The sequence below is a fragment of the Vibrio vulnificus CMCP6 genome (genome assembly GCF_000039765.1).
Taxonomy (GTDB): Bacteria; Pseudomonadota; Gammaproteobacteria; order Enterobacterales; family Vibrionaceae; genus Vibrio; species Vibrio vulnificus_B.
On record NC_004459.3, the window covers coordinates 115,344 to 173,014 of the forward strand.

General features: G+C 46.3%; 53 protein-coding genes and 1 pseudogene (2 of these 54 cut by a window edge). 18 read left to right on the forward strand and 36 right to left on the reverse strand.

What is annotated here, in order from left to right:
• The 4 genes from VV1_RS00590 to VV1_RS00605 all read right to left on the reverse strand — a co-directional run.
• A protein-coding gene (locus VV1_RS00590; protein WP_011078245.1) for a NupC/NupG family nucleoside CNT transporter crosses the window boundary here: on the reverse strand, positions 1-134 show its 5' portion. The gene continues 1,066 nt to the left of window position 1, outside the view; the window shows 134 of its 1,200 coding nt (coding positions 1-134); its start codon is at positions 132-134; the stop codon falls past the left edge of the window.
• 224 nt (positions 135-358) lie between these two features.
• Positions 359-1,303, reverse strand: a complete 945-nt coding sequence (locus VV1_RS00595) for a LysR family transcriptional regulator (RefSeq protein ID WP_011078246.1) — start codon at positions 1,301-1,303, stop codon at positions 359-361.
• A gap of 45 nt (positions 1,304-1,348) precedes the next feature.
• Positions 1,349-2,320, reverse strand: coding sequence for a lytic murein transglycosylase (locus VV1_RS00600; protein WP_011078247.1), 972 nt, complete (start codon positions 2,318-2,320; stop codon positions 1,349-1,351).
• A 50-nt stretch (positions 2,321-2,370) separates the two neighbouring features.
• The gene (locus VV1_RS00605; protein ID WP_011078248.1) at positions 2,371-2,652 is read right to left on the reverse strand and encodes a YcgL domain-containing protein; all 282 of its coding nucleotides are present in this window, start codon (positions 2,650-2,652) and stop codon (positions 2,371-2,373) included.
• A gap of 175 nt (positions 2,653-2,827) precedes the next feature.
• Between VV1_RS00605 and minC the strand changes: the two genes are divergently transcribed.
• The 3 genes and pseudogenes from minC to minE all read left to right on the forward strand — a co-directional run bounded on the left by minC (position 2,828) and on the right by minE (position 4,593).
• Complete coding sequence (gene minC / locus VV1_RS00610; protein WP_011078249.1) at positions 2,828-3,490, forward strand: septum site-determining protein MinC; 663 nt, start codon at positions 2,828-2,830, stop codon at positions 3,488-3,490.
• 22 nt (positions 3,491-3,512) lie between these two features.
• Positions 3,513-4,327: pseudogene (gene minD / locus VV1_RS00615) on the forward strand (septum site-determining protein MinD).
• Between the two features lie 2 nt (positions 4,328-4,329).
• The gene (gene minE, locus VV1_RS00620; protein WP_011078251.1) at positions 4,330-4,593 is read left to right on the forward strand and encodes a cell division topological specificity factor MinE; all 264 of its coding nucleotides are present in this window, start codon (positions 4,330-4,332) and stop codon (positions 4,591-4,593) included.
• Positions 4,594-4,675: 82 nt separating this feature from the next.
• On the opposite strand, the gene rnd is transcribed toward minE, so the two are convergent.
• From rnd to VV1_RS00660, 8 genes are all read right to left on the reverse strand, one after another.
• On the reverse strand, positions 4,676-5,791 hold the full coding sequence (gene rnd, locus VV1_RS00625) for a ribonuclease D (RefSeq protein WP_123772747.1): 1,116 nt from the start codon (positions 5,789-5,791) through the stop codon (positions 4,676-4,678).
• Positions 5,792-5,878: 87 nt separating this feature from the next.
• Positions 5,879-7,576: a long-chain-fatty-acid--CoA ligase FadD gene (fadD, locus tag VV1_RS00630; protein WP_011078253.1), complete on the reverse strand. Its 1,698-nt coding sequence runs from the start codon at positions 7,574-7,576 to the stop codon at positions 5,879-5,881.
• A 121-nt stretch (positions 7,577-7,697) separates the two neighbouring features.
• The gene (locus VV1_RS00635; RefSeq protein ID WP_011078254.1) at positions 7,698-8,552 is read right to left on the reverse strand and encodes an alpha/beta fold hydrolase; all 855 of its coding nucleotides are present in this window, start codon (positions 8,550-8,552) and stop codon (positions 7,698-7,700) included.
• Positions 8,552-9,106: a Slp family lipoprotein gene (locus VV1_RS00640; protein ID WP_011078255.1), complete on the reverse strand. Its 555-nt coding sequence runs from the start codon at positions 9,104-9,106 to the stop codon at positions 8,552-8,554. The genes VV1_RS00635 and VV1_RS00640 overlap by 1 nt, the downstream gene beginning before the upstream one ends.
• Before the next feature lie 41 nt (positions 9,107-9,147).
• On the reverse strand, positions 9,148-9,453 hold the full coding sequence (locus VV1_RS00645) for a hypothetical protein (RefSeq protein WP_011078256.1): 306 nt from the start codon (positions 9,451-9,453) through the stop codon (positions 9,148-9,150).
• A 25-nt stretch (positions 9,454-9,478) separates the two neighbouring features.
• Positions 9,479-10,180, reverse strand: a complete 702-nt coding sequence (tsaB, locus tag VV1_RS00650) for a tRNA (adenosine(37)-N6)-threonylcarbamoyltransferase complex dimerization subunit type 1 TsaB (protein WP_011078257.1) — start codon at positions 10,178-10,180, stop codon at positions 9,479-9,481.
• Positions 10,181-12,100 carry a DNA repair helicase YoaA gene (gene yoaA / locus VV1_RS00655; RefSeq protein ID WP_011078258.1) on the reverse strand — a complete coding sequence of 640 codons (1,920 nt, stop codon included), beginning with the start codon at positions 12,098-12,100 and terminating at the stop codon, positions 10,181-10,183.
• Between the two features lie 97 nt (positions 12,101-12,197).
• On the reverse strand, positions 12,198-12,398 hold the full coding sequence (locus VV1_RS00660) for a hypothetical protein (protein WP_011078259.1): 201 nt from the start codon (positions 12,396-12,398) through the stop codon (positions 12,198-12,200).
• Between the two features lie 195 nt (positions 12,399-12,593).
• On the opposite strand from VV1_RS00660, the gene purU reads away from it, so the two are divergent.
• Complete coding sequence (gene purU / locus VV1_RS00665) at positions 12,594-13,427, forward strand: formyltetrahydrofolate deformylase (RefSeq protein WP_011078260.1); 834 nt, start codon at positions 12,594-12,596, stop codon at positions 13,425-13,427.
• A gap of 63 nt (positions 13,428-13,490) precedes the next feature.
• Here purU and VV1_RS00670 read toward each other — a convergent pair whose 3' ends face one another.
• Complete coding sequence (locus VV1_RS00670) at positions 13,491-14,087, reverse strand: VOC family protein (RefSeq protein WP_011078261.1); 597 nt, start codon at positions 14,085-14,087, stop codon at positions 13,491-13,493.
• Positions 14,088-14,307: 220 nt separating this feature from the next.
• Here VV1_RS00670 and argS point away from each other — a divergent pair, with 220 nt between their 5' ends.
• Positions 14,308-16,041, forward strand: a complete 1,734-nt coding sequence (gene argS, locus VV1_RS00675) for an arginine--tRNA ligase (protein ID WP_011078262.1) — start codon at positions 14,308-14,310, stop codon at positions 16,039-16,041.
• A gap of 126 nt (positions 16,042-16,167) precedes the next feature.
• The gene (locus VV1_RS00680; RefSeq protein WP_011078263.1) at positions 16,168-16,596 is read left to right on the forward strand and encodes an HIT family protein; all 429 of its coding nucleotides are present in this window, start codon (positions 16,168-16,170) and stop codon (positions 16,594-16,596) included.
• 108 nt (positions 16,597-16,704) lie between these two features.
• On the opposite strand, the gene VV1_RS00685 is transcribed toward VV1_RS00680, so the two are convergent.
• The 5 genes from VV1_RS00685 to znuA form a co-directional block, all read right to left on the reverse strand.
• Entirely contained in the window at positions 16,705-16,935 is a 231-nt protein-coding gene (locus VV1_RS00685) for a FeoC-like transcriptional regulator (protein ID WP_011078264.1), read from the reverse strand.
• The gene (feoB, locus tag VV1_RS00690) at positions 16,932-19,208 is read right to left on the reverse strand and encodes a Fe(2+) transporter permease subunit FeoB (protein ID WP_011078265.1); all 2,277 of its coding nucleotides are present in this window, start codon (positions 19,206-19,208) and stop codon (positions 16,932-16,934) included. The genes VV1_RS00685 and feoB overlap by 4 nt, the downstream gene beginning before the upstream one ends.
• Positions 19,208-19,435 carry a FeoA family protein gene (locus VV1_RS00695; RefSeq protein WP_011078266.1) on the reverse strand — a complete coding sequence of 76 codons (228 nt, stop codon included), beginning with the start codon at positions 19,433-19,435 and terminating at the stop codon, positions 19,208-19,210. Before VV1_RS00695 ends, feoB begins: the two co-directional genes overlap by 1 nt.
• Before the next feature lie 786 nt (positions 19,436-20,221).
• A complete protein-coding gene (locus VV1_RS00700; RefSeq protein WP_043920899.1) occupies positions 20,222-23,626 on the reverse strand; it encodes an AraC family transcriptional regulator in 3,405 nt (1,134 codons plus the stop codon).
• Positions 23,627-23,797: 171 nt separating this feature from the next.
• Complete coding sequence (znuA, locus tag VV1_RS00705) at positions 23,798-24,673, reverse strand: zinc ABC transporter substrate-binding protein ZnuA (protein ID WP_011078268.1); 876 nt, start codon at positions 24,671-24,673, stop codon at positions 23,798-23,800.
• A gap of 81 nt (positions 24,674-24,754) precedes the next feature.
• Between znuA and znuC the strand changes: the two genes are divergently transcribed.
• Positions 24,755-25,540, forward strand: a complete 786-nt coding sequence (gene znuC, locus VV1_RS00710; RefSeq protein ID WP_011078269.1) for a zinc ABC transporter ATP-binding protein ZnuC — start codon at positions 24,755-24,757, stop codon at positions 25,538-25,540.
• Positions 25,533-26,318, forward strand: coding sequence for a zinc ABC transporter permease subunit ZnuB (gene znuB / locus VV1_RS00715; protein WP_039553087.1), 786 nt, complete (start codon positions 25,533-25,535; stop codon positions 26,316-26,318). The genes znuC and znuB overlap by 8 nt, the downstream gene beginning before the upstream one ends.
• 82 nt (positions 26,319-26,400) lie before the next feature.
• Here the strand turns inward: znuB and sucD are convergent, their stop codons facing one another.
• The 8 genes from sucD to sdhC form a co-directional block, all read right to left on the reverse strand.
• Complete coding sequence (gene sucD, locus VV1_RS00720) at positions 26,401-27,273, reverse strand: succinate--CoA ligase subunit alpha (RefSeq protein WP_011078271.1); 873 nt, start codon at positions 27,271-27,273, stop codon at positions 26,401-26,403.
• Positions 27,273-28,439, reverse strand: a complete 1,167-nt coding sequence (sucC, locus tag VV1_RS00725) for an ADP-forming succinate--CoA ligase subunit beta (RefSeq protein WP_011078272.1) — start codon at positions 28,437-28,439, stop codon at positions 27,273-27,275. Before sucC ends, sucD begins: the two co-directional genes overlap by 1 nt.
• 190 nt (positions 28,440-28,629) lie before the next feature.
• A complete protein-coding gene (gene odhB / locus VV1_RS00730) occupies positions 28,630-29,838 on the reverse strand; it encodes a 2-oxoglutarate dehydrogenase complex dihydrolipoyllysine-residue succinyltransferase (protein ID WP_011078273.1) in 1,209 nt (402 codons plus the stop codon).
• 28 nt (positions 29,839-29,866) lie between these two features.
• On the reverse strand, positions 29,867-32,692 hold the full coding sequence (gene sucA, locus VV1_RS00735) for a 2-oxoglutarate dehydrogenase E1 component (protein WP_011078274.1): 2,826 nt from the start codon (positions 32,690-32,692) through the stop codon (positions 29,867-29,869).
• 101 nt (positions 32,693-32,793) lie between these two features.
• Positions 32,794-33,504, reverse strand: coding sequence for a succinate dehydrogenase iron-sulfur subunit (locus tag VV1_RS00740; protein WP_011078275.1), 711 nt, complete (start codon positions 33,502-33,504; stop codon positions 32,794-32,796).
• Between the two features lie 13 nt (positions 33,505-33,517).
• Complete coding sequence (gene sdhA / locus VV1_RS00745) at positions 33,518-35,284, reverse strand: succinate dehydrogenase flavoprotein subunit (protein WP_011078276.1); 1,767 nt, start codon at positions 35,282-35,284, stop codon at positions 33,518-33,520.
• Positions 35,285-35,629, reverse strand: a complete 345-nt coding sequence (gene sdhD / locus VV1_RS00750; RefSeq protein WP_011078277.1) for a succinate dehydrogenase, hydrophobic membrane anchor protein — start codon at positions 35,627-35,629, stop codon at positions 35,285-35,287.
• Positions 35,623-36,015, reverse strand: a complete 393-nt coding sequence (gene sdhC, locus VV1_RS00755) for a succinate dehydrogenase cytochrome b556 subunit (protein ID WP_011078278.1) — start codon at positions 36,013-36,015, stop codon at positions 35,623-35,625. Before sdhC ends, sdhD begins: the two co-directional genes overlap by 7 nt.
• A 395-nt stretch (positions 36,016-36,410) precedes the next feature.
• Here sdhC and VV1_RS00760 point away from each other — a divergent pair, with 395 nt between their 5' ends.
• Complete coding sequence (locus tag VV1_RS00760) at positions 36,411-37,700, forward strand: citrate synthase (RefSeq protein ID WP_011078279.1); 1,290 nt, start codon at positions 36,411-36,413, stop codon at positions 37,698-37,700.
• Positions 37,701-37,776: 76 nt separating this feature from the next.
• On the opposite strand, the gene VV1_RS00765 is transcribed toward VV1_RS00760, so the two are convergent.
• A complete protein-coding gene (locus VV1_RS00765) occupies positions 37,777-38,535 on the reverse strand; it encodes a Nif3-like dinuclear metal center hexameric protein (RefSeq protein ID WP_011078280.1) in 759 nt (252 codons plus the stop codon).
• 82 nt (positions 38,536-38,617) lie between these two features.
• On the opposite strand from VV1_RS00765, the gene VV1_RS00770 reads away from it, so the two are divergent.
• On the forward strand, positions 38,618-39,379 hold the full coding sequence (locus tag VV1_RS00770; RefSeq protein WP_011078281.1) for a DUF1853 family protein: 762 nt from the start codon (positions 38,618-38,620) through the stop codon (positions 39,377-39,379).
• 35 nt (positions 39,380-39,414) lie between these two features.
• Here the strand turns inward: VV1_RS00770 and VV1_RS00775 are convergent, their stop codons facing one another.
• The 6 genes from VV1_RS00775 to seqA form a co-directional block, all read right to left on the reverse strand.
• On the reverse strand, positions 39,415-40,737 hold the full coding sequence (locus VV1_RS00775) for a CoA-disulfide reductase (RefSeq protein WP_011078282.1): 1,323 nt from the start codon (positions 40,735-40,737) through the stop codon (positions 39,415-39,417).
• Positions 40,738-40,812: 75 nt separating this feature from the next.
• Positions 40,813-42,219: a cation:dicarboxylate symporter family transporter gene (locus tag VV1_RS00780; RefSeq protein WP_011078283.1), complete on the reverse strand. Its 1,407-nt coding sequence runs from the start codon at positions 42,217-42,219 to the stop codon at positions 40,813-40,815.
• 39 nt (positions 42,220-42,258) lie between these two features.
• Complete coding sequence (locus VV1_RS00785) at positions 42,259-42,642, reverse strand: RidA family protein (protein WP_011078284.1); 384 nt, start codon at positions 42,640-42,642, stop codon at positions 42,259-42,261.
• A 22-nt stretch (positions 42,643-42,664) separates the two neighbouring features.
• Entirely contained in the window at positions 42,665-43,333 is a 669-nt protein-coding gene (locus VV1_RS00790) for a helix-turn-helix transcriptional regulator (protein ID WP_011078285.1), read from the reverse strand.
• Positions 43,334-43,742: 409 nt separating this feature from the next.
• Complete coding sequence (gene pgm / locus VV1_RS00795) at positions 43,743-45,392, reverse strand: phosphoglucomutase (alpha-D-glucose-1,6-bisphosphate-dependent) (RefSeq protein WP_011078286.1); 1,650 nt, start codon at positions 45,390-45,392, stop codon at positions 43,743-43,745.
• 90 nt (positions 45,393-45,482) lie between these two features.
• A complete protein-coding gene (gene seqA / locus VV1_RS00800; RefSeq protein ID WP_011078287.1) occupies positions 45,483-46,016 on the reverse strand; it encodes a replication initiation negative regulator SeqA in 534 nt (177 codons plus the stop codon).
• A gap of 92 nt (positions 46,017-46,108) precedes the next feature.
• Here seqA and VV1_RS00805 point away from each other — a divergent pair, with 92 nt between their 5' ends.
• From VV1_RS00805 to fldA, 3 genes are all read left to right on the forward strand, one after another.
• On the forward strand, positions 46,109-46,876 hold the full coding sequence (locus VV1_RS00805; RefSeq protein ID WP_011078288.1) for an alpha/beta fold hydrolase: 768 nt from the start codon (positions 46,109-46,111) through the stop codon (positions 46,874-46,876).
• Positions 46,877-46,989: 113 nt separating this feature from the next.
• The gene (locus tag VV1_RS00810; protein ID WP_011078289.1) at positions 46,990-47,211 is read left to right on the forward strand and encodes a DUF2788 domain-containing protein; all 222 of its coding nucleotides are present in this window, start codon (positions 46,990-46,992) and stop codon (positions 47,209-47,211) included.
• 48 nt (positions 47,212-47,259) lie between these two features.
• Positions 47,260-47,793, forward strand: coding sequence for a flavodoxin FldA (fldA, locus tag VV1_RS00815; RefSeq protein WP_043920900.1), 534 nt, complete (start codon positions 47,260-47,262; stop codon positions 47,791-47,793).
• Positions 47,794-47,822: 29 nt separating this feature from the next.
• Here the strand turns inward: fldA and VV1_RS00820 are convergent, their stop codons facing one another.
• Positions 47,823-48,320, reverse strand: a complete 498-nt coding sequence (locus tag VV1_RS00820; RefSeq protein ID WP_011078291.1) for a DUF4442 domain-containing protein — start codon at positions 48,318-48,320, stop codon at positions 47,823-47,825.
• Positions 48,321-48,515: 195 nt separating this feature from the next.
• Here VV1_RS00820 and fcrX point away from each other — a divergent pair, with 195 nt between their 5' ends.
• On the forward strand, positions 48,516-48,965 hold the full coding sequence (gene fcrX, locus VV1_RS00825) for a ferric iron uptake transcriptional regulator FcrX (protein ID WP_011078292.1): 450 nt from the start codon (positions 48,516-48,518) through the stop codon (positions 48,963-48,965).
• A gap of 104 nt (positions 48,966-49,069) precedes the next feature.
• Here the strand turns inward: fcrX and glnS are convergent, their stop codons facing one another.
• The gene (glnS, locus tag VV1_RS00830; RefSeq protein WP_011078293.1) at positions 49,070-50,740 is read right to left on the reverse strand and encodes a glutamine--tRNA ligase; all 1,671 of its coding nucleotides are present in this window, start codon (positions 50,738-50,740) and stop codon (positions 49,070-49,072) included.
• Positions 50,741-50,965: 225 nt separating this feature from the next.
• The gene (gene nagE / locus VV1_RS00835; protein ID WP_011078294.1) at positions 50,966-52,537 is read right to left on the reverse strand and encodes an N-acetylglucosamine-specific PTS transporter subunit IIBC; all 1,572 of its coding nucleotides are present in this window, start codon (positions 52,535-52,537) and stop codon (positions 50,966-50,968) included.
• 491 nt (positions 52,538-53,028) lie between these two features.
• On the opposite strand from nagE, the gene nagA reads away from it, so the two are divergent.
• The 4 genes from nagA to asnB all read left to right on the forward strand — a co-directional run.
• Positions 53,029-54,165, forward strand: a complete 1,137-nt coding sequence (gene nagA / locus VV1_RS00840) for an N-acetylglucosamine-6-phosphate deacetylase (protein WP_011078295.1) — start codon at positions 53,029-53,031, stop codon at positions 54,163-54,165.
• A 2-nt stretch (positions 54,166-54,167) separates the two neighbouring features.
• On the forward strand, positions 54,168-55,382 hold the full coding sequence (nagC, locus tag VV1_RS00845; protein ID WP_011078296.1) for a DNA-binding transcriptional regulator NagC: 1,215 nt from the start codon (positions 54,168-54,170) through the stop codon (positions 55,380-55,382).
• Between the two features lie 89 nt (positions 55,383-55,471).
• On the forward strand, positions 55,472-57,064 hold the full coding sequence (locus VV1_RS00850) for a cation:proton antiporter family protein (protein WP_011078297.1): 1,593 nt from the start codon (positions 55,472-55,474) through the stop codon (positions 57,062-57,064).
• Between the two features lie 216 nt (positions 57,065-57,280).
• On the forward strand, positions 57,281-57,671 hold the start of the coding sequence (gene asnB / locus VV1_RS00855) for an asparagine synthase B (protein WP_011078298.1). The gene runs 1,274 nt beyond the window's last position; only the first 391 of its 1,665 coding nucleotides appear in the window; the start codon lies at positions 57,281-57,283; its stop codon lies off the right edge, out of view.

Below are 57,671 nucleotides of genomic sequence, written 5' to 3' on the forward strand. Positions count from 1 at the left end.
TACAGCACCAACAACGCAAAGGCCACTTGCAATGCAAACGCCAATCCCACCGTTTTAAGACGGATATTTTTTCTATTGGTAGAAAGCAGCCAAGCAAAAAGCAAAATGGCTACGACACCCAAGAGTGAGTTCATAGTGATTATTTCCAGAGAGGGGGAACAAGGAAGGCGCGGATTGTATTACCAGCGTCGTAAGATGCAAGTCGAGAATGTTAACAAGGTGGTTCATTAGAAAAACGCAATAAAACCACAAGTCTTAACTTATTGAATAAAAACAAGATAAACGTTTGCTTTGTTTTATTGTTTCCATATGGAAAATATGTTTCTGGAAATAGAAAATATTTGTGACTCAAATCACTCTAATCAGGGAAGCTGACATAGGGCTCCAGCTGTTTGTCCCAATGACACGGCGTACCGATTTTTTGTTTAATGAAATCGATGACAGCGGAGGTTTTTTTCGGCATATGCTGGCGGCTAGGATACACCGCATAAAATGGCATTTCCTGATTCGCGCGCCAATCTGGCAACAGTTGAATCAGTTTCCCAGTTCTAAACTCATCACCAAGCAAGTAGGTCGCCAGATAGCCAATCCCCCACCCTGAGATCGCCGCGTCTCGAACCGCCTCAGCCAGATCAACCGAATAATTGCCCGATACCTTGACGCTAAGGTGCTCCCCTTGGCGGCGAAACGCCCAACTGGTGTAATCACGCTCCCAGCTTCGGTAAATCAGGCAGTTGTGATTGGCGAGATCATTGGGCTCCTTCGGTGCATCATGCTGCAGCAAATAGTCAGGAGACGCCGCGACAACGAACTGACAATCCGCTAAACGCTGAGCAATGTAGCCTTCTGGTAAATGTTCATGATTGGTGATCCAGAGATCCAACCCTTCTTGCAGCATGTCGACTTTGTAATCAAACAGATGCATTTCCACTTGCAGTAGCGGGTATTTCTGGCGCAGTTCATCAATGGCAGGGAGAATATGCAAAGTACCAAAGGATTGCGACAAGCCAATTCGTACTAAACCGGCAATTTCATCGCGCTGGCTCTCCATTTCATGCTGCGCATTATTCACCGCCTGCACCACTTGCTGGCAATGGTGATAGAAGGCCAATCCTGCTTCAGTTGGTGTAAAGCTGCGCGTGGTGCGTTGGATCAACTTGATCCCCAACGATGCTTCGAGTTGTGCCAGTTGCTTACTGACATGAGAAACCGACACCGCTAAGCTCTTAGCGGCAGAAGTGAAGTTTTGATGTTTGACGAGGGCGGCAAAAACCACCATTTGTGCTGCGCGTTCAGATAACATGTTTATCGCTGTTGGCTTGTGGCTAACACCACAAGCCGAATTGAATTAATTTTTGATGCGGTCAGCCAAATGGCTCACTGCCAGTGCAAAGTAATGCGAGCGATTCCACTTCATCAACACATTGTAGTTGTTGTAGACCAGATAAGCGCGGCCATTTTCATCATCGGGCATCACTAACCAAGCTTTAATGTCTTCGTTTAGCTTAGGTAATGGGCGTCCATTGATACTAGTAATACCCAGTTTTTTCCATTCCTGCAGGTATTTGCCTTTCGCCTCTTCTCGCCCTTCTAGCTCAAGATCAAACCCTTTCGGCACGCGCACTTGGCGACCCCAAGTGTATTTATCATCCCAACCCGATTGGCTGAGGTAACTGGCTGTTGAAGCAAACACATCGGCTTTGGTATTCCAGATGTCTTTCTTGCCATCACCGTTACCGTCTGCCGCATAGGCAAGGAAAGAGCTTGGCATAAACTGACACTGCCCCATCGCACCTGCCCAAGAGCCTTTGAAGTTTTCAAACTCAATATGCCCTTGGTCTAAGATTTTCAGCGCTGCCATGGTTTCTGCACGAAAGAAGGCTTCACGACGCCCTTCATAGGCCATGGTTGATAAAGCATCGACCACAGGGAAATTGCCGGTGAACTTACCAAAGTTACTCTCAACGCCCCACAACGCGACAATAAAGCGCGCTTGTACGCCATAGCGATCCGCAATCTGGCTCAATTCAGCGTAATGCTTTGCATAGAGATCTTTGGCTTGTTTCACTTTCCAATCGGGCACCGCACGAGGAAGATATTCATCCAGCGTTTGTTTTTTCTCCGGTTGGTTGCGATCGGCTTTTACCGCTCGTGGCTTAAATTGCACATCGCGAAAGGCTTGCTCTATGGTTTGAGCCGAAATGCCTTCTTCTGCCGCTTGGGCTTTTAAACGCTCAAGATACTGCTCAAAACTTTCAGTGTTCGCCCACGCCGATGAACAAAGTCCGATGCTGAGTATCGCGGTTACCAATTTTTTCAAATAGCCCTCCTTGAGCAATCGAGCTGACTTTAACTCAGGGCAATCACGCCTTAGTCGTTTTTCTGCTGCGCTTTACGCTCTTTATGTTGTTGTAATAGATTTTCTGGCGGAGGTGGCAGTTGCAAGAAAAAGCCCTCGTTGTTGAGCGATTCTTTTACTTTTTCAATGTTCACTAATGCCAAACTACGCCCTTCAAGATTCACCGTCATCACATGAGAAGGCTTACCGAACATCTGCATCAATGTGTCAGGGACCTGTGAAAAATCATCTTTTTTTGGGATGTAAAGATATGTGCCTTCTTTCTTAGAACTTTTATAGATAGAACAAAGCATGACAAGCCTTTTGTGCTGATTTTCGCGTTTGACACGCGAAATTTAATTTAAACCTAATTTTTTAGACGAAATCACTTATTTGACAGCAAGAGAACTTGCTGCGTATTGGGATGAAATATAACATGACAGCCTTAGTAAAAGACAACGCTCTTTCAACAAAGGCAAGAAGTATCTAATGTCTCACTCTCCAGACCTAAAAGGTAGCAGCTTTACGTTATCGGTTCTGCACCTTTGCAACAACTCGGTCGACACGGCTATCGAATTCGTCAAAGAAAAAGTTGAGCAAGCGCCCGCTTTTTTCGCGGCTGCACCTGTTGTGATCAATATCGCCAACGTTGAAGGCGACCTCGATTTTGTCGCGCTAAAACAAGGCATATCACAAGCCGGTTTTATTCCTGTAGGAATCACTGGAGCAAAAGATAAACGAACCCAGAATCTGGCTTCCGACGCTGGGTTTGCCATTATGTCGGCCAGCAAATCGCCAACGCAGGCCCCAGCAAAGATGGCGCCAACCAAAATTGTTCGCACCCCAATTCGCTCTGGCCAGCAAATTTACGCCAAAGACGGTGATTTGGTCATTCTTAATCACGTCAGTGCGGGGGCCGAAGTTATCGCCGATGGCTCGATCCATATTCACGGCACCTTACGTGGCCGAGCGATTGCCGGGGCAAGTGGCCAAAAGGAAGCACGAATTATTTGCCATGACTTGCAAGCAGAGCTGATCTCAATTGCGGGCAACTACTGGCTCAGTGACCAAATTGAACGCCAATTTTGGCAGCAAAAAGTGATGTTGAGCTTGGTGGACGAATCACTCCATCTCGAAGCGCTCACTCAGTAAAGAATTAAAAGGAAATCACACAATGGCACGCATTATTGTTGTAACTTCGGGTAAAGGTGGGGGTTTGGCAAAACACCGTCCAGCGCCGCGATTGCTTCAGGCCTTGCGCTGAAAGGAAAAAAGACAGCGGTTATCGATTTTGATATCGGCCTACGTAACCTAGATTTGATCATGGGCTGTGAACGTCGTGTGGTCTATGACTTTGTTAACGTGATTAATGGCGAAGCGACGCTCAATCAAGCGATGATCAAAGACAAACGCGTCGACAACTTATTCATTTTGCCCGCTTCTCAAACGCGCGATAAAGATGCGTTAACCAAAGAAGGGGTCAAACGTGTATTGGATGAGCTCGATGAGATGGGCTTTGATTTTGTCATCTGTGATTCCCCTGCGGGCATCGAGCAAGGTGCGTTAATGGCGCTATACTTTGCAGATGAAGCGATTGTCACCACCAACCCAGAAGTCTCTTCTGTGCGAGATTCAGACCGTATTTTGGGGATTTTGGATTCGAAATCTCTGCGCGCAGAGCAAGGGCTTGAGCCGGTCAAGCAGCATCTTTTGTTGACCCGTTACAACCCTGCTCGAGTGAATCTTGGCGAAATGCTGAGCGTTGAAGATGTCGAGGAAATTCTGCACATTTCACTACTCGGTGTGATTCCTGAAAGCCAAGCGGTACTGAATGCCTCGAACAAAGGCGTGCCCGTGATTTTTGATGAAAACACCGATGCAGGCATGGCCTATTCAGACACCGTTGATCGCCTACTGGGTAATCAAGTGGATTTTCGTTTCCTTACTGAGGAGAAGAAAGGACTGTTTAAACGACTGTTTGGAGGCTAGATATGTCACTGCTTGAGTTTTTCCGCCCACAAAAAAAGACCTCTGCAAGCCTCGCTAAAGAGCGTTTGCAGATCATCGTCGCAGAACGCCGCAGCCAAAATGATCCTGCGCCGTCATACTTGCCACAGCTGAAAGAAGACATTCTTAAAGTGATCAGTAAATACGTCGCGATTGATCCAGCCATGGTGGATTTGACATTCGAACATAAAGACGATGATATTTCCGTCTTGGAATTAAACGTGAAACTGCCAGATGAAGAGAAATAGCGCTTCATTCATCGGATAGAAAAACAGACGGCTTAGACCGTCTGTTTTTATTTATCTATAAAGCAAATGCTCCAAGCGTGCTCTAAATTAGCTTGTTCATTTTTTCGCCCAGAATGTCTAAGCGCCAACCTTGCATCAAGTCTGGCAGGCGATTTTGATCGCGCTGATGTTTCCATACCCAACTGATCAGTTGATTAGTCTGCTTCTTCGACGCTAAAAACTCGCTCGCTAAACCTGTCGCTTTCGAAGCGTGAGTGACTTCGTCTTTCAGTTTTTTAAACAGTTGTTTGTAACCTGGCAAATCCATCAAACGTTCAATTGGTGCTGGATAATCCTCAGGATCAGTCTCACGCGCCGACTTCACCATCGCAGCAATGCGGTTGCCATGACGCTGTACAGAGCGAACATCCATCCCCTCTTCTTCCATGCGCTTAAAGCTCGTCAGGCCTAAACGAGCCACTGTGAGTAAGTCATGTTCTTTGAAAACAAAGTTCAACGCTAAGTCACGACGAATCGCCTCTTGCATACGCCAAGTCGCAAGCGGCTTGAGTATCGCAAGCTCTCTTGGCTTAAGCTGCCAAGCCCCTTTGATATCGAGATAAGCATTGTCGGCATTCGGCGTTTTTACACGCTTGCTTGCTTGCAGTTCGCTCTCTTGCTGAGCCGCTTGCCACCAGCCCGCTTCCATCACTTTTTCCAACAAGATCTCGTACAGCGGCAACAAGTAGTGAACATCTGCCGCGGCGTACTCCAGCTGTTTGTCACTCAGAGGACGAGCCAACCAGTCCGTGCGCGACTCACTCTTATCCAGTTCCACGTTAAGGTACTGCTCGACCAATGCGGCAAAGCCCGTCGATAGACCGTGACCCAAAAACGCGGCCATGATTTGCGTATCCACCATCGGCACGGGTATCGCACCCAACGCATTGTGGAACACTTCCAAATCCTCACCGCAAGCGTGAAGCACTTTCATTACCGAGGCATCGTTAAGCAACTCAGTAAACGCACTCATATCAGTCAGCACCGTTGGATCAATCAGCGAGAGGGTGTCACCATCAAAAAGCTGAATTAAGCCCAATTGTGGGTAATACGTTCGGGTGCGGACAAACTCGGTATCCAACATCACAACGTCTGCTTCGCGCGCTTTACTGCATACCCTAACTAGGTCTTGGTTTTCGGTAATAATTTGGTAATTCACTCGTCTCTCGCTATCGCTTTGAAAATAAAAATGCCAGCCTTGGAATTCGGCTGGCATTTTAACACTCTTCGTGACACTTTGCGCGGCTTACGCTGCCTCATTCTCTTTGGCAAGCTTAGCATCATTTTCATCGCGTAATACGCGACGCAAAATCTTACCGACGTTGGTTTTCGGCAGATCTTCACGGAACTCAATCAACTTCGGCACTTTATAGCCTGTCAGGTGCTGACGACAGTGATTAATGATCTCTTCTTTGGTCAGGCTTGGATCACGCTTAACCACATAAATCTTCACCACTTCGCCAGAGACTTCGTGCGGCTGACCGATGGCCGCCACTTCAAGCACCTTACCGTGCAGCGCAACCACATCTTCGATTTCATTTGGATAAACGTTGAAACCGGACACCAAAATCATGTCTTTCTTACGATCAACAATGTGCAAGAAGCCATCTTCATCAAACTTGACGATGTCGCCAGTCGATAGCCAACCGTCATTGTTGATCACTTCTTTGGTCGCTTCTGGGCGCTGCCAGTAACCTTGCATCACCTGTGGGCCACGCACTTGCAACTCACCCGTTTCACTATTAGCGAGGGCTTCACCTTCATCGTTCACAATGCGAACTTCTGTTGATGGAACGGGCAGACCAATGGAACCGTTGTAATCCACAAGATCGTGCGGATACGCGGCAACCAGTGGTGAACACTCGGTTAAACCGTAGCCTTCTAGCAGGTAACAGCCTGTGGTTTTCTTCCACTTCTCCGCCACCGCGCGCTGAACGGCCATGCCACCACCAACCGCCAGTTTCAGATGGCTGAAGTTCAGTTCATGGAAATCTTCATTATTGACCAGCGCGTTAAACAGCGTGTTTACCCCAGTAATGGCGGTGAACGGGTATTTCTGTAGCTCTTTAACAAACCCTGGAATATCGCGTGGGTTGGTGATCAACAGGTTTCGGCCACCCATTTCGATGAACAACAAGCAGTTCACCGTTAAAGCAAATACGTGATACAACGGCAGCGCGGTCACCACAAGCTCACGGCCAGGCTGAAGAACCGGACCATACATGCCTTTAGCTTGCATTACGTTAGCAATCATATTGCGGTGAGTAAGGATTGCGCCTTTCGCCACCCCAGTGGTACCACCGGTGTATTGCAAGAACGCAATATCATCACCAGTCATAAAAGGTTTGACGTACTGAAGACGACGGCCTTTGTGCAAGGCTTTGCGCATCGAGATGGCCCCAGGCAGATCGTATTTTGGTACCATGCCTTTGACATATTTCACAACAAAATCAACGATGGTGCCTTTCGCACGTGGCAACATTTGGCCAAGGCTGGTTAGCACCACGTGTTTAACTGGCGTGTTCTCAACGATCTGCTCTAACGTATTGGCAAAGTTCGACACGATCACAATCGCTGTGGCACCAGAGTCGTTGAGCTGATGTTCCAATTCACGTGGGGTATACAACGGGTTTACGTTCACAGCAATACAGCCAGCACGTAGCACACCAAACAGTGCCACAGGATATTGCAGCAGGTTTGGCATCATTAATGCCACGCGATCGCCTTTTTTCAGTTTCAACTCGTTTTGTAGATACGCAGCAAACGCACGGCTGCGCTCTTCTAACTTGCGGAAAGTCATCACCGAACCCATGTTCATAAACGCAGGTTGGTCGGCGTATTTCTGCACTGATTGCTCAAACATTTCGACCAGTGACTCGTACTGATCTGGGTTGATGGTTTCCGGTACGTCAGATGGATAACGTGAAAGCCATGGTTTTTCCACGATGTTACTCCTCGTTTAAAGCTGGCCTACGCAAGAGAAGCTTGCGAGATAGCGTCCTTTTTATTTGTTCACTATTACAGCACAGCAGGCATGCTTGAGCACGAAACTCTCAAACACTTGTTTAAATTTTGTTAACTACTCCAAGAATTCGCATTGCGACCTCGAGTGATTGCTCTAAGTGACAGTGATGACCGCCTTGCACTGTCTCAATTTGGGCTGGATTTTTCGCATTTAAGTGACTGATATCCTTAAGCTCACGAAATCCATTTTCGCCTAATATGATCAGATGAAAACAGGAAATTTGGTCTAAAATCGTTTCGGCATGTTTCTGCGAGAGTCGATACAACGAATCACATTTCAGTTTTGCATCATGACGCCATTGCCAAATGCCATGGCGATGTTCAACACCACGTTCGACAATGGGTCGCAATGCATCCGCAGAAAGCTGATTGGCAGCGACGCGAAGCATGAGCGCTTCATCAAAACTACTGAGATTACGGGAGGGTTTCGCACGCAAACGATTACGGCTGAGTACCCCTTGCCTGAGCCTTTCAACCGCCTTTTGCGGGGCTTCAGCCAAAGGCCCGTAACCTTCTATCTGAACCAGAGCTGTCACCTGTTCAGGAAAGGCCGCACTATAACAACTTGCAATCAAAGCACCAAGTGAATGACCGACTAGTAGCAGTTTATTTGGCGATAAAACACGCAAAAACTGATAAACGTCATCGATATAATCATGAAATGGATAAAAATTATCCAATGACTTGTGCGAAGAGAGACCATGACCGGGGAGATCAATGGCGCATAGGTGAAGCTTAGGATTTTGCTGATGCAGCTCTGCCATGACACGATGAAAACTGGCGGCGTTATCCAACCAGCCATGAAGAAAAACGACTGATAAATCAGCCGTTTTTACGTCACCATACTCGATTGCTGCCAGCGTTCCACTGGCGATAACATAACGCGTCTCACGCATTATTTAACATCTTGAATGATTTTACCGTCACGCGGGAAGTCGCGCATTTGTCGACAAGTAATCGAATAACACGGGTAGAGGTAACTTGAAGTGTCATACACTCTCACTCTTTCTTCGATGGTCCAAAGGCGATAACCGTAGCTCTTCACCACTGGAAAAACATAATCATACTCGCCGATTTTGCCTTGCTCTTCCCCTGCAGCAGTGCCGACAACGGTAATCAAACGTCCTTGACTAAACGCAACGGGCTCTAAGTAGCCCTCAAGGTAGGCAACAAAACGTCCATTGGGTTCTTGGCTAATGTCGGGCTTGCCGTTTTTATCGATCGGCAAGTTAACAATTTCAATGCGCGTTTTGTCTTTGAGATTGTCCACTTTAGCAATCACGCCACCCAAACGAACATCTTGCGTCACCACGCCTTGGCTTTCTGCAAAGATTTTATAATCCGTTAGCACTTCTTGGTTTTGCGCCGTCAGCTCTTGTGGGAGAGAACTACACGCCGCCAAGCCGAGCAAAGCGATCATTGCGAAAAGAGAGCGGACCGTTTTCTTCATTATTTACCTGCCTGTCTTCAGTCATCAAAGCAACAAAAGGGTCAAATGTAGATATCGACACCGAGCAACTGGGCGAGTTCCTCTCTTTTGGCTTGATTCATTACGTCCATGTATTCTTGCATTGCACGTCGAGCTTGACCTTCGGGAAGATCATACTGAATTTGCGCTTTATGAATGTCAGATTCTTTGACATTTTGGATGCTATGCGCCACGGCATTGGCTACCTTGGACGTTTGACCAACCGCTTGTTGCTGTTGGTTTTTCGCCACCTTACGCTTGTTGCTGCTTTTATTCGTCCGTTGCGTCCCGGGAATAATCGCAGGAGGTAAACCGTTAATTGAAGCCATCGCGTTCCATCACTTTAAGTGGGCGTTATTCACGCCCTGGTAGTTTTTTCCAAGCCACGTTATCGCGCAGATAAACTGGGCTAGACTCTTCTACGGCAACCGTATTGCCCGCCGCCAGCTCATACTTAGCAAGGACAACAATGTCTTGAGCATCAGGGTAAAGTACCTCACCCGCTTCGATGTTCAACGGCAAATTGGCTAAGCTTTCAGCGTAGGCATCCCATCCTGTACCCGCGCTTGTCCAGCTCTGTTGATCGGCCGTGATATTTTGTGCTAATTGCGCCGGAGGAATGACGCATTCCGCGTCCACGGCAACCCAACTGCCATCTTGCTGACGCTGGTAGCGTCCCCAATAGACTTCATCCATGCGCGCATCAATCGCAGCCACCACCGAGGTCGCGCCGTGTACACGGTAGGAACCTTGCGCCATCGCTGCCAGTGTTGAAATGCCAATCATTGGCAAATCCGCACCGAATGCTAAACCTTGTGCAATACCGATGCCAATTCGCACGCCAGTAAAACTGCCTGGGCCACGGCCAAAAGCGAGCGCATCTAAATCGGTCAGTGTCAATCCAGCTTGTTGCAACACCTCTTCCACCATAGGTAGGACTTTTTTGGTGTGGTCACGTGGGGCCACTTCGCTACGTGAAAAGACTTGGTCGCCGACTAAAAGGGCGACTGAACAGTTTTCGGTTGCGGTGTCGATAGCAAGAATTTTAGCGCTCATTCAGTTCTCTGTTTGTTCTGTTAGAAATTGTTGAATCAAATCCAAATCACGGGTTCTTGGGATCGGAGGTAAGCTGGCAAGAAAAATGCCGCCGTATTCTCTTGTGACCAAGCGGTTGTCACAGATGATTAAAGCCCCGCGATCTTTTTGATCTCGAATCAGACGCCCTACCCCTTGTTTGAGCGTAATGACTGCATCAGGCAGTTGTACTTGCTCAAACGGCTCTCCGCCTCGTAATCGACAATCTTCGATACGAGCTTTAAGTAGCGGGTCATCTGGTGATGTAAAAGGAAGTTTGTCGATGATAACACAGCTTAAGGCGTCACCTCTAACATCGATTCCTTCCCAAAAAGCGCCAGTGGCCACCAGCAAGGCATTCCCCAACTCCATAAATTCAGCGAGCGTGCGCTGTTTGCTCATCTCGCCTTGCAATAAAACGGGTAAGTCCAAAACCTCGCGAAAACGCTCGCCTAATTCACGCATCATCGAATGTGAAGTACAGAGGAAGAAACAACGCCCTTGGTTGGATTCAATCACCGGCGCCAACATCGCCACCAGCTTTTGCGCCAAACCTGGGCTATTGGGCTCTGGTAGATAGCGAGGGACGCACAATCGCGCCTGCTCGGCATAATCAAATGGGCTTGGCAATGAGAATTGCTTTCGCGGCTTTAAGCCTAAGCGGTCGGTAAAATGACTAAAATCGTCCCCCACCGCCAACGTGGCCGAGGTGAAGATCCACGCGCCCTGTTTGATCTCTATTTGCTCATGAAATTTGTCCGCAACTGAGAGCGGCGTGATGTGCAATGTAAAATGGCGCGGCGAGGTATCAAACCAGTACGAATAGCCCGTGATGCTGGTATCACACACTCGTTCTAAACGACCTTTAATGAGGTTAGCGCGCTCAAACGCCACATCAAGCAATTGGCAGCGACCTAACGCGAGCTTGAGTACCTCGATGGTCAGATCCAACGCATCCACCAAGCGATCCACTTCGCGCTTGATGGATGGCGATTGTAAGGCATCTCGCCAATTGCCACGAAAGCCAGGCTCACCCAGCACAATGCGCATATCCATTGCGGTTTGGGCTAATTTATCCCCCACTTTTTGCAGCTGACGCATGTCTTTCACTTCCGTGCGATAGGCAATTTCAATGTCTTTGGCCAAATCGAGAATCTGGCGGCTGGAGAGTGACTGACCAAAATATTCGCTCGCAATATCAGGTAGTTGATGCGCCTCATCAAAAATAAACACATCCGCTTCGGGGATCAGCTCACCAAAACCGGTTTCTTTGATCGCCAGGTCGGCAAGAAAAAGGTGATGGTTCACCACCACCACATCGGCATCCAGCGCTTTCTTTCGCGCTTTTAACACAAAGCAATCTTGGTAACTTGGACAATCTTTGCCTAAGCAGTTGTCATTGGTTGACGTGATGGTGGGTATGATCATGCTGTCTTCTGGCAACTCTTCACAATCACCCAAATCGCCCGTTTTGGTTTCCGAAGACCAACTGCGCACTTTGACCAATTGGCTTAATGACGTGGAATCCGATTCATTGTGATGCACTTCGACCATTTGTCGGCTTAAACGCTCTAAACACAAATAGTTGGAGCGGCCTTTCAACAACGCGAGTTGTCCAAAAAAGCCTAACGCATCGGTCATGAGCGGCAAATCACGATGAAAAAGCTGTTCTTGCAAGTTTTTCGAACCGGTAGAAATAATGACCTTTTTGCCACTTAGCAGAGCTGGCACCAGATAAGCGAAGGTTTTACCGGTTCCGGTCCCCGCTTCAACCACAAGCTGTGTTTGCTGTTGGATCGCCTCGGCGACCGCTTCGGCCATATCGACCTGAGGTTGACGAGCTTGAAAGCCGGGAATGGCCTTGCCTAAAGCACCTTTGGAAGAAAACGTTTTTGCTATCATTCTGTGTTCTGCTGAGGGGTCAGTGGCACAGATTATGTCAGGTTTGTCTTTTTGAGGCGAATCCGAATTGTCTTCGCCTCGGCAGGTATTTGGTCGGTTATTTGCGGTTTAAATAGCGTGCAAGCCACGCTGGGCCGGTGAATTGATCCTCTTCCCCTAAGATGGCCTTGGCCGCTTCGGCTGGAGAAGCTCGATTTTCCCAAAGTTCAGTAATGCGATCCTCATCTATTTCATGGTTACCGAGCAGAGAGCTCACTCTCTCTACATACAGTTTTCGAGCCAGTAGATCTTTGTCCATATACACCACCTCTATGATTCTTATGAAGGCTCAATTCAGACAACGTCTTCAGCCAAACGTTTTGCTGGAGAATTTGTTTGAAACCATCTTAATAATAGATTATCTATTAGGCCTGTATTGCGGTTTAGTTCACCGTTCGACGCCCAAACAATTATTCGTACCATAAAAAAAATAAATCACGGAAGTATCTCTAATATGGAAAAGAAAACACTACTGACTCATTGCTCAGACGCGCCGGGTCTGATCTCTAAAATCACCAACATTTGTTACAAGCATCAACTGAATATTATTCACAACAATGAGTTTGTAGATAATTCCAGCGGTCACTTTTTTATGCGAACCGAACTGGAGGGATACTTTAACGACCACACTTTTCTTGCCGATCTCGACCAAGCGCTGCCACAAGGGGCAAAACGTAAACTCGTCAGTTCTGAGCGAAAACGCATTGTGATTTTGGTTACCAAAGAAGCGCACTGCTTAGGTGATATTCTGATGAAGAATTACGACGGTAGCTTGGATGTTGACATTGCTGCGGTGGTAGGTAACTACGACAAACTGCAAAGCCTCACGGAAAAATTCGACATCCCTTATCACCATGTTTGTCATGAAGGACTCGATCGTGAAAGTCACGAGCAGAAGATGCTTGAAGTGATTGGTCAATATCAGCCCGATTATTTGGTGCTAGCGAAATACATGCGTGTGCTCACGCCAGGTTTTGTTGAGAAATATCATCATAAGATCATCAACATTCACCACAGCTTCTTGCCTGCCTTTATTGGCGCGAAACCTTATCAACAAGCTTTTGATCGCGGTGTAAAAATCATCGGTGCTACGGCACACTTCGTCACCAATGATTTAGATGAAGGCCCAATCATCAAACAAGACGTGATTCCGGTTGATCACAACTTCAGCGCGCAAGACATGGCACAAGCGGGTCGAGATGTTGAGAAGAATGTGTTGAGCAAGGCGCTTAATAAAGTACTGAATGACCACGTTTTTGTGTATGGCAACAAAACCGTCATTCTTTAAGCATGGAATACAGCGAACTAAAAGGGTTGCAATGATTGCAACCCTTTGTTTTTTTCTGCGTAGCTAGGCTTGCTCAGACTCAACAATACGTTTTAAAGAATGTGGGTGCAGCTTGATGCAAATGCCTTGGTACTTGAACGCAACCGTCGGATTGTTCAACCGCTCACCTTCCCCCTTTGGACTCGACAACTTCACCTTAACCCCCAGTTCCTCGAGTTTGCTAAACTGAGCGCCAAACGCTGGATAGGTGTGTTTCAAATCCGCCAAATAGTCTTCGGCCGTTTGAGCATGAGATGGGACGACAAACTCTACATGTTCCCAACCTTCTTGGGGATACGCTTTTCCTTCTGCCGGATAAGGCAGCTCTAAGCATTCGATTTTCCAACCGCGACTGGCCAGTGGCGCATCAAACTCGATCACAATGATCGGACGACCATTGATGTTCGCCTGTGAGATCACTTTGCCTTGTTCACTCCACATTTGCTGAGACAACTGAGCGGTTTGATTCTCGTTTACGCGTAGCGCAATATGATCCGCTTGAGCAAAACTCAAATCCAGTTGCAATAAATCGGCCAGCGACTCGATTTTCTGCATGAAACCGGGTAAATCCTCTAGCATCTGTTGGGGTGTCAGGCGTTTTTCTGCCAGCAAATTACTCATTTTCGTTCTCTTCACACTTTTTATTTCTGGGCGTCATAGTAACAACTTCAGGCAAAATTGGCAGTCCTGCGAGTACTTTAATAAAAAGTCAAAATTTCACTAAATCGGCTCTGTATGAAAGGCAATATAATTGCTATCATTAGCCCCATTTTTGTGAACTCAAACAAAACCCGGCCTCTCTATTTCCGGGTTTTTCGTCCTTGAATTGAAGGAAACGCGTGTGAATATCCAAGCACTTATTAACGACAAAGTATCTCAGGCTCTTGAAGCTGCTGGCGCTCCTGCAGGCAGCCCTGCAGCGGTTCGCCAATCCGCTAAGCCACAATTTGGTGACTACCAAGCAAACGGCGTAATGGGCGTAGCAAAACAGTTGGGTACTAACCCTCGAGAATTTGCGCAAAAAGTATTGGATGTTCTAGACCTAGACGGCATCGCAAGCAAAACCGAAATCGCAGGCCCTGGTTTTATCAATATTTTCCTAAGCGAAGAGTTCCTAGCGAAGCAAGCTGAAGCGGCACTGGCGGATCCTCGTCTTGGCGTCGCGTCAGAAGAAGCACAAACTATCGTTGCTGACTACTCTGCGCCAAACGTGGCAAAAGAGATGCACGTTGGTCACCTACGTTCAACCATCATTGGTGATGCGGTTGTACGTACCCTTGAGTTCCTAGGTCACAAAGTGATCCGTGCGAACCACATCGGTGATTGGGGTACGCAGTTCGGTATGCTTATCGCCAACCTTGAGCGCGTGCAGCAAGAGTCTGGCGAAGTTTCTATGGAACTGGCTGACCTTGAAGGTTTCTACCGCGAATCGAAAAAACTCTACGACGAAGATGAAGAGTTTGCAGTAAAAGCTCGCGGCTACGTCGTTAAACTGCAAAGCGGCGACGAGTTCTGCGCAGAGATGTGGAAGAAGCTGGTTGACGTCACCATGATCCAAAATCAACGCAACTACGATCGTCTCAACGTCTCTCTATCTCGTGATGACGTCATGGGCGAGAGCATGTACAACGACATGCTACCTAAGATCGTAGCCGACCTGAAAGCTCAAGGTCTTGCGGTTGAAGATGACGGCGCGCAAGTTGTGTTCCTTGAAGAATTCAAGAACAAAGACGGCGAGCCTATGGGCGTTATCGTACAAAAACGTGACGGTGGCTTCCTCTACACCACAACGGACATCGCGTGTGCGAAATACCGTTACGAAGAGCTAGGCGCAGATCGTGTGCTTTACTTCATCGACTCTCGTCAGCACCAGCACCTAATGCAAGCTTGGACGATCGTTCGTAAAGCGGGTTACGTGCCAGAGTCTGTTTCTCTTGAACACCATGCATTCGGCATGATGCTGGGTAAAGACGGTAAGCCATTCAAAACTCGTGCGGGTGGTACGGTTCGTCTTGCTGATCTTCTTGATGAAGCAGAAGTGCGTGCAGCGCAACTGATCGAATCTAAGAACCCAGAACTAGCTGAAGACGAGAAGAAAGCAATAGCGAACACAGTTGCAATGGCAGCGGTTAAATACGCAGACCTTTCTAAGCACCGTACTACAGACTACGTGTTCGATTGGGACAACATGCTAGCGTTCGAAGGTAACACAGCACCGTACATGCAATACGCTTACACGCGCGTAGCCTCTGTATTCGCTAAAGCAGGCGTTTCTATGGATGATCTGCAAGGTGAAATCAAGATCACTGACGAGAAAGAAAAAGCGCTTATCGCCAAACTGATGCAGTTCGAAGAAGCAGTTCAATCTGTGGCTCGCGAAGGTCAGCCACACATCATGTGTAGCTACCTATTCGAACTCGCAGGTCAGTTCTCTAGCTTCTACGAAGCATGCCCTATCCTAGTGGCTGAAGACGAAGCAGTGAAACAAAGCCGTCTGAAACTCGCTGCGCTAACAGCGAAGACCATTAAGCAAGGTCTGTCTCTACTTGGTATCGATACGCTAGAACGTATGTAATAGGTTCGAGGTTCGAGGTTCGAGGTTCGAGGTTCGAGACAATAAAGAAAGGTTGACGTGAAAGCGTCAACCTTTTGTTTTATCTGGCGTATACTGTTGTCATTCAATTCAAACCGGACAACAACAATGAGTTTTGAACTGCATCCTCAACTGGCCAAAGACACAACGGTGATTGGCCACTTCCCACTGTGTGTGGCATTGCTGCATAAAGACAATGCCGTGCCGTGGGTGATTTTGGTACCGAAACGTGCAAACCTAAAAGAACTACACCACTTGCCAATGCAAGAGCAACAACAGTTTTTGCTCGAGTCTCAAGCAGTAAGCCAAGCACTGGAAGCGACATTCCGCCCAGACAAACTCAACCTTGGCGCATTAGGTAACATGGTGCCACAACTGCACATTCACCACATTGCACGCTTTAAAGACGACGTGGCGTGGCCAGGACCCGTTTGGGGCAATACCAACGGAGAGTTCCGCACCGAAGAAGAACAAAACGAACTGCTTGTTCGCATCAAAAACGTCCTATCACTGAGCTCAATCTTCCAAAAAGCCTAAATCAAATCGCTTGTTGATAGCGGGGCTGAAAGAGTACTCGGGCGCAATAGAAAAGCCGCATCATTACTGATGCGGCTTTGTCGTTTTTATCTCATTTGGCGTCTGAGACTACATGGTTACGGTCAGCGATAAACCGTCTTGTTTGGTCACTGCGTAGCGAACACGAGTGACACAATGAGCTTTATTGGTGTCGACTAAGCGGCTAATTTTACCTTTCTTGATCCACACGCTTAACATCGCATCAGCGCCATCTTCACTCATCCCAAACTGCTTAGCCAGATCTGACTGGGAGACGGTTCCTTTATCTGCAATATATTGATAAAGCTCTTTTAATATCATGCTACCTGCGCCTCAAATACGCCTCGTTGCTTGTCACCTACGCGCTTAAACACACGATACGTGGCAAAGAAAATGGCGACAATCGCTGCGATCCAAACACCACTGCTGACAGGACTATCCGCAAAGTGTGTCAACTGGTTGTAGAAGGTCGCACAAAGGTAGGCCAGAGCCATCGTCCACACGGCAATAAAGCGTGCAAATTTATGTCCGAATTCGCGAACGTATGCCCCCATCGCTGCCACACATGGGGTGTACAACAAAATAAAAATGAGGTAGGCAAAAGCCGCATGACCAGACGCAAACTGCGCTTTAAGGTTACCAAAGATAGAAGCATCAACATCTTGTTCCTCTGCCACAGCATTTGAATCCGTTAGATCTCCCACCTCGATACCCAATGGATCTGAATAGCTCAAACCCGCTAAGTTTTCAGGGATACTCATCACGGCCTCTTCTAGGCTGGCCATCAGATCAAACTCCGCTTCTTCTCCATCACTTGGTGTGGTGTATAGACTATTAAGCGTACCCACTACTGCCTCTTTGGCGAAGATACCTGTGATGATACCGACTGTCGCTGGCCAGTTGTCTTTCTCGATACCAATCGGAGCAAACACGGGCGTTACCACTTGCGCGGCTTTTGACAGAACCGAGTTTTCGCTGTCTTCGTTGCCGAAGCTGCCATCGGTACCAAGCGAGTTCAAGAAACTTAGGATCGCAACCACAACAACGATGGTTTTGCCTGCACCCAAAACGAAACGCTTCAGTTTTTGCCATGTTTTGATCACCACGTTTTGCAGTGTTGGCAGTTCGTAATCGGGCATTTCCATCACTAAGCTGTCACTACTACCCGGGTACAGCGTGTGCTTAAGGAAGAGACCCGTGAAAATCGCCGCGACGATACCAAGTAGATAAAGCGCAAACACAATATTTTGCCCAGCACCTGGAAAAAAGGCGGCAGCAAATAGCGCATACACAGGCAAGCGAGCACCACAAGACATAAATGGCGCCATTGATGCTGCCAGTTTACGTTCACGCTCTTGGTCTAGTGTACGCGTGGCCATAATGGATGGCACGTTACAGCCGAAGCCTAAAACCAGTGGTACAAAAGCTTTACCCGGCAGGCCGATCTTCTGCATCACTTTATCAAGCACAAAGGCGGCGCGAGCCATGTAGCCTGAGCTTTCAAGCACAGCGAGGAAAAGGTACAAACAGGCGATAACCGGAATGAAAGTCGCCACCGTCTGAATACCACCACCGAGTCCATCTGCCAGTACCGTCACCAACCACACCGGCAAGTGTCCGTCTAACAAGTGGTGGCCTCCATCAACCAATAGAGCACCGACACCGATATCAAAGAAGTCAATAAAGGCACTACCAATGTTGATAGAGAACATGAACATGAGGTACATCACAACGAAGAAGAACGGAATACCGACCCATTTGTTGAGAATAAATTGGTCCAGCTTTTCAGTGACACTGCGGCTTAACTTACCTTCGCTACGACGGACCTTTTTGCACTCCTGATGAAGATGTGTATATTTGACGTCAGCAACGTGTAAGTCCACATCCAGATTTAATTCCGTCACGACTTCTTCAACACGAAGGCGCTCCACATCAGACATACTGTTTAGTACCAGAGCGTCTTTCTCGAGAGCACGAACGGCGAGTGCTCGGTGGGAAACCGTTTGATCGTTAAATAGCGTTGAAATGCTATCAATCGCCGCTTCCATCGCCTGACCATAGTTCAAAGCAATCTCTTTTAGTGCCACACCTTGAACCACAGATTTGTGCAGTTTCTCTTTAAACTCCGCAACTTGTGCTTTGTTCGTTGCGGATAAACTGATCACTGGGCAACCGAGACTTTTTTCTAACTCAGCCACATTGATGATCTGACGCTCACGTTTAAGCGCATCCATTTTATTCAACACAACAATCATCGGGCGGCCAAGTTCGCGCAATTGCAGTGTCATGTATAAGCTGCGCTCAAGGCTTGTTGCGTCCACCACATTGATGATCATATCGGCTGGGTGAGTTAATACCGCGCGAGAAGCAATCGATTCATCAATACTGTTGCTGTCATTACCACTATCCAGCGAGTAGATACCCGGAAGATCTGTCAGCAAAAATTCATCACCAGCGTGATGGTAACGACCAGTTTTCTTTTCTACCGTGACGCCAGCCCAGTTGCCCACTTGCTGTTTCGCGCCAGTCAAACCGTTAAATAACGTCGTTTTTCCGCTGTTAGGATTACCGACCGTCAGAATTTGATACTGCATTATTGGCACTCCACTTCGATGGCTTCCGCAATTTTTTCTCGCACCGCTAACGACACTCCACGAGCTTCTATTTGTAGTGGATCACCCATTGGTGCTCGACGAATAAGTCGTACAGACGTGTTTGGCAAAATACCCATCACCATGAGTTTCTTTCTCACGTCGCTAGTGAGTCCATGAATAGCCACAACCATCGCGCTCTGGCCTTGTTTTAATTCTGATAATTTCATACTTGCCCGAAAAGAAAGTGTAAATGAGAAATATTTTTATTAATAATGCAATTCTACGCCTCAACAAGCTGATTTTTATTGTCTGAAATCAAAGATTGCAGAACTGCGTTCGTAACTTTCGTCAAATTTAGACACGTCATTTACGTCAAAATCCAAATTTCAAATCAACATCGCGTTTAACGTTTTGTTTACAAAAACAAGAAGCAAAATAAATAAACCTTAAATTACAACAACTTAAGAGTACGGGGAGATATTGTCGTTTTTGTAAGGTATCAATGGCGTTATTTTTATAAGGAAAATAAGTCGATTAACTTATAGTGAACACATCGAGAGGCACTCCTCTCAAGAATTCCAGAGGTGACGTGACGATGTCGCGTCACTCCGGCAGCAAGCGAAGGTGTCATTGACACCCGTGGTATAGTCCCCCCGGCTATACCACGATATTTTTTTTCTATCGTTTTCCTCTCTTGTTAAACTCTTTATCTTATTACTCTCACTTTCACCCGTGCACTTAGCAAGCAATAAATTAGCCTCATCCGTTTCTCAACGTATTTTCGATCACACCGTTCAATAACTCCGCATGTACATGACTATCTCAGCTATAGAGCAGCCAATAAGTAGCTTAACGAACAAGGATGAGAGAAAGCATCCATGTCGTATCAGGCTATGAGTTGAAATAGCCTAGGCGCAAGTTAGGCGGAAATAATGTGCCGTTGATGAATAAAGGCCATAGGCAAGGCGAATCAAGCTTTGAGGTAAGCCGAGCACGCTAGGTAGACCGCGATGTTATTCGGACTCTAGAGCGTCACTGGCAAATTTTGAAGGGGGCACACCAAAGTACAGTTTAAAACGTTGACTAAAGTAAGAAGGATCATTAAATCCCGATGCGAAAGCCACATCGACCACTTTTTCACCAGCCAACAAACTTTCGCATGCTTTTTCTAAACGTACTTCCGTGAGGTAATCCGTAAATGTACGAGAGCTCGCTGATTTAAACCGTCGCTGTAAGCTGCGCTCAGAAACATAGAGCTTTTTGGCCGCCATTGCCGTGCCAAATTCTGGGTTTGTATAATGCTCTGCCACCATAGCCTCGACCTTCGCCAACCATAGCTGCTCTGGCGACAGAACAGCTTCGGATGAGACTTCCGTAACTGGAGACAGCTCGACTGAATCAACAAAGATGCTTGGCTCTTCATCATTTATCAGAGATTCAACCGCTTTTGGCCACAGTATTTCGATCTTGTTTCGCTCAGCGCTACTGAACAAGCTTAAGCGTCCGCCACTTTGTTCAACTAAAGCAGGTAGCTTCTCAATTGCAGTATCGACTTTTGTCGACTCAACACCAGCGCTATCCTCGGCTTCCGTGCTCGTACTAAACGGCTGGCCAAAATCAATAAACGACACTTCAACAAAATCGTTTTGCTCTCTGATCACAATATCGAGCATTTGGCCACGATAGGCGCGTTTCAACACACTTGCAAAAACACTATTAAAAATGACATCCAGATTAAATTGCCCTACCGCGACACGATAGTCGTCCGATTCGCCAGAAATGTGCACCTGAACACCGCTTTTATTGAGTTCATCTTCCCAAACGTCAACGACCGACTGAATGATATGGCTAACGTTAAAGTTTTGCAGATGCCCGTCAGTTCCATCGCTGGGCGAGCTTTTTAGCTCTTCCAAAAGCATTGCTATGCGCATTTGATGTTCCTGATATTCTGAGGCAGGTTCAACCGATGGCTTGCTTAGTAATGCATCCACACTTTGACGTAATGAACGGGCAACATTGTCAACCAGCAAATTTCTAACTTGGATCTGTTTACGAAGTTGTTGGTTACTGGTGAGCAACACTCGACTCTGATGACGCAATTGATTGGTCTTCAATGCCACCAGTGCCGTCAACTCACGGTTTTGAACACTGACGTAACGAGAACGCCAGAAAACAACTAAGCCGCCCAGCGCTACGATAAGCAAGACAAAAATTGCCATCGCCATCGTAGTTTGATACCACGGGTGTAACACCGTAAAGCGAACTTGCACGGAATCCCCTGCGACTAGACTGGTTTTAACACTTAACAGGTAATCACCTGCCGCAAGGTGTTCAAAAGAGACTTGTCCTGCTTCTGTGGTTTGCCAGTGTTCCTGGTTTAAACGGTAATAGAGCGTTTCACCGTAAGCATTGGGCATCACGCCGAGGCCAAAACTAATCGCGGAACCATACGCTAACTCGGGCAATTGCCACTCTTTTTGCCCGATATTTGCAACCTGATCATCAATACGAACTTGGCTGATGACCACTCTAGGTTCAGGTAGTTTGGATACCATTAGGTCATCACGGTCCGCAAATACCAGGCCATATTTTGAACCCAGTACTAACACCGAGCCGGATTGCGCTTCTCCAAATGAAGCCGCACATGCCCCTTCAACGAACTCATTACTCATAATGCCCGAACGAGACCCAAAGTGCTTACGCAGCTCTCCGTCAAAATTGTAAAAACTGAGACCAATTGAACTCACCATCCAAATGCCGCTAGCATCGGTGACTAAGCAAATAGGCTTCACGTTTTCCTGAGGAAGTGCCAGCTCTCCTAACGTTTTTTCTGTGGGATCTTTACGATAGATGCCGTGAGTCCCTGCAAACCATAGCGACCCATCTTTCGCTTCTGCAATATCGACACTTTCACCAAAAGACTGCGTGTTTCGCTCAAAACGGATCTTGTCGTTTTCTAGCACATAGGCCCCGTGATCGGTTCTTACGATTAACGGGACTTTTTGATCCACTTCTAGACCCAAAATTCGAGCGGGCAAATTTTGGCTGGCAATCCACCGATCGCCATAATCTTGGAAGCGCCCATCGGCAACGCCAATGGCAGCTAATCGATAACCCGAACTTATCCAAACCTTGCCTTGAGGGCTGACCGAAACAAAATCAATCTCTTTACCTTTAAGGTAACTTGGTAAATCGAACGATCGAAGTTTGTACTGATTCGTGTCGTATATATACAGACCTTGCTCGGAAGCAATCCAGATGTTGCCATCTTCAAGTGCAAAGTCATTCACCTTTACCGGCAAACGCACGCGGCTGTATTGTTTATTAACCCCAATGGCCCGGTAAAGATTGTTTGCATCTTTAAACCAAATCGTTTCATCTGATGCATAGACAATTTTGGTGATATTGCCATTAAAACGGCTGGCTTTTTCTTCGGTGATGTTATTAAGACGTTCAAATTTTCGGCCAAACAGAGAGTAGTAGAGAATGCCACTGTTCGTCGCAACCCAAATACCCCCTTGTTCATCATTCACCAACGAGTAAATTTTTCGATTATCAGGAGAGACATCTTGCGCACCTGCCGCTTTCACTTTGGCCACTTGTCCAGTTAAAAACGAGTAACTGTACAGACCATGTTCCGTGCCAATCCAATATTCTTGATTGGTTTCTGTCATCGAAAGCACATGAGACTCTCCAATCATGATGTTTTTTTGAGTCGGCTTTAAAATATCAATGAGCGCAGCGCCATTTAGCGTCCCCACCAGTAACTCACGACGAGTCGGAGAAAAGTACAGTTTGGCAACGAAATGCTTCGCTGACGCTTTGATATGGGTAAATTGCTCACCTTGTGATAGGTACGCTCCCGATGTGGTACCGAGTACCCATTTGCTTAAAACCCGCTTTGCATCATTGATGTAGACGTAACTACTCTGATTGTTTTGATACAACGAGAGTAAGGAATAGGTTTTTAATTCTTTTGATTCAATATCGTAGTCATAAAAATTGATGCCATCACTCACCCAAATGTGGCCATCTGAGCTGCCAATTTTTCTGATTTCTGCCCCTGGGTTTAAGCTAAACGCTAACTGACGTTTCTGATTGGGGTACGTTTGGAAGACTTCGTTCGCGACAAAAGTCCAAAAACTGCCTTGGTGAAAGGCCACTTGCTCGGAAGGATACTCTAGAAGGCTGCCACGTTTCGGCAACAAGGTATTGCCATCGAAATATTGCACTTTGCCGTGCACGTCATGTATCCATAAACCACCATCACCGCCAACAAAGAGATTTTTAGCGGCAACAAAGGTTCCCTGCTCCTGTCCAGGCAGTGGGTAAAATATGGCAGAGTTTCCGTCCAAAGCTAGCGCTTTGAACGGTAGTGTAAGCCCAGCGAGTAGAAGCCAGGCAAGAATACGCAGCAAGTCAGATTTCCCTGTAAAGTCAATTCTTACGCCCTTGATTATTTTCAACGCTTTAGAGCATTATTTTGGGGCGCTAAATATCATAGCGAAATTGCGGCATGATAAAAATATCAACTTAGCAAGGGTTGCTAATATCACTAATTGGATCACGTAAATAGGGAGAAGTTGGATCTACTTATCATGTAAACATTGGTAGAAATCATTCCCCATTGAGAGGAGATAATTAAAGTAGCCGCCGGATTCAAGTGTCACTTCTGTACCAATAGGGTCTAGAACCCCTTTTTTCGCCGAGCTGCCTCTCATGACACTTTCGATAACCGCTGGTGTAAATTGTGGCTCAGCAAACACACACACAACATCGCCTTTTGCTAAACGGTTACGAATTTCAATCAACGTTTTCGCTCCAGGCTTTTTCTCCGGGCTAACCGTAAAGTGCCCAAGGTTGCGAAGTTGATACTGCTGTTCAAAGTAGCCATAAGCATCATGGAACACATAGTAGCCGCGCTCTTTCACTCCTTGTAGCAACTTATTTAAACGCGTATCCGTTTCATCCAATCCCTGCATGAAACGCTTTAAGTTAGCTTTGTACTGTTCTTCGTTCTGCGCGTCGATTTCGATCAGACGCGCCGTTATCGCTGGAGCAACTTGTTTGACCGCGTCGATGCCCATCCAAAAATGGGGGTCATGGCTACCGTGATCATGGCCATCATGCTGATGAGCCTCTTGGTATTCACGTAACTTAAGAGAAGGAATCGCGCTGATCGTTAGCACATTGGAATGTTCTGACACCAACTTTGTCATAAAAGGCTCTAAGGATGAGCCAAACCACACTATCAGATCCGCTTGCCTTACTTTTTTCACGTCAGAAGGTTTCAAAGCGTAATCGTGAGGCGATGCATTGGCAGCCACGAGTAACTTGGGGGTCGTTACCTCTTGCGTAAGCTCATTGACGATCAGCTGTATTGGTTTAATGCTGGTTAAAACCTCAACGGCAAGCGCTTGTAACGGCAAAAATAACGTAAAAGTACACAATAAAAAGCGAATCATAATAATCCAAGTTGGTAAGTAGCGTTCATTAGGATAAAATGTTACATTATAACACTCACCAATTGCAAATGAGTTCTATTCATGTCAGCGTTAATTAGCCTAAAGGCGCTTTCGGTCACCTTTGACGATAAGAAAGTTTTAGACAGTATTAGCTTGGATTTGCACAAAGGTAAAATCACGACACTGATCGGCCCAAATGGTGCCGGCAAGTCAACCTTAGTCAAAATCATCATCGGTTTACTCAAACCCACTTCAGGTCAAGTTCAACGTCAAGCAAAGCTCACTATCGGCTATGTCCCGCAAAAGCTAAAACTCAATGACACATTGCCACTTAATGTTATCCGTTTCCTAAATCTATCAGGAAAGTATAGCCAGCAAGAAACCATGGAAGCACTTCGACTTGTTGGTGCAGAGCACCTATATAAATCCAACATGCACAAACTCTCTGGCGGTGAGACTCAACGCGTGCTGTTGGCTCGCGCGCTTTTGCAACGGCCAGACTTACTTGTACTTGATGAACCCGCTCAAGGCGTCGACATTCAAGGACAAATTGATCTCTACGATTTAATTGAAAGCATCCGCCATCGTTTCGATTGTGCCGTGTTTATGGTGTCACATGATTTACACCTGGTTATGGCAAAAACCGATGAAGTCATTTGCCTTCAACATCACGTTTGCTGTTCTGGCGCGCCAGAAGACATTACTCAGCACCCGTCTTACATTGCATTATTCGGTAGTGCGGCAAGAGACTCATTAGCGATTTATCATCACCAACATGACCACCACCACCACGATTTAGCAGGCCAACCTGTTTCTGGTGATGCAACTCAGTGTAACCATCATCACCATGGACATCATCATGATTGAGTTTCTTCTTCCTTCTCTTTTAGCCGGCTTAGGAATTGCGCTGATCGCCGGGCCTTTGGGATCATTTGTTGTTTGGCGCAGAATGGCTTACTTCGGCGATACCCTAGCTCATGCGTCATTAATGGGGCTAGCGCTTGGCTTTCTGCTCGATGTGAACTTGTACCTTGCGCTCATTGTATGTTGCCTCGCTTTAGCGGTGATACTCGTGACACTGCAAAAACAGCAGCTCGTTGCGTCGGATACACTGCTCGGCATCTTAGCTCACAGCGCATTGTCCATCGGTTTGGTCGCGGTAAGTTTTCTCGATAATGTCCGTGTGGATCTGATGAGCTACTTATTTGGTGATCTTTTGGCTGTCTCCCCACAAGATTTGCTGTTCATATACGCAGGAGTCGCTGCGGTTGGCGCAACGTTGTATCTTTTTTGGCGACCGCTTTTGTCCACCACAGTTAATGAAGAGTTGGCTGCAGTGGAAGGCACCAATATCGATTTGATTCGCCTAATTTTGATGCTGATGGTCGGTATCGTTATCGCAGTGGGAATGAAATTTGTCGGCGCACTGATTATGACCTCTCTGCTGATCATCCCTGCAGCAGCGGCAAGGCGCTTTGCTCAGTCACCAGAGCAAATGGCTGGGTTTGCTTCTCTGATCGGTGTTCTTGCCGTCCTCGGTGGGTTAACGCTCTCTTGGCATTTCGATACCCCGGCAGGCCCCTCAGTGGTCATTAGCGCAACCGCTATCTTTATGCTGGCTCAACTAAAGCCGCAAACAAGCTAAAGTGACAGAACAAGTAAACTACAATGAAAAAGCCGAGCATTGATTGCTCGGCTTTTACTTGGACGGATGACGCTGTTGTCTATTACCAACCCGTCACTTCGCGAAGTGCTTGACCAATTTCAGCCAAAGACTTAACGGTTTTCACACCAGCAGATTCAAGTGCTGCAAACTTCTCATCCGCAGTCCCTTTACCACCAGAAATGATAGCACCAGCATGGCCCATACGTTTACCCGGAGGCGCAGTTACACCAGCGATGTAAGAGACCACTGGCTTAGTAACGTTCTCTTTAATGAACGCTGCCGCTTCTTCTTCTGCCGTACCGCCAATTTCACCGATCATCACGATCGCTTCCGTTTCTGGGTCTTCTTGGAACAATTTTAGAATATCGATGAAGTTAGAACCTGGGATTGGGTCACCACCGATACCAACACAAGTAGACTGACCGAAACCTTCATCCGTGGTTTGTTTAACGGCTTCGTACGTTAAAGTACCTGAGCGTGAAACGATACCCACTTTACCCTTCTTATGGATATGACCTGGCATGATGCCGATCTTACACTCATCAGGAGTGATAACGCCTGGACAGTTTGGCCCAATCATACGAACGCCAGTCTGCTCCAGTTTCACTTTCACATCGATCATATCCGTCGTAGGAATGCCCTCTGTGATGGTTACAATAAGTTCGATACCCGCATCGATTGCTTCCAAAATGGCATCTTTACAGAAAGGAGCTGGAACGTAGATAACTGTTGCTGTTGCGCCCGTTGCTTCTACCGCTTCGCGAACAGTGTTGAACACAGGTAGGCCTAAATGTGTTTGACCACCTTTACCAGGAGAAACACCACCAACCATTTGCGTGCCATAAGCTAGCGCTTGCTCTGAGTGGAAAGTACCTTGACCGCCTGTGAAACCCTGACAGATTACTTTGGTGTCTTTGTTAATTAATACAGACATTATTTGCCCTCCGCCGCAGCAACTACTTTCTGAGCAGCATCTGTTAGTGATTCTGCTGCAATGATATCCAAACCTGACTCTGCCAGTACTTTGCGGCCAAGATCCGCATTAGTACCTTCAAGGCGTACAACAACGGGTACGCTTACACCAACTTCTTTTACCGCGCCGATGATACCTTCTGCGATCATGTCACAACGAACAATACCACCAAAGATGTTCACCAAAACGGCTTTTACATTGTCATCAGAAAGGATGATCTTGAATGCCTCTGCTACACGCTCTTTTGTCGCGCCGCCACCTACATCCAAGAAGTTGGCTGGTTTGCCACCGTGTAGGTTTACGATGTCCATAGTACCCATTGCAAGGCCTGCACCGTTCACCATACAGCCGACGTTACCATCAAGTGCTACGTAGTTCAGTTCCCACTGCGCCGCATGAGCTTCACGCTTATCTTCTTGAGAAGGATCGTGCATTTCACGCAGTTTAGGTTGGCGGTAAAGCGCATTTGAGTCGATGTTGATCTTACCATCTAGACAAAGTAGGTTGCCTTCACCAGTAATCACAAGTGGGTTGATTTCAAGAAGAGCGAGATCGTATTGAGTGAACATTTCACCCAAACCCATGAAGATTTTCACAAACTGCTTAATTTGATCGCCTTGAAGACCAAGTTTAAATGCAAGCTCACGACCTTGATAAGCCTGAGGGCCTACCAGTGGATCAATAGCCGCTTTGTGAATCAGTTCAGGTGTTTCTTCTGCAACTTTTTCGATTTCCACACCGCCTTCAGTTGAGGCCATGAAAACGACTTTACGTGTTGCACGGTCAACGACAGCACCCAAGTATAGCTCGTTGGCAATATTGGACGCTTCTTCAACCAAAATTTTTGTTACTGGCTGACCATTCGCATCTGTCTGATAAGTTACCAGGTTTTTGCCAAGCCATTTTTGTGCAAATTCTTTCACGCCTTCTTTCGTATCGTGAAGCTCTACGCCACCCGCTTTACCGCGGCCACCTGCGTGAACCTGACATTTTACAACTTTCTTCGCGGTGCTAATGCGGCCAGCAGCTTCAAATGCTTCTTGAGGTGTATCACAAGCATAACCTTCTGGTACCGGCAAACCGAATTCTGCAAACAGCTGTTTGGCTTGGTATTCATGCAAATTCATTTTGATATTCCGTTTGTTCTTCCCTTAAGGGATTTATTATTTCCATAACGTCACGATTAACAGTGCGACGCCTGTAGGGTCTTCTCAAATAAACTGCTAACAGTTCAAGTGAAGGCCAGACGCTGAGCCAGTCTAGCCTTAGGGATTTTTAACGTCTAGCCATCAACGACAACTAGACGTTTTAGCGATATTAAACGTCTAACAACAGACGTGCTGGATCTTCCAGTAACTCTTTCACGGTCACTAGGAAGCCAACCGACTCGCGACCATCAATCAAGCGGTGGTCATAAGACAGTGCTAGGTACATCATTGGCAGAATTTCAACTTTGCCATCTACCGCCATCGGACGATCTTGAATCTTATGCATACCCAAAATCGCAGATTGTGGTGGGTTGATGATTGGAGTCGACATCAATGAACCAAACACACCACCATTCGTGATGGTAAAGTTGCCGCCAATTAGCTCGTCAACGGTTAGTTTTCCGTCACGACCTTTGATGGCGAGCTCTTTGATACCCTTTTCAACATCCGCAAAACCTAGCGTGTCGCAGTCTTTTAGGACTGGAGTCACTAGACCACGTGGCGTAGAAACCGCCATACTGATGTCAAAATAGTTGTGGTAAACAATGTCATCACCATCGATCGATGCATTGATTTCAGGATAACGCTTCAGTGCTTCAGTCACCGCTTTCACGTAGAAAGACATGAAGCCAAGACGAATACCATGACGCGCTTCAAACTGATCACCATACTGCTTACGAAGATCCATGATTGGCTTCATGTTAACTTCGTTAAACGTCGTCAACATCGCCGTGCTGTTTTTCGCTTCTAGCAAACGGTTAGCCACTGTTTTGCGTAGACGTGTCATTGGAACACGTTTTTCACTGCGAGCAGCAACCGGTGCAACTGCAGCAGGAGCTTCTGCAACTGCAGGAGCTTGTTTTGCCGCGGCAAGGTGCGCTTCGATATCTTCACGTGTAATACGGCCACCAACACCCGTACCTTTTACTTGGCTTGCTTCCAAGCTATGCTCTGCGAGAAGGCGACGCACCGCTGGACTAAGGGCATCATTGCTCTCTTCTGATAAGCTTGCTGTATGACGCTTATCTGGAGATGGCTCTGACTCTTCCGTCGTATCAGCCGTAGGTTCACCCGCGACAGCCGCCAATTTAATGCGACCAATCAGTTGCTTCGAAAGCACTGTCGCACCTTCTTCTTCAACGATCGCTTCCAGAATACCCGCTTCTGAAGCCGGTACTTCTAACACTACTTTGTCTGTTTCAATATCAACCAGTACTTCATCGCGCTCAACTCTGTCGCCTGGTTTCTTGTGCCAAGTTGCAACTGTTGCATCGGCTACTGATTCAGGTAAATCTGGAACCAGAATTTCAATAGTCATATCTGTTTCTTCCTTTTACTTCTAGTTCTTAATCCGAAGTCTTTTCGTTCACGTTTAGCGCGTCATCAATCAGCGCTTTCTGCTGTTTCAAGTGCACCGACATATAGCCAACGGCTGGAGAAGCTGACGCTGGACGACCAGCGTATTTCAACTCAGTTCCTGCCGGGATAGCTGCACGGAAGTTATGTTGGCTACAGTACCAAGCCCCTTGGTTTTGCGGTTCTTCCTGACACCAAACAAAATCTTCAACATTCACATAAGGTGCTATTGCCGCTTTCACGTCATCCATTGGGAATGGGTACAGCTGTTCAATACGTACAATCGCGACATCATCTTGCTCGTTATTGCGACGCTGCTCTAGAAGGTCGAAGTAGACTTTACCTGAACAGAACACAACACGTTTCACTTTTGCCGGATCCAGTTCATCGATTTCTGGAATCGCGGGCATAAAGGTACCATTTGCCAAGTCATCGAGTGACGATGTGCATAATGGGTGGCGTAGCAATGATTTAGGAGACATCACAATCAGTGGACGACGCATTGGACGCACAACTTGACGACGGATCATGTGATAAACCTGCGCAGGGGTTGATGGCACAACCACTTGCATGTTTTGTTCAGCACACAGTTGTAGGTAACGCTCAAGGCGCGCAGATGAGTGCTCTGGACCTTGACCTTCATAGCCGTGAGGCAACAACATGGTTAACCCACATAGTCGAGCCCACTTCTGTTCACCCGAAGAGATGAACTGGTCAATAACCACTTGTGCGCCGTTAGCAAAGTCACCAAATTGTGCTTCCCAAAGCGTCAAGCCACTTGGCTCTGCCGTTGCGTAACCATATTCAAAGGCAAGTACCGCTTCTTCAGAAAGAACCGAATCGAATACTTCAAAAGGACCTTGCTTATCATGAATATTGGCAAGAGGAACATACGTACTGGCATCGTTTTGGTTGTGCAGTACAGCATGACGATGGAAGAAGGTACCACGACCAGAATCCTGACCTGAAATACGAATGCGCTTGCCATCATCCACTAGTGTGGCGTAGGCCAAAGTTTCTGCCATCCCCCAATCTAGCTCTTTTTCACCATTGGTCATTGCCGTACGGTCGTTGTAAAGCTTGCTCACTCGGCTGTGAAGCGTGTGACTTTCTGGGTATTGGCATAAACGCTTACCTAGCTCGACTAGGCGTTGTTTATCGTAGGTATTGCTCCAAGGCGTATCCCACTCATGGCCCAGATATGGAGACCAATCGACAGAATGTAATGCCATTGGACGCCATTCTTTAACAACCACTTCGCCGTGATCGAGTGCATCACGATACTCGTTGACCATTTGCGTTGCGGTTTCAATGTCGCACTCGTTACGATCAATCAAAACATCAGCATACAACTTACGAGGCGTAGGATGTTTTTTGATCTTTTGGTACATCAAAGGCTGAGTAGCATTCGGCTCGTCCGCTTCATTGTGGCCATGACGGCGGTAACAAACCAAGTCAATCACCACATCGCGTTTAAACTCGTTACGGTAATCCAACGCAATACGAGTCACGAAAGCTACCGCTTCAGGGTCATCTGCGTTTACGTGGAAAATCGGTGCCTGTACCATCTTCGCAATATCAGTACAGTACATCGTTGAGCGGGTGTCGCGTGGGTTAGACGTCGTAAAACCAACTTGGTTATTGACGACCACACGCACCGTGCCACCAACGCAGAAGCCACGTGCTTGAGACATGTTGAATGTTTCAGCAACAACCCCTTGACCCGCGATCGCAGAGTCACCATGGATGGTAATCGGCAACACTTTGCTACCGTCATCGTCGCCCAAGCGATCTTGACGCGCACGCACAGAACCCATAACTACTGGGTTAACGATCTCTAAATGAGATGGGTTAAACGCAAGGGCTAAGTGAACGTCGCCACCTGGTGTTGCGAAGTCCGCTGAGAAACCTTGGTGATATTTTACATCGCCCGTACCCCAACTCTCGCCATGTTTACCAGCAAACTCGTCAAATAGGTCCTGTGGCTTTTTGCCCAAGACGTTAACAAGCATATTGAGACGGCCACGGTGAGCCATGCCGATAACCACTTCGCGCATTCCGCTACGACCCGCATGACGAATTAACTCTTTCATCATCGGAATCATTGCGTCGCCACCTTCGAGAGAGAAACGCTTCGCTCCTGGGAATTTTGCACCAAGATAGCGCTCAAGACCTTCTGCTGCCGTTAGCTCAGCAAGGAATGTACGTTTTTCATCTTTATCAAAGGAAGGTTGACCTACCACAGATTCTAAACGTTGTTGGATCCAACGCTTTTGCTCTGTGTCTGTCATGTGCATGTATTCTGCACCAATCGAACCACAGTAGGTTTTCTTAAGTGCGGTGTAGATATCTTTCAGCGGCATGGTCTCTTGACCAACAGCAAAAGAACCTACGTTGAATGTTTCTTCGAAGTCATCTTCGGTGAGATTGTGGAATGCAGGGTCTAGCTCAGCCACTGTTGGGCGTTGCCATAAACCGAGTGGATCCAATTCTGCTGCTTCATGTCCGCGGAAGCGGTAAGCATTAATCAGCTGTAGTACCTTAACTTGCTTAGCATCGACATCAGGATCACTTACCTGGACACTATAATGCTTTGTTTCTTGAGCTAGTCGTCGGAAGTAGTCACGGACCCGTGAATGCGGCTGTTCGGCCACTTCTTTTGTTGGCTTAGGCAAGCCTTCAAAAACACGTTTCCACTCCTCACTTACCAGATCGGGGTCACTTAGATACAGTTCGTAGAGATCCTCTACGTAAGTTGCATTGGCGCCAGCCAAGTGTGAAGACTCGAGCCATGCCTTCATCACGCCGTTGTGCATATTTTCCCTTAACCAGTAGTTTTCACGTTTGCTGCGGTCTTCGCCGAGCTACTATAGAGCCGACAGGTTGGTTAGAACACTGTCGGCAATTTTGTTGTTTATTACACCGAACGATTGACCAGCATACTCTTGATATGGCCAATAGCTTTTGTAGGATTTAGCCCCTTAGGACAAACACTTACACAATTCATAATGCCGTGGCAACGAAAAACGCTAAATGCGTCATCAAGATTAGACAAACGTTCATCTGTTGCAGTATCACGACTGTCAATCAGCCAACGATACGCTGCCAGAAGACCCGCTGGTCCGATAAACTTGTCCGGGTTCCACCAGAATGATGGGCACGAGGTTGTACAACATGCACACATAATACATTCGTACAAACCATCCAAATGCGCACGCTCGTCTGGTGATTGTAAGTTTTCTCGAGAAGGCGGAAGAGCACCATCTGAAATCAAGAAAGGCTTAACTTTCGCATAGTTATCGTAGAACTGTGTCATGTCAACGATAAGATCGCGAATCACAGGTAACCCAGGCAATGGACGAATCACAATTTTGTCCGCTTTCAACGCAGACAGCGGTGTGATACACGCCAAACCGTTCTTACCATTCATGTTAAGACCATCCGATCCACACACGCCTTCACGACAAGAACGACGGAAAGAGATCGTAGCGTCTTGTTCTTTCAGTAGAATCAGTGCATCCAACACCATCATGTCAGAGCCGTCTTCCACTTCCAGCACATAGTCTTTCATGTATGGTTTGGTATCTACATCCGGATTGTAACGATATACAGAGAAGTTCAGTTTCATGTTCAGTCCTCCCTTAGTATGTACGTACTTTTGGTGGGAACGCATCACGATGAACAGGCGTCATATTGACATCACGCTTGCTCATTTGCTCCGTTTCCGGGTTGTAGATAGAGTGGCATAGCCAGTTTTCATCGTCACGATCTGGGAAGTCAAAGCGGGCGTGAGCACCGCGACTTTCTGTGCGATAGTTGGCCGCAACCGCTGTTGAGAATGCCGTTTCCATCAAGTTGTCTAGCTCTAGACACTCGATACGCTGAGTATTGAACTCAGTTGATTTGTCAGAAAGATGTGCATCTTTCAGGCGCTCACGAATCACTTTCAGCTCTTCCAGACCTGTCGCCATAGCGTCACCTTCACGGAATACCGAGAAGCTGTTCTGCATACAACGTTGTAGATCTTTACGAATCTGAACAGGATCCTCACCACCTTTGCTGTTTTCCCAGCGCATGTAGCGAGAAAGTGAGGCTTCAATGTCCGATGCTGATGCATCACGCGCTTCTGCCTGCGCAGCGAGTGTTTCACCAAGGTGAAGACCCGTTGCACGACCGAATACCACGAGGTCAAGCAGTGAGTTACCACCTAGACGGTTTGCGCCATGTACTGATACAGAAGCAATTTCACCACACGCGAATAGACCTTGAACTTCGACGTCTTTGCCATCGGCAGTTTGTTTGATCGCTTGACCAGAAACTTGCGTTGGTACACCACCCATCATGTAGTGACAAGTTGGGATAACTGGGATTGGCTCTTTCACTGGGTCAACGTGAGCGAAGGTACGCGATAACTCACAGATACCTGGTAGACGCGATTCAAGCACATCTTTGCCTAGATGATCCAACTTGAGTTTAATGTGTGGACCCCAAGGGCCATCACAACCACGACCTTCACGGATTTCGATCATCATTGAACGTGCAACAACGTCGCGACCAGCCAAATCTTTCGCATTAGGAGCATAACGCTCCATGAAACGCTCACCATCTTTGTTGAGAAGGTAACCGCCTTCACCACGACAACCTTCCGTCACAAGAACACCTGCACCAGCGATACCCGTTGGGTGGAACTGCCACATTTCCATGTCTTGCATTGGGACGCCAGCGCGCAGTGCCATACCAACACCATCACCAGTATTGATGTGTGCGTTCGTTGTTGAGGCGTAAATACGGCCAGCACCACCAGTTGCTAAAATGGTCGCTTTCGACTTGAAGTAGCAAATTTCACCCGTTTCCATGCATACCGCTGTACAACCCACAACCGCACCATCTTGGTTTTTCACCAGGTCAAGTGCATACCACTCAGAGAAGATCATGGTTTTGTGTTTTACGTTTTGCTGATACAGAGTGTGGAGCAATGCGTGACCAGTACGGTCAGCCGCTGCAGCGGTACGCGCCGCTTGCTCGCCACCAAACTCTTTTGACTGACCACCAAATGGACGCTGGTAGATACTGCCGTTATCAAAACGAGAGAAAGGCAGACCCATTTTCTCAAGCTCGATCACTGACTCAGGACCATTCTTACACATGTACTCAATGGCATTTTGGTCACCAATGTAGTCAGAACCTTTTACGGTGTCATACATATGCCACTGCCAATCGTCTTTGTGCGAGTTACCTAGAGCAACGGTAATACCACCTTGAGCCGATACAGTGTGTGAGCGTGTTGGAAATACTTTAGATAGCAATGCACAAGAAAGGCCTTGCTCAGAAATTTGTAGTGCAGCACGCATACCTGCACCACCAGCGCCGATTACTACGGCATCAAATTCGCGAACTGGAATAGACACTTATGCACCCCACAATACAAACAGACCAGAGAAGAAATACCCGAACAGCAGTGCGATCACACCAAGTTGTAAACCACCACGCAATTTGGCGCACTTGATGTAGTCAGTCAGCACTTGCCATAATCCAATCCAGGCATGAATCAGGACAGAAGCGAGAGCAAGCATGGTGAAGACTTTAGTAAAAGTGCCACCAAAAAACTGAGTCCAGGATGCATAATTGATATCTGTGAACGCACAGAAGCTAACAAGATAAATGGTGTAAAGAGTCATGATGATGGCCGTTGCACGAATCAACAAGAAATCGTGCACACCGTTACGGCCAACAGAGGAAACGTGTTTTACCATACCAAAATCCCCGCCAATAGTGATAAGACAGCGGTGGCAGCAAATGCAACTTTGGCACTCATTGCGCCAGACTCAAGCTCTTCAAAATGGCCTAAGTCCATCATCAGGTGACGAATACCACCAGCGATGTGGTATGCCAACGCAGTTAAAATGCCCCATAGAATAAACTTCACAAAGAAGCTATCGACGATGTCGCTTGCTTCCATAAAGCCTACTGGGGATGACAGAGAAATGGATAGTAACCAAAGCAAAATTCCCACCGCAACAAACGTAATCACACCTGACACACGGTGCAGGATGGACGCGATTGCTGTGATAGGAAAGCGAATGGTCTGTAAATCTAAATTAACAGGTCTTGACTTTCTTTCTTTCACGGGCTTGCTCACTCAGCTCCATTGAGCATTTATTGTTATGAACGAATTTTGGCTCCCAACCCCACAAAAGTTAACATTTAATTAACAACATTCCGGCAAATGATTCCATTAAATTGTAAAAAACTTGTTAACAAAAAAGCTAAAAGAAACACCTCACAATTGTTTCTAGCCCCGAATTTATAAGGAGTTAACCAAAAATTTCTGCGCCACTATACGGCTGGCAACATTCTAATACAATTGATGTAACAAATTATGCTACACAGAACAGATTTTTAACGATTTTAATGCAAAAAATAATAACAAGTGCACACAAAAAGGGAGAAGAATTGACTTTAATCTTTAACACCAGTACAAAAAAGGCACATAAACATCCTGGACGGATTAAATAATAAACAAAGGAGATTGTTATGGCGGATAAGAAAGCGACCCTTCATGTTGAAGGTAAAGCGCCGATCGAATTGCCAATTATGGAAGGTTCTTTGGGAACGCCTGTAATTGATGTTCGTAAGCTAGGAGCGAACGGCTACTTCACTTTCGACCCGGGTTTTCTTGCCACTGCATCTTGTGAATCGCAAATAACATACATCGACGGCGGAAAAGGCATCCTGCTTCACCGTGGATACCCTATTGATCAGCTTGCAAACAACGCTGATTACCTAGAGGTTTGTTATATTCTACTTTACGGTGAAGCCCCTACTCGTGAGCAATACGAGAAATTCAAAACAACTGTTACTCGCCACACTATGGTGCACGAACAAATTGCCAGCTTCTTCCATGGCTTCCGTCGTGATGCACACCCTATGGCAGTAATGTGTGGTGTTGTTGGCGCACTTGCTGCGTTCTACCACGATTCTCTAGACATCAATAATGACCTGCACCGTGAGATCACAGCGTATCGTCTGTTGTCTAAGATGCCGACTTTGGCTGCGATGTGTTACAAGTACTCTACAGGCCAGCCGTTCATCTACCCTCGCAATGATTTGAGCTACGCAGAAAACTTCCTACACATGATGTTTGCTACACCATGTGAAGAATATGAAGTAAACCCTGTCGTTGCACGTGCGATGGACAAAATCTTCACTCTGCACGCAGACCACGAACAAAATGCGTCAACGTCAACGGTACGTTTGGCGGGTTCTTCTGGTGCAAACCCGTTTGCTTGTATTGCGGCAGGTATTGCATCGCTTTGGGGTCCAGCTCATGGCGGCGCAAATGAAGCGTGTTTGAAGATGTTGGAAGAGATTGGTTCAGTCGACAACATTCCTGAGTACGTGGATCGAGCGAAAGACAAAGATGACCCATTCCGTTTGATGGGCTTTGGTCACCGTGTTTACAAGAACTACGATCCACGCGCAACCGTCATGCGTGAAACCTGTCATGAAGTGCTTAAAGAGCTCAACATTCAAGATCCACTGCTTGATGTTGCAATGGAACTTGAGCGTATTGCTCTTTCAGACGAGTACTTTGTATCGAAGAAACTGTACCCGAACGTTGATTTCTACTCAGGCATCATTCTGAAAGCGATTGGCATTCCAGTTTCAATGTTTACCGTTATCTTCGCAATTTCACGCACCATCGGTTGGATTGCACACTGGAACGAAATGCACAGTGACCCACTGAACCGTATCGGTCGCCCTCGCCAGTTGTACACAGGGGAAGTCCAACGCGATTTCCAACCTATGCACGAACGCGAGTAATACGCACAGTGTTAAAACTAAAAAGGGTTGAGACATGGTCTCAACCCTTTTTGTTTGTGGCTTTATGGTATTGGGCCTATACCGGATTATCGATATCAATAAATTCAACATCCAATTGGTGTTGTTGTACCAACCATTCACCAAGCGCCTTAATTCCGTAACGCTCAGTAGCATGATGGCCAGCGGCATAGTAATGGATATCTAGCTCTCGGGCACTGTAAGTGGTTCGCTCTGAAATTTCGCCAGAGATAAAAGCATCTAGGCCATGTTGTGCAGCAAGCTCAATGTAATCTTGTCCACCACCAGTACACCAACCTACCGTTTCAATCATTTTATGACGATTTTCTGGGGCAATGTGCAAAGGTTCGCGGTTAAGCGCAGATGCTATTTTTTGGGCAAATTCAGCCCCTGTAAGCGGTTGTTTGAGGCGCCCAAACATGGCCACGGATTGAGGATGCCCTTCTAAACCACCCTCAACCTTTATCTCAAGCAAACGTGCCAGCTCAGCGTTGTTACCGAGCTCCGGGTGAATGTCGAGAGGCAAGTGATAGGCAAATAAGTTGAGATCATTTTTAATCAGAGTGCGGACGCGTTTTCCTTTCATGCCACGGATAGGCTCAGCTTCACCTTTCCAAAAATAGCCGTGGTGCACAAGCAGCGCATCGGCATTGAGCTCAACCGCTTTATCGATTAACGCTTGAGAAGCGGTCACACCGGTGATGATTTTTTTTATCGTCTCACTGCCTTCGATTTGCAGGCCATTTGGGCAGTAATCTTTAATCAACTGGGGGGTCAGTTTCTCATTTAAGATTTTTTCTAGTTCGAGGTTGTTCATCTTAGATTCCAGACTTAAGTTACACGCAAAGTGTATACTCAAGCTTGTCGGCAATACAATATCGGATCCAACCTCGAGCACAATGATGGAATCACAACTGCGCTTTCTACACTGGATATTACATTCTCCCTCTCTGTTTGAACTGAAACCACCTTTTGCTCAGTTACAGCCTCTCGATGTCTCCCTGCCATCAGCCTTACCACCCTATCAAGGTAACAAGAGATTGGGCTTCTTATATCAACACCTATGTAGCACCCTATTTCAAAACACCAAGACGATTGATTTCGTTGAAGAAGAATTGCAGCTAAAAGATCACCAGCGCACACTCGGCGCCATCGATTTTATGTTGCGTAATACCGCTGAGTCGAATTACCAGCATTGGGAGGTGGCGATCAAGTTCTACTTATTGTGCGACGGGTTGTGGTATGGCCCTAATGCGAAAGATCGCCTCGACAAAAAGTTACACCATATGCTCAATCATCAGTTGAAGATGAGCTCAAACGAGGCATTCTTAGCAACGCATCCCCAATACCGCAATTGCAGCGAACACCTTCTCATGCAAGGGCGGCTCTACATTAATCCCTTTTTAGATCAAGTCATTCCTCAAGAGTGCTTGGGATATTCCCTCAATGCGCTGGTAATCAAAGGATATTGGTGTTTTGCCCATCAATGGGCTCAGATACCCGAACCACTCTATGCGTTGGAAAAACACGATTGGGCCGTGGGAACCAGCGAGTTTGACACGCCAATCCAGGAACCACAGGATAGGTTTGTTCACGCACAAAGTAAAAGTGGCCAATTCTGGTTTATCGTGCCGGATAACTGGCCACATAATGGAATGTAAAAAAGGGAAGCATCGCTTCCCTTCGTACTGTGCCATTATTTCGCGACATTGCCAGCCACATTTAATGCATCCCATGTGCGTGCAAATGGCGGCGCGTAGCAAAAGTCCATGTAACCTAGCTGTTGTGTGGTCATTTTGGCCGTAATCGCAACCGCTAGCGCGTTGATTCGACCCACAGCACCTTTTTTACCAACAATCTCACCGCCAAGTAGAACCTTAGTCTCTGGGTGGTAAACCAACTTCACTTTGATATCTTCTTGGCCTGGGTAGTAATCGGTTTGGTTCTTATCTGAAATGGTGGAAACCCTCACATCTAAGCCATGCTCTTTGGCGAGCAGTTCAGATACGCCAGTGCATGCGAGTTCGTAGTCCAACACTTTTAAACAAGATGAGCCTAGGAAACCATTCATGTAAGTGTCTTTGCCTGCAAGCTTATCCGCCATCATGCGCGCTTGTTTGTTGGCTGTCGTCGCTAGAGGAACATAAACCGTTTTGCCTAGCGCCATATGATGAACCACCGCACAGTCACCAACCGCGTAGATATGCTCATCTTCTGTTGCACCAAACTCGTCGACAAGCAATGCGCCGTTAGCCGCTTTTGGTAACTCGAACGCTTCTGTGTTTGGTTTGAAGCCCAGGGACATAATCACCACGTCTGCCGCGACGCTGCCGTTGTCGGTTTCGACAAGATAACCGCCCTGCTCTGCATCGCGAATGGCCGATACGCTGCAACTGGTTTTAAGCTCAGCGCCAGATTCGCGAATCGCGCCTTCCACAACGTCGATCATTTCAGGGCTGAATTGACGACTCATGACATGTTGCTCGCGTTCAATGATGGTGACATGCTTACCTAGTAAGTGCGCGGCATCAAACACTTCAAGACCGATAAAACCACCGCCAATCACGCAAACGCGTTGTTTGTTGCTGTCCTTAAGCGCTTGTTTTACTGCCAAGCCATCTTCCATGCTGGTTAACGTGTATACGTGCTCTGGGTTGAACTCACCAAAGGAAGGGATGATTGGACGAGCACCAGTGGCAATCACCAGCATATCGTAATCTAAAATGGTTTCTTCACCTTGATGACGAACCGTGATCTGCTTTTCAATGCGCTCTAAAGCCACCATTTCGGTTTCAATGCGCACATCCAAGCCAGATTTAATCGCCTGTTCTGGCGTACGAGAAATCATACGCTCGGTGTCATCAAACATGCCACCAGCAAAGTAAGGTAAGCCACACGCACCAAATGAGATGTAATCTCGCTTATCCAGCACAATCACTTCATCCGACGGCTGATTACGCTTGTACTTTGCAGCAAAACTCATCCCAGCGGCGCTACCGCCTACGACAACAACTTTCATATTTACTACCTAAATAAACTGAACTTAGGAAAACCGAAGAGCACCCTTATGGGTGCTCTCCATTTCGTTTACACATTACACCGCCGCTTCTTTGGTCGCTGTTGCACCATTCTCTGCGTTGTATTGCTCAAGATTTAACGAGCCATTCTTCTTCGCGGTAAGCACACCAGACAGCATTGAACCAGAGATGTTAAGCGCAGTACGAGCCATATCGATTAATGCTTCGATCGAAACTAGAATCGCTACCACCGTGATATCAAGGCCCATAATGGTTAGTACCGCCACTGCTGCGAACGTTGCACCGCCACCCACACCGGCAATGCCGAATGACGCAATCGCGATAACGGCGATCAGCTGTAGTACAAAACTTAAATCAACTGGAATGCCCATCACTTGAGAAGCCATAATTGCAAGCATTGCAGGGTAGATACCCGCACACCCATTCTGACCGATACTGGTACCAAATGTTGCTGACATATTTGCCGTTTCTTCATCCACACCCAAACGCTGAGTTTGCGTTTCTACGTTGAGTGGAATAGCAGCCATACTTGAGCGAGATCCAAAACCAAAGACGAGTACAGGCCAAGTCTTCTTCATGAACTTCGCAGGCGATAGACCAAACATAGACACCATCACGAAGTGGATAGCAAACATCACACCAATGGCCACGTAACTTGCAAGTAGGAAGCGCCCCATTTCTGCCAGTGCGAACAAATCGTTGGTCATCATGAACGTGGTCATCAGAGCAAACACACCGTAAGGCGTCAGCTTGAGAATCTCACGTACCATTGAAAGCACCACTTCTTTGGCAGCATTGATGAAATCAACGAAGTTTTGCACTTTCTCCGGCTTACGGTTTTTCACTTGCAGGATACAGTAGCCAAGGAACATACCGAACAGTACCGTCGATAGCGTTGAAGTGCGCTGAGAGCCCGTTAGCATGTCGAAAATATTGGTTGGGATAATGGATAACGCCATGCCAGATAAGCCACTGCTGGCCATTGCACTCTGGGTTGCAACCAAAGCATTGCCACGCGCTTCAATGGCGCTGTTGGTACCAATTGTACTCACAAGCGCATTGGCATCGATACCGAATAGGTAAATACTTGCGATGCCCACAGCGGCGGAGATAGCACAAGTGAAAAGTAGAATACCGATGATTTTGGGCGCGATACGAGATAGAGCGCCACCGCCCTCTACGTTCATGATTGACGAAATCATGGCAACGAAGACCAGTGGAATCACGATCATTTGCAGTAGCTTGATGTAGCCTTTGCCAAACACAGAAATCAGCTCGGCAAATCCTGCGGTAGCAACGTTGCCAACACCGAATACGAGTTGAATCGCGCCGCCAAATAACAGACCAGCAGCAAGCGCACTCAGTACGCGGAAGTTAAAGCTTTTCTTCTGTTTTTTAAAGTTCGCAAGTAACGCATAGAACCCGAAGAACAATACGCTTAATGCGATAAATGATAAGCTCATGAGAGTCTCCTATTGATGCTCATGGTTTCCGGATGGCCGTTACTTTTTGTAGGCAATGGCTTCAATTTCAACTAACGCGTCTTTTGGCAGTCGTGCCGCTTCGACGCACGAGCGCGCTGGTGCATTCTCAGTACCAAACACCTCCGTGTACACCTCATTAAATGCAGCGAAGTTTTCCATATCGGAAAGAAAGCAAGTGGTTTTCAGTACGCTATCGAGCCCAGCACCACTGGCTTCCAATACCGCTTTCAGGTTATCCAACGACTGTTTTGCTTGTTCCTTAATCCCACCTTCAACAAATTGCATTGTTTCTGGAACTAATGGAAGCTGGCCTGAGGTGTAAACCACCTCTCCATAAATGGTTCCTTGCGAATATGGGCCAATGGCCGCAGGGGCTGCTGGTGTGGATATAATTTCTTTCACGTTAAACTCCTTAATTAACGAACTATTCTGATTTAAATTCTCGAATAAATTTATAAATAGCTTGGCGACTGATCCCCAAGCTTTCTGATATCTGTGTCGTCGTCTCTTTTAATTCAAAAATACCATTTTCAAAAAGATTGCGAACAATGGCTTTATTACGACCTTTTGTCGTAATTGATGTGTTGTTCTCTATTTCACTTATTGCTGACGCGAGTGCTTGTTGAATAACGTCATTCGCGTTATTACTGAAATTTTCATGAACCAAGGAATTGGTCGACGTACATTGAGGAAGTAAGGTTTTGATGATCTCAGGAAACGGAAAAGAGAGATTCATATTGATACATAACATACCAATAGGTTTTTTATTGGGTCCATCAAGCACACATGTTGTCGATTTTAGTAACGAGCCATCCGCCGAGTTGGTGAAATAACTCTTCGGTGACACTTCTCCCGTTTTTTCAAAACGACTCCACATACGAAGCCCAAGGTCGGTAATTGGTGAGCCGATTTTTCGTCCTGTATGATGACCATTGACGATTTTAACCACTGAGTTTTCAAGACTTTCAAAAGAATGAATAACCACTTCACAGTGAGGACCTATGAGATCCGCAATGGTGTCCGCAAGACGGTAGTAGCTTTTCAGCGCTTCTCTGTCTTCGTTAGTAAATCGTACTTGTTTTACACTCATCATAGTCAGTTTACATATTTAAACTCAATGACAAAAAAATACTCCTTTAGAGTTACTTCAACAAGTATGAGTAGACATTTTTAAACTTAAATTGAACAAACTAAAAGCGATCTGAATCAAATTTAACCTGAATTAACGTGAGTTATTTTCGAGCAAAATCACCAATTCAAACCAATAGTTGTTTAATTTTTTAAACTTAATCATGGTTTAAAAATTTTAATCGAAACAGAGCAGAGTTTCATTATTTAATGATCTAACTCAATTTCGAAAAAAATCATTAAAATAAACAGCAAGAATGAATCAAACAAATACATTCGACATATGAATTTAATTTTATTCCGACAATAAAAATCCCAAACACTGTGTTTGGGATTTTAATTATCATTGGAAAGCCATTATCAGCCGTAAAGAATTATAGACCTGCTTCGGCAAAGACTTGATTGACAATCTCTTGCGCTTCCAACTCAATTTGTTTGAGGTGCTCTGCGCCTTTGAAGCTCTCACAATAGATCTTATAGATATCTTCAGTACCCGATGGACGCGCAGCAAACCAACCGTTCGCAGTTGTCACTTTTAGACCACCAATCGCTGCGCCATTACCAGGAGCATGGGTCAGTCTCGCGGTAATCTCATCACCTGCTAAAGTTTCTGCCTTCACCATTTCAGCAGAGAGCTTCTTCAGTACCTCTTTCTGAGGACCATTGGCAACCGCTTGGATTCGGCTGTACTGAGACTCCCCATGTTTAGCCGCCAGCTCGTCGTAATATTGCTGCGGGTTTTTACCGGTCACTGCGGTGATTTCCGCAGCCAGTAAACAGAGAATGATGCCATCTTTGTCTGTCGACCATGGTGTACCATCTTGGCGCAAGAATGAGGCTCCCGCACTCTCTTCGCCACCAAAGCCAAACTTACCGTTGTACAACCCATCCACAAACCATTTGAAGCCAACCGGTACTTCACATAGCTCACGGCCAAGATCGGCCACCACTCGGTCAATCATGGCGCTAGAAACTAGGGTTTTACCCACTGCCACATCCGCAGCCCAACCTTGACGATGACGGTATAGATAATCAATACAAACAGCTAAGAAGTGGTTCGGATTCATCAAGCCTTTTGTTGGCGTGACAATACCATGGCGATCGTAATCTGGGTCATTGCCAAACGCGAGATCATACTGATCTTTTAGCGCCAGCAATCCAGCCATTGCGTAGGGAGAAGAGCAGTCCATACGCACCACACCATCTTTATCCAATGACATAAACTGGAAAGAAGGGTCAATGGCTTCACTCACTAAAGTAAGATCTAAATTGTATGCTTTACCAATCTGACGCCAATAATCAATGCCACTGCCGCCAAGAGGATCGACACCCAGTTTCAGGCCTGCTTTTTGGATGGCAGCCATATCGATTACATTCACCAAGTCATCGACATAAGGTTTGACCAGATCTTGCTCTACAAACAGCGATGACGCTTTTGCTTGCGCCAAAGGCATACGCTTAACACCCTGCAACCCCTCTGCGATGAGTACGTTTGCACGATTCTCAATTCGCTGTGTTAGCTCGCCTTCAGCGGGGCCACCATGAGTCGGATTGTATTTGATACCGCCATCTTGTGGTGGGTTATGAGACGGAGTGATCACAATACCGTCTGCTTTTTCTTCGTGTTGTAAGTTGTATGTCAGGATCGCATGAGAAATACCCGGAGTTGGGGTATAGCCATTTTGTTCTTGTACAATCACGGTCACGCCATTGGCAATCAGCACTTCAACAACGGTAGAAAACGCTGGCTCAGACAACGCATGCGTATCTTTACCCACAAAAAGAGGACCCGTTGTCCCTTGCTCTGCGCGTACTTCAGCCACTGCTTGAGCAATCGCTAAAATATGATGTTCGTTAAAAGTGGATTTATCCGCACAACCACGATGCCCTGACGTACCAAACTCGACTTTGTGTGCTGGGTTTGTTGGATCGGGTTGAAGGAGGAAATAATTAGCAACGAGTGCTGGGATATTGTGAAGATCTTCTTGCAGAGCTTTCTGCCCTGCACGAGGGTGCATAGCCATTAATGACATCCTTTCTTAAAATATACTCAAACAAAAAAGCCTCATAATATCGGCATAATCTTGCGCATTATGAGGCTTCTATCAGGTTTCTTAAATTGAACCTGTTACTTTTTCAATTAAATCAGGCTGGAATTCCATATGCACCATCACTTGCTCCACCATTTGCCTCTTACGGCTGGTATTGTTATTAGTGATGACCCAAAAACCCGTGCCTGGAATGGATTTTGGTTTCGTCGTATTACCATTTTCTAGCAATGTCGCCTCATTGTCGGCGAAATAAACACGCTTACGACCTTTCACTTTTGTCGCTTGAGCAAACGACTCAGGGTTGATTCGATGTAGCGTGCTCAGCACAAGCATAAATCGATCGATGGCTTTCTTTAATGAGGCAAACTCATCCGAAATTAATAGTGAGCGCATCTCTTTTACGCCATCAAGTTGAGTGTCTTTGCCTGCATCTTTGCTTACTACGATGCCTTTCGGTTCTATCGTAATAGGGGCAACAGTCTGACGTCCATCCACATTCAATAAGCGGCGCAAAATATCCGATGCACTTTCGCCAATATGTTGGGTTTGACTAGCAATGTAACGGTATAGATCCTCATCAACCTCAATTGTTTTCATTCGCTTTTCACAATCTCAATGTTTAAACTCTGGGGGATTATAACGAGATCCTCGCGGATACTCCACGTTAAACCCATCACGAACAAGATAAAATGTCAGCATTGCTCAATTACAAACTCGAAGGTGACGGTCAAGCCATTGTTTTGCTACACGGCTTGTTCGGCAGTTTAAGTAACTTAGGTCTACTCGCGCGAGATCTCTCACAAGATCATCGTGTCATCAGCTTAGACCTACGTAACCATGGCTTATCTTTTAAGTCTCAACAACACGATTACACGCTCATGGCTCAAGATGTTATCGACACGCTAAGCGCAATAGGTATCGATAAAGCGATTGTCATCGGCCATTCAATGGGTGGCAAAGTCGCGATGGAAATGGCCAATCTCGCGCCCAATCTCGTCACTCAGTTGATCGTGTTAGACATGGCCCCCGTCGCGTACCAACAAAGGCGTCATGATAATGTTTTTAACGGACTGCACGCGGTCATGGAACAGAAGCCAACATCACGCCATGAGGCGTTGCAATTACTCGCGCAACACATTGAACTCGATGGCGTTCGACAGTTTCTTGCCAAGTCATTGTACAAAGAAGGCAATCATTTGGCATGGCGCTTCAATGTCGACGCCCTTATCGCTAACTACGATTCAATATTAGGTTGGACACCGATAGAGCAAACCAACATTCCCACCTTATTTGTCAAAGGAGGCGATTCTGACTATTTGACGACAGAGCATCAAAGCTTGGTTCAGCAGCAGTTTAGTCGAGCAAAAGCGCACGTTATCGCTGGTACTGGGCATTGGCTGCACGCGGAAAAACCAGCAGAAGTCCTTCGTGCGATCAGAAAATTTATTTCTAGTTAACAAATACGAAAAATCGCCAAGTTTTATTGGGATATCCCCACTTTGTGTGCATTAACTTTATGGCGTAAGAGTGATATAGTGCGCGCAAGCTAAATTGGCATTAAAGGAACACTATGCTCTACGACTACATGAACATGCTGGAATCGATTGGACTCGATCTTCTTTTTGCGTCTATCTTCTTTCTTATTGGTATGGCGATAAAAGACGTATTAAACCAGGGAAATGTTCCGGTATTTGGTCGTCGTATTGTGTGGCTAGTGCTCTTCCTTGGCTGTGCCGGTTTTATCGCAAAAGGTATTATTCAGCTTAGCTGGGAAGGCACAGGGCTGGGTTAAATCACAGCATCCGTGCCAACAACAGACATTATTAAAGGTATAAACTCTATGGCAAGTGTAGGTATCTTCTTCGGCAGCGACACAGGCAACACCGAAGCCGTTGCTAAGATGATTCAAAAGCAACTAGGTAAAAAACTCGTTCACGTACAAGACATCGCAAAAAGTAGTAAAGAAGATATCGACAACTTCGACCTACTGCTTTTAGGCATCCCAACTTGGTACTACGGTGAAGCTCAGTGTGATTGGGATGACTTTTTCCCAGAGTTAGAGAAAATCGATTTCTCGACGAAACTAGTGGCCATTTTTGGTTGTGGCGACCAAGAGGACTACGCAGAATATTTCTGTGACGCAATGGGCACCGTTCGCGATATCGTAGAAGCAAAAGGCGGCACTATCCTAGGCCACACTTCAACTGAGAGCTATGAGTTCGAAGCATCAAAAGCCTTAGTTGCTGGTGATGACCGCCTATTCGTCGGTTTATGCATTGATGAAGATCGCCAACCAGAACTCACCGAAGAACGTGTGAAAAACTGGGTTGAACAGATCTACGAAGAAATGTGCCTTGCAGAGCTTGAAGACTAATGATGAAAAACCTCCTTCGGGAGGTTTTTTTAATTTGTCACGATGACTTCTTCTCGATATTGCGGTTTTTTGCGTACATACAGCTTACGCTGAACTTCAGAAACCACATTCCCTTGTGCATCTTTGACATGGATGACAAATTCAGGAAAGCACTTCTCCCCTCTCTTGGTCACGGAGTAAATCTCATCTAACACCGATTGGCAGATCTCAAACTTAGCAAAGAGATCACTTTTCCCAGGTTGAATAAAGTTAATGCTCGCTTCCTTGTCCCAGACATAGTACTCCTCCCCCAAAATCCCCATCAGCATTAATGAGTAAACTGGATCCGTTAAAGAGAAAATACTGCCGCCATACTGAGTACGATTGGCGTTTTTGTTCCACCAGCGCAATTTCAGTCTCATTTCAACCGTACGGAAATCATCACTTATGCGTAAAATGCGAATTCCTGCCCCCCAAAATGGCGGCCAAATGTTTAAAGCAAACTTAACCATTCCCGGTTTGTAGATCTTCGCGAGTTGCTTGTTCATGCCTTCCTTGCTCTCTTTGCAAATTGTTATTAAATTGTAACTGGTCAGATGAGCAATATAAGCGACCTAACGCGAATTTACAAAAAGAATATAGTAACCCTTTGAAGTTCGTGGTTTATTGTTATCTCTGGTTAACCTATAATGTTCAGAATATTGAATTCTGTTAATCGCGGCAGATCATCAACGGGAAAGTATATGTCAGACAATAACCAAGCGCTAAAGGATGCTGGTCTTAAAGTTACCCTTCCAAGGCTGAAAATTTTAGAAGTACTACAGCAACCGGATTGCCAACACATCAGTGCTGAAGACCTTTATAAGAAGCTGATTGATCTTGGCGAAGAGATTGGCCTTGCGACAGTATATCGAGTGTTGAACCAGTTTGATGATGCCGGTATTGTTACTCGCCACCACTTTGAAGGCGGTAAATCGGTATTTGAACTTTCGACTCAACATCACCATGATCACCTAGTTTGTCTCGACTGCGGTGAAGTTATTGAGTTCTCAGATGACATTATTGAAGAGCGCCAAAAAGAAATCGCCGCCGCTTATAATGTTCAACTGACAAACCACAGCCTCTACCTTTACGGCAAGTGTGGCGATGGCTCATGCAAGGGTAATCCAGACGCACATAAACGTAAGAACTAATATCGACGCTCGATAGATCTTAAAAGCCAGCATATTGCTGGCTTTTTGTTGCGCCTACAAAAAAACCAACTCAATGAGTTGGGTTTTTCTTAGCTTAATAGCGCTTATTTCGCTTCAATCTTCGCCCAAGTATCACGTAGACCTACAGTACGGTTGAAAACTAAATGCTCTTTAGAGGAGTCTTTAGAATCCGCACAGAAGTAACCCATACGCTCAAACTGATAGCCTTTTTCAGCTTCTGCTTCCACTAAGCTTGGCTCAACAAAGCCATTCATCACCGTTAAAGATTCCGGATTGATGGTTGAAGCAAAGTCATCTGCGGCTGCTGGATTTGGTACCGTGAATAGACGATCGTATAGACGAATTTCAGCAGGAACACCTTTATCCGCCGATACCCAGTGAATTACACCACGTACTTTACGGCCATCCGCAGGGTTAACACCCAAAGTCTCTGAATCGTAAGTACAGAAGATAGTCGTGATATTACCTTCGTCGTCTTTCTCAACACGCTCAGCTTTAATCACGTACGCGCCACGCAGACGTACTTCACTGCCAAGAACCAAACGTTTGTACTTCTTGTTTGCTTCTTCGCGGAAATCTTCACGCTCGATCCAAATTTCACGGCTAAACGGAACTTCACGCTCACCCATTTCTGGCTTATTTGGATGGTTAGCAACCGTCAGATTTTCTACTTCGCCTGCAGGGAAGTTTTCAATCACTAGCTTAACAGGATCCAACACCGCCATTGCACGAGGGGCATTTTCATTCAAATCATCACGGATGCAAGATTCCAATGAACTAAACTCGATCATGTTTTCTTGCTTCGTCACACCAATACGCTTACAAAACTCGCGAATTGACGCAGGTGTGAAACCGCGACGGCGTAAACCAGAGATCGTCGGCATACGTGGGTCATCCCAGCCATTAACCAACTTCTCAGTCACCAACTGGTTGAGCTTACGCTTAGACATTACTGTGTATTCAAGGTTCAGACGGCTGAACTCGTACTGATGAGGACGGCAATCAATGGTGATGTTGTCGAGAACCCAGTCGTACAAACGACGGTTGTCCATAAACTCAAGAGTACAAATTGAGTGCGTAATGCCTTCTAACGCATCTGAAATACAGTGCGTAAAGTCGTACATTGGGTAAATGCACCATTTGTCACCTGTCTGGTGGTGAGACGCAAAACGCACGCGGTAAAGAACAGGATCGCGCATAACCATGAACGACGATGCCATGTCAATCTTCGCACGAAGACACGCTTTACCTTCTTCAAAACCGCCATCGCGCATTTTTTCAAACAGCGCAAGGTTTTCTTCCGCAGAACGATCACGATAAGGGCTAGGCTTACCTGGTGCAGTCAACGTACCACGGTATTCACGGATCTGCTCTGGACTTAGCTCATCAACGTACGCTAAGCCTTTGTTAATCAGTTCCACTGCATACTCGTAAAGCTTGTCGAAATAGTTCGATGAGTAACAGATCTCATCATCCCATTCAAAGCCTAACCAGCTCACATCATTTTTGATCGACTCAACGTATTCGATGTCTTCTTTCTCAGGGTTGGTATCGTCGAAACGAAGATTACACTTACCCTGATAGTCCTGAGCAATACCAAAGTTCAAACAAATCGATTTTGCATGGCCGATGTGTAGGTAGCCGTTTGGCTCCGGTGGGAATCGTGTATGCACACTCGTGTGTTTGCCATCCGCCAGATCTTTATCAATGATCTGACGAATAAAGTTTGATGGACGAGCATCAGCTTCACTCATCTAAAGCACCTCAAGTTTGTTTTAGTATTGTTCAGAGAAAACTTAGCTCTGAAGCGTCAACGCAACTTCAGAGCAAACTGCCGTTAATGATCCACAATTCTGTGCCATTAGACAATAAGATCTCGCGTTTAAATAGGATTATTTGTCTGAAAAGACCAAGATAGAGTGCCAAAACAGAAAAAGCCTCCCGAAGGAGGCTTTTCATATCATTCAGAGTGATTGCTATTAAGGCAGTTTCACTTCTGATAGGTCTTCGTTGACACCGATTGCTTTCATTTCACCCGCAACGATTTCAGCTAGAGGACCAAGGATAACTTGTAGGTTGTTTTCGCCAAGCTTAACCACACCTTTAGCACCCAGTTTCTTAAGTACTGCTTCGTCAGCGACAGAGCGGTCTTTAAGCGTTAGACGTAGACGAGTGATACATGCATCGATTGATGTAAGGTTCTCGTGACCACCTAGTGCTTTTAGGTATTGACGAGCTAGGTCACCACTCTTTGCATCACCAGAAGCCGCACTTGTTTCAGAATCATCATCTTCACGACCTGGCGATTTCAGATTGAATGCGCGGATTGCGAAGAAGAAAGTGAAGAAGTATAGAGCACCGAAAGCTAGACCGATTAGTAGCAGTACGAATGGCTTAGTTGCTAGACCCCAGTTCAATAGGAAGTCGATTAGACCTGCTGAGAAACCAAAGCCATGTAGCGTGCCGAACATGTTTGCTACAACTAGCGCTAGACCAGTGAACACAGCGTGTAGAGCGTATAGTGCTGGAGCTAGGAACACGAACATGAATTCTAGTGGCTCTGTGATACCGGTTAGGAATGAACAGAACGCTACAGAGAACAGTGCACCACCAACTTGGCTACGTTTTTCTGCTGGAGCTGCTAGGTACATCGCTAGCGCAGCACCTGGTAGACCAAACATCATCACAGGGAAGAAGCCGTTCATGAATACGCCAGCGCCTTTGTCACCACCGAAGAAGCGGTGTAGGTCACCAGATTTCACTGTTTCAGTTACTTCTTTCACTGTTGCAGTGATTTCAGGAGTTACAGCGTTAGCAAACTCAAATGTGTGAGTTTGGCCAGCAACAAGAGTTTTCGCTAGTGCTGGGTCTACACAAAGCTGTTGTAGAGCAGGTAGAGCTTGACCAGCTGCTTGAGCACCTGTTACTAGGATCTCTTGACACGTACCCATACCGAACCAGAAGTATGAGTTAAGAACGTGGTGAAGACCAACAGGAATTAGTGCACGGTTTAGAGTACCGTAAACGAATTGACCTACAGCACCAGAAGTCGATACCGCGTGTGCTAGAGCATCAAGACCGCCTTGGATTGAAGGCCAAACCACACCAGCAACTGCACCAGCAACCAGTGAGAATAGACCTGCCATAATAGGCACTAGACGTTTGCCAGAGAAGAATGCCAACCACTCAGGAAGACGTGTAGCATGGAAAGCGTTGTATGAGTGACCAGCGATGATACCACCAATGATACCGCCAAAGAACGACATGTTGATAGAAGCATCGATTGTTGTTGCTGTTGCAGTTAGTACAAAGTACGCCACTGCACCTGCTAGACCTGCAGCACCTTGACCGTCTTTAGAAAGACCAATCGCGATACCAAGACCGAATAGAAGAGGAAGTTGACCAAAGATAGCACCACCAGCTTGCGCCATGAATGGGATATCTAACAGGTCGCCTTGACCCAAACGTAGTAAGAGCGCCGCAACTGGTAGCGTTGCGATAGGTAGCATAAGAGCTTTACCTAACTTTTGCGCGTATCCAAGAATATTCACCTTAAGTTCCCCCTATAGGATTTTCATTTTTTGGAAGACTTTTTTTAGTCGTCCAATTTAGTCTTTTCCAGTTTATGACATTAATTTTGCTCCGCAAATTAAAACCTCTTTGTTTGTGATCATAATCACCAGATTTTGCCCTTCCCAAAGGTTTTTGCTAGCGAGATCATAAAACTTATTTTATCATTCAAAAAAATGGTGAATTGGCGATAAAATTCTCAGACTTTTAGTGATGAACGAAACTCGTTTTTTGCCTAGCCACAATGGAATAAAACCATAGACTGGCATAAAGAATCGCTTAAAATACTATCAAAATAACGAATTTTCAGCATCTTACGTTGCTTAGAGTTTATCTTGCCAATGCTTGCTGTACCGCCTTTACGGCCTAATTCAGCGACACAAACTAAGTGTCCAATATATTGGATGAATCGCTGTCTAAGGAACCGTAAATGAAACGAATTTAAATCTCATTTGATAAGGATTAGCTGAATATGTACGCGCTAACTAACTGTAAAATCTATACAGGAAGTGATGTTCTCTCTGAGCACGCTCTCATCATCGAAAATGATTTGATCCAATCGATCGTACCAGCAGCGGATCTACCCTCTGGAATTGAAGTCAAAGACCTCGCAGGCGCTAACGTTAGTCCAGGTTTCATCGATCTACAGTTGAATGGCTGCGGCGGTGTGATGCTGAATGACGAAATCACAGCAGAAACGATGCAAATCATGCACAAGGCGAACTTAAAGTCCGGCTGTACCAGCTTTCTGCCAACGCTAATCACTTCATCAGATGAAGACATGCGCGCTGCCATTTCTGCCGCACGTGAATACCATGCCCAATATCAAAACCAATCACTTGGTTTACACCTTGAAGGTCCTTACCTTAATGTGATGAAAAAAGGCATTCACAGCGTGGATTACATTCGTCCTTCTGACACCAGCATGGTGGACTTTATTTGCGAAAACGCGGATGTCGTAGCCAAAGTGACTCTTGCTCCTGAGCTAAACGATCCTGAACACATTGAAAAACTGCGCAACGCGGGCATCGTTGTTTCTATCGGTCACACTAACGCCACTTACGCAGAGGCGCGTAAAGGCTTTGAAGCTGGCATCACCTTCGCCACGCACTTGTTCAATGCCATGACACCGATGGTTGGCCGTGAGCCCGGCGTGGTTGGTGCCATTTACGATACACCTGATGTGTATGCTGGCATCATTGCAGACGGTTTCCACGTTGACTATGCAAACATCAGAATTGCGCACAAGATCAAAGGCGAGAAGCTTGTATTAGTGACCGATGCCACAGCTCCTGCAGGCGCAAACATGGATTACTTTATTTTTGTTGGTAAGAAAGTATATTACCGAGATGGCAAATGTGTTGATGAAAATGGCACATTAGGCGGTTCAGCGTTGACGATGATCGAAGCGGTCCAGAATACGGTTGAACATGTCGGAATCGCTTTAGATGAAGCTCTACGAATGGCGACTCTCTACCCAGCAAAAGCAATTGGTGTAGACGCGCAGCTAGGTCGAATTAAGAAAGGTTACATTGCGAACCTGACGATTTTCGATCGAGACTTCAATGTTAAAGCGACGGTTGTTAACGGACAATACGAGCAAAATTAAGAATGAATGGCGGACAGATAGGTAACGTAGACTTAGTAAAACAACTGAACAGCGCAGCTGTCTACAGATTGATTGATCAACAAGGACCTATCTCCCGCATACAAGTGGCAGATGTCAGTCAACTGGCACCTGCCAGTGTCACAAAAATCACCCGCCAACTCCTTGAGCGGGGATTGATCAAAGAGGTTGCACAACAAGCCTCCACAGGCGGTCGACGTGCAATCTCATTAACAACAGAGGTCAAACCCTTCCACTCTGTTGCTGTGCGTCTTGGTCGCGACTACGTGCAATTTTGCCTCTATGATTTAGGTGGCGCGGCACTAGCACAAGATCAGCACGATTTTCGTTACACCAATCAATCCGATCTGCAACAAGGTCTTACTGCTTTGCTGAAAGACTTTATTAGCCGTAGCCAAGATAAAATTGATCAACTTATCGCTATCGGCATTACGCTCCCAGGTCTCGTTAACCCGACAACCGGTGTGGTTGAGTACATGCCTAACACGGATATCGATAAACTCGCTTTAGGCGAAATCATTCGTGAAAAATTTGGCATTGAATGTTTCGTTGGCAACGACGTGCGTGGCATGGCATTAGCTGAACACTATTTTGGAGCCAGTCAGGACTGCCAAGACTCGATTCTCGTCAGTGTTCACCGCGGTACCGGTGCTGGTATCATCGTTAACGGACAAGTTTTCCTTGGCTTCAACCGCAACGTTGGTGAGATTGGCCATATTCAAATCGACCCTCTTGGTGAACAATGCCAATGTGGTAACTTCGGCTGCCTTGAGACCGTTGCAGCAAACCCAGCAATTATTCAGCGTGTGAAAAAACTGATCGCGCAAGGTTATGAGTCATCACTAGCAAAACTGGACCACATTACCATCCAGGACGTCTGTAACCACGCTCTAGAAGGCGATGAACTGGCGCAACAAAGCTTAGTTCGAGTGGGCAATCAGTTAGGCAAAGCGATTGCGATCACCATTAACTTGTTTAACCCACAAAAAATTGTCATCGCTGGTGATATTACTGCCGCGAAAGACATTGTTTTCCCTGCGATTCAACGTAATGTCGAAAACCAATCACTAAAAACCTTCCATAATCAACTGCCTATTGTCGCATCGCAGATCGATAAACAACCAACGATGGGCGCGTTTGCCATGATTAAACGCGCTATGCTTAATGGCGTTTTGTTACAAAAGTTGTTGGGTGAATAAAGCACCTGTCAATCAACCAGTTACATAGGTTACAATTGGGCTGTGTTTACACAGCCCTTTTTACATCTGAAGGAAGTCACGCGCGCACCATGGAAATAATTTTGATAACCACCGCTTTTGTGGCGGGCTTTTTAGCACTAAAGTGCAACTTACCCCCACTTGTCGGTTTTCTGCTTGCGGGTTTTGCACTGCATGCTTTTGGTTTTGAAAGTAACCTGACGATCACCACACTCGCCGATCTTGGGGTAACACTACTGCTCTTTACCATTGGTTTAAAACTGGAAATCAAAACCTTACTCTCTAAAGAGATATGGGCAGGTGCGACCGCTCATAACCTTCTGTCGACATTGCTGTTTACCGCGGCGTTTATTGGACTAAAATTTCTCGGAATTTCTTCTCTGGCAGAGATGGAAACTGGCCATCTAGTCTTGCTTGCCTTCGCACTCTCCTTCTCCAGTACCGTTTTTGCCGTGAAATCATTGCAAGAAAAAGGCGAAATGAACGCCACTTACGGCACGTTGGCGATTGGTATTTTGATCATGCAAGATATCTTCGCCGTGGTATTCCTCACCGCCTCAACCGGGAAATTGCCCCATTGGTACGCTATTGCTCTGTTCGCCTTGCCCTTGTTACGCCCTCTTTTCTACAAGATTCTTGACTGGGTTGGCCACGGGGAAATGCTGGTACTGTTCGGTATTTTCTTCGCACTTGTCGCGGGAGCAGGGTTGTTTGAACTTGTTGGTATGAAACCAGACCTTGGTGCACTCGTGCTGGGTATGTTATTAGCTGGTCACCGCAAGTCATCGGAACTCGCCAAATCCCTATTTAACATGAAGGAGCTTTTCCTCGTCTGCTTCTTCCTCAATATCGGTTTATCGGCCTCGCTCAGTTTAACTGGCGTCTCTTTGGCACTGCTCATTCTGCTCTTACTGCCACTGAAAGGTCTTCTTTACTTCCTAACCATCAATCACTTTAAGTTTCGTGTGCGCACGTCCTTGCTCGCGTCATTGACCCTTTTTAACTACAGTGAGTTTGGCCTCATTGTTGGTGGCTTAGCTTATAAAATGGGATGGATGCCGAGTGATATTTTGGTTGCCCTTGCGGTTGCGGTCTCGCTTTCTTTTATTCTTGCGGCGCCATTGAGCAAAATGGGCCACCAAATCTATCAACATTCAGGAAAGTGGCTACAAGAAACCGCCGCAGAAAAGCTCAATCAGCGTGATCAGTTGATCAACCCAGGCAACGCGCAAGTCTTGATCCTGGGCATGGGCCGTATCGGAACGGGGGCTTATGATGAACTTCGCGCTCGTTACGGCAAAATCAGCTTAGGCGTAGAAGTGAGAGAAGAAGCCGCGCAACATCATCGAGAAGAAGGTAGAAACGTTATTGCAGGAGATGCCACTGACCCTGACTTTTGGGAGCGCATTCTTGATACAGCGAATGTGAAGCTGGTTTTACTAGCCATGCCTCATCACCAAGGTAATCAAACCGCGCTTGAGCAGCTCAAACGTCGCAACTACCAAGGACAAATTGCCGCGATTGCCGAATACACTGACCAATTAGAGATGCTCACTAACAGTGGTGTACACGCTGCCTTTAATATTTATAACGAAGCGGGAAGTGGCTTTGCGCGCCATGTGTGCGAACAACTTCAACCTCAGTTTGCTCCCCCCTCAAACTAAGCACTATCCCCATTAAAGGCTCACAAAATTGGGCCTTTTTGCTTTCTTTTTCACCAAAACCTTACTTGCATTCACCAATTAAGGGTTTCTATTAAATATTTTTTAATCATTAGCCCCTTTGTTTACTTTTTTTATCGAAGAGTGTTGCTTTTTTTGTTCAGACTGGCAAATTGAAGCCATACCGTTTAGAAATGATTTAATTAAAAAGGATGTTGTATGTGTTCAGTATTTGGCATTTTAGACATTAAAAGCGACGCAGCGGCGCTTCGCCCTATCGCTTTAGAGATGTCGAAAAAACTTCGTCACCGTGGCCCAGACTGGTCCGGGATCTACGCATCAGATCGAGCAATTCTTGCTCATGAGCGTCTTGCGATCGTAGGTCTTAACAGCGGCGCACAGCCTCTTTACAGCCCAGATAAAAAACTCATCCTTGCCGTTAACGGTGAAATCTACAACCACAAAGAAATTCGTGCTCGTTACGAAGGCAAATATGATTTCCAAACAGATTCTGATTGTGAAGTTATTCTCGCCCTCTACCAAGAAATGGGTGCCGATCTCCTAGAAGAATTAAACGGTATCTTCGCTTTTGTTCTTTACGATGAAGAGA

Coding starts and splice junctions, on each gene's coding strand:
- VV1_RS00595 (WP_011078246.1), bottom strand. CDS start 1,303: ATGTTATCTGAACGCGCAGCACAAATGGTGGTTTTTGCCGCCCTCGTC.
- VV1_RS00605 (WP_011078248.1), bottom strand. CDS start 2,652: ATGCTTTGTTCTATCTATAAAAGTTCTAAGAAAGAAGGCACATATCTT.
- minC (WP_011078249.1), top strand. CDS start 2,828: ATGTCTCACTCTCCAGACCTAAAAGGTAGCAGCTTTACGTTATCGGTT.
- minE (WP_011078251.1), top strand. CDS start 4,330: ATGTCACTGCTTGAGTTTTTCCGCCCACAAAAAAAGACCTCTGCAAGC.
- VV1_RS00635 (WP_011078254.1), bottom strand. CDS start 8,552: ATGCGTGAGACGCGTTATGTTATCGCCAGTGGAACGCTGGCAGCAATC.
- VV1_RS00640 (WP_011078255.1), bottom strand. CDS start 9,106: ATGAAGAAAACGGTCCGCTCTCTTTTCGCAATGATCGCTTTGCTCGGC.
- VV1_RS00645 (WP_011078256.1), bottom strand. CDS start 9,453: ATGGCTTCAATTAACGGTTTACCTCCTGCGATTATTCCCGGGACGCAA.
- tsaB (WP_011078257.1), bottom strand. CDS start 10,180: ATGAGCGCTAAAATTCTTGCTATCGACACCGCAACCGAAAACTGTTCA.
- yoaA (WP_011078258.1), bottom strand. CDS start 12,100: ATGATAGCAAAAACGTTTTCTTCCAAAGGTGCTTTAGGCAAGGCCATT.
- VV1_RS00660 (WP_011078259.1), bottom strand. CDS start 12,398: ATGGACAAAGATCTACTGGCTCGAAAACTGTATGTAGAGAGAGTGAGC.
- purU (WP_011078260.1), top strand. CDS start 12,594: ATGGAAAAGAAAACACTACTGACTCATTGCTCAGACGCGCCGGGTCTG.
- VV1_RS00670 (WP_011078261.1), bottom strand. CDS start 14,087: ATGAGTAATTTGCTGGCAGAAAAACGCCTGACACCCCAACAGATGCTA.
- VV1_RS00680 (WP_011078263.1), top strand. CDS start 16,168: ATGAGTTTTGAACTGCATCCTCAACTGGCCAAAGACACAACGGTGATT.
- VV1_RS00685 (WP_011078264.1), bottom strand. CDS start 16,935: ATGATATTAAAAGAGCTTTATCAATATATTGCAGATAAAGGAACCGTC.
- feoB (WP_011078265.1), bottom strand. CDS start 19,208: ATGCAGTATCAAATTCTGACGGTCGGTAATCCTAACAGCGGAAAAACG.
- VV1_RS00695 (WP_011078266.1), bottom strand. CDS start 19,435: ATGAAATTATCAGAATTAAAACAAGGCCAGAGCGCGATGGTTGTGGCT.
- znuA (WP_011078268.1), bottom strand. CDS start 24,673: ATGATTCGCTTTTTATTGTGTACTTTTACGTTATTTTTGCCGTTACAA.
- znuC (WP_011078269.1), top strand. CDS start 24,755: ATGTCAGCGTTAATTAGCCTAAAGGCGCTTTCGGTCACCTTTGACGAT.
- znuB (WP_039553087.1), top strand. CDS start 25,533: ATGATTGAGTTTCTTCTTCCTTCTCTTTTAGCCGGCTTAGGAATTGCG.
- sucD (WP_011078271.1), bottom strand. CDS start 27,273: ATGTCTGTATTAATTAACAAAGACACCAAAGTAATCTGTCAGGGTTTC.
- sucC (WP_011078272.1), bottom strand. CDS start 28,439: ATGAATTTGCATGAATACCAAGCCAAACAGCTGTTTGCAGAATTCGGT.
- odhB (WP_011078273.1), bottom strand. CDS start 29,838: ATGACTATTGAAATTCTGGTTCCAGATTTACCTGAATCAGTAGCCGAT.
- sucA (WP_011078274.1), bottom strand. CDS start 32,692: ATGCACAACGGCGTGATGAAGGCATGGCTCGAGTCTTCACACTTGGCT.
- VV1_RS00740 (WP_011078275.1), bottom strand. CDS start 33,504: ATGAAACTGAACTTCTCTGTATATCGTTACAATCCGGATGTAGATACC.
- sdhD (WP_011078277.1), bottom strand. CDS start 35,629: ATGGTAAAACACGTTTCCTCTGTTGGCCGTAACGGTGTGCACGATTTC.
- VV1_RS00760 (WP_011078279.1), top strand. CDS start 36,411: ATGGCGGATAAGAAAGCGACCCTTCATGTTGAAGGTAAAGCGCCGATC.
- VV1_RS00765 (WP_011078280.1), bottom strand. CDS start 38,535: ATGAACAACCTCGAACTAGAAAAAATCTTAAATGAGAAACTGACCCCC.
- VV1_RS00770 (WP_011078281.1), top strand. CDS start 38,618: ATGATGGAATCACAACTGCGCTTTCTACACTGGATATTACATTCTCCC.
- VV1_RS00775 (WP_011078282.1), bottom strand. CDS start 40,737: ATGAAAGTTGTTGTCGTAGGCGGTAGCGCCGCTGGGATGAGTTTTGCT.
- VV1_RS00780 (WP_011078283.1), bottom strand. CDS start 42,219: ATGAGCTTATCATTTATCGCATTAAGCGTATTGTTCTTCGGGTTCTAT.
- VV1_RS00790 (WP_011078285.1), bottom strand. CDS start 43,333: ATGATGAGTGTAAAACAAGTACGATTTACTAACGAAGACAGAGAAGCG.
- pgm (WP_011078286.1), bottom strand. CDS start 45,392: ATGGCTATGCACCCTCGTGCAGGGCAGAAAGCTCTGCAAGAAGATCTT.
- seqA (WP_011078287.1), bottom strand. CDS start 46,016: ATGAAAACAATTGAGGTTGATGAGGATCTATACCGTTACATTGCTAGT.
- VV1_RS00805 (WP_011078288.1), top strand. CDS start 46,109: ATGTCAGCATTGCTCAATTACAAACTCGAAGGTGACGGTCAAGCCATT.
- VV1_RS00810 (WP_011078289.1), top strand. CDS start 46,990: ATGCTCTACGACTACATGAACATGCTGGAATCGATTGGACTCGATCTT.
- fldA (WP_043920900.1), top strand. CDS start 47,260: ATGGCAAGTGTAGGTATCTTCTTCGGCAGCGACACAGGCAACACCGAA.
- VV1_RS00820 (WP_011078291.1), bottom strand. CDS start 48,320: ATGAACAAGCAACTCGCGAAGATCTACAAACCGGGAATGGTTAAGTTT.
- fcrX (WP_011078292.1), top strand. CDS start 48,516: ATGTCAGACAATAACCAAGCGCTAAAGGATGCTGGTCTTAAAGTTACC.
- glnS (WP_011078293.1), bottom strand. CDS start 50,740: ATGAGTGAAGCTGATGCTCGTCCATCAAACTTTATTCGTCAGATCATT.
- nagA (WP_011078295.1), top strand. CDS start 53,029: ATGTACGCGCTAACTAACTGTAAAATCTATACAGGAAGTGATGTTCTC.
- nagC (WP_011078296.1), top strand. CDS start 54,168: ATGAATGGCGGACAGATAGGTAACGTAGACTTAGTAAAACAACTGAAC.
- VV1_RS00850 (WP_011078297.1), top strand. CDS start 55,472: ATGGAAATAATTTTGATAACCACCGCTTTTGTGGCGGGCTTTTTAGCA.